Origin of the sequence: Corynebacterium lubricantis DSM 45231, from assembly GCF_000379425.1 — a bacterium.
Taxonomy (GTDB): domain Bacteria; phylum Actinomycetota; class Actinomycetes; order Mycobacteriales; family Mycobacteriaceae; genus Corynebacterium; species Corynebacterium lubricantis.
The window spans coordinates 1-57,671 of record NZ_KB902188.1 but is presented as its reverse complement, the minus strand read 5'-3'; the positions used below and the strand labels follow the sequence as shown (position 1 = coordinate 57,671).

Below are 57,671 nucleotides of genomic sequence, written 5' to 3'. Positions count from 1 at the left end.
CGTGATCCCGGACCCCGACGCGCGCCATTTTTACCGCACCCGCTACCTGCTCATGGTTGACGGTTCCCTCGCTTACCTCGGCCGGGAGCAGAAGATGGGGGCGGCGCCGTCGTCGCAAAGCCTGGAACAGGCCTTCAACGGCGAGCGTCAGGCCGCCGCCGACGAGATCGTCGCCCGCTACGTGCGCACGCACGGCCCCGTGACTTTCGACGACGTGCGCTGGTGGTCGAAGCTGCCCGTGCGCGAGATCCGCACCGCACTCGAGCATCTGCCCGCCGACATCATAGAGGTCGAAGGGGAGTACATGCGGGCATCGCTTATCGACGAAGTAGCCAACGCAACTCCCGCGCAGCTGCGTGCCCCGCACTTGCTGCCGGCGTTTGACGAGTACATTTTGGGCTACCAGGACAGGCTTTTCGCGATGTCGGAAGACACCCACACGCAGTTGGTGCCGCGCAATATGGGCATCTTTAAGAAAGCCGTTGTCGTCGACGGCGTGGTTCGCGGCGCCTGGCGAGGCAATGCGGGGAAGCTAGAAATCGACGACTACGCGGGCATTCCGAATTACGCGCAGGCGGGAATTCGCCGCAAGCATCGCAGTCATCCGTTCTTTTAGCGTTTTTCGCACACGAAGATCGCGGTGCCCGGGAAGATCCGGCCGCGCTCGGGCGACCACTGGCCCCAGTTCTGGGTGAGGTGCTCGGGCCACTCGGGCTCGACTAAATCTTTGAGTTCGAAGCCAGATGCATTGATCGCGCGGACCCAGTCGCCGAAGGTGCGGTGGTATTCGGCGTAGGTGAGGTTTCCTGCCTCGTCGTATTCCTCGTACTCGCGGGCGAAGTAGCTGATTTGAGCGGTAAAGGCGGTGGGGTCATCGGGGAAGACCCAGCGCATCGGGTGGTTGACGGAAAACACGAAGCGACCACCGTCCGAGAGTACGCGGGAGATTTCGCGCAGTGCCGCCGTGACATCTTTGACAAAGGGCAGGGCGCCGAACGCAGAAAACGCCACGTCAAAGGCCTGGTCGCGGTAGGGAAGTGCGAGCACATCGGCCTGGGCGAGCGGCACACCGGGGCGGGCCTGAGCCAGCATGCCGGCGCTGATATCGAAGGCTGTGATGAAGTCCACGCCATCTTTGTAAAGCCAACTTGCGCACGGCGCACTCCCGCAACCGATCTCCACGACGCGCTTGTCGGTAACGTCGCCAAGGAGGCGCACCTCCTTCTCAGCGAGCATTTCAGGGCACCAATTGAAGCCCTCAAGGTAAGACGCGTGCTCCGAGAGGTAGCTGATTGCGTCGGAGTCCCAGTGCGCCCGATTGGCTTGAGAAGGTGTGTTCACGCAGGCCGTCCTTTATAAATCATTTGCTCTAGCTGCAGAAACACGCTACTATTTAATGCGCGTGTCTGTGTCCGGGGCGTAGCTGGCTGTAATAGGAGGGTCAGAGCGTTGCCGCGACGAGATCGAAACCCCAGCGTAACAGGTTTATTCGAGAGACACGTCACTGTCCATTTTCTATCTCCTATCCATTTCGGAGCACATTAATTAATGTCCACTTCTAACGCCCCTCAGGTAGCCATCAACGACATTGGTACTGCTGAGGATTTTCTTGCCGCAATCGATGCAACCATCAAGTACTTCAATGATGGCGATATCGTTTCCGGCACCGTCGTTAAGGTTGATCACGACGAAGTTCTGCTCGACATCGGTTACAAGACCGAGGGTGTCATCCCAACCCGCGAGCTCTCCATCAAGCACGACATCGACCCAGATGAGGTTGTCGAGGTCGGCGACGAGATCGACGCACTTGTTCTCACCAAGGAGGACAAGGAAGGCCGTCTGATCCTGTCCAAGAAGCGCGCACAGTACGAGCGTGCATGGGGCACCATCGAGGAACTTCAGAAGAACGACCAGCCGGTTACCGGTACCGTCATCGAGGTTGTCAAGGGTGGTCTCATCCTCGACATCGGTCTGCGTGGCTTCCTGCCTGCATCCCTCGTTGAAATGCGCCGCGTCCGCGACCTGGAGCCATACATCGGCCAGGAGCTCGAAGCGAAGATCATCGAGCTGGACAAGCACCGCAACAACGTTGTCCTGTCCCGTCGTGCATACCTGGAAGAGACCCAGTCTGCGGTCCGCTCCGAGTTCCTGCACCAGCTGCAGAAGGGCCAGGTCCGCAAGGGCGTTGTCTCTTCCATCGTCAACTTCGGCGCATTCGTCGATCTCGGCGGCGTCGACGGCCTGGTTCACGTTTCCGAGCTGTCCTGGAAGCACATCGACCACCCATCTGAGGTTGTCACCGTCGGCGACGAGGTCACCGTTGAGGTTCTCGACGTCGATCTCGACCGCGAGCGCGTGTCCCTGTCCCTGAAGGCAACCCAGGAAGATCCTTGGCGCGTCTTCGCACGTACCCACGCTGTGGGCCAGATCGTGCCAGGCAAGGTCACCAAGCTTGTTCCATTCGGTGCGTTCGTTCGCGTCGAAGAGGGCATCGAGGGCTTGGTCCACATCTCCGAGCTGGCTCAGCGCCACATCGAGGTGCCAGACCAGGTTGTCAACGTCGGCGAAGAGCTGATGGTCAAGGTCATCGACATCGACCTCGAGCGTCGTCGTATCTCCCTGTCCCTGAAGCAGGCAGACGACGATTACGCAGAAGAGTTCGATCCATCCCGCTACGGCATGGCTGACTCCTACGACGAGCAGGGCAACTACATCTTCCCAGAGGGCTTCGATCCGGAGACCAACGAGTGGATGGAAGGCTTCGACGAGGCTCGTCAGGCTTGGGAGGCTCGCTACGCTGAGGCTGAGCGTCGTTTCCAGGCTCACACCGCTCAGATCGAGCGTCACCGCGCTGCCAACGCTGAGGCAGCAGCACAGGAAGAAGCGAACTCCAACTACTCTTCTGAGTCCTCCGAGGATGCGCCTGCTCCGGCATCCACCGAGGCTGCAGAGGAGACCACTGGTGGTTCCCTCGCTTCCGACGAGCAGCTCGCTGCTCTGCGCGAGAAGCTCGCTGGCAACTAAGACCAGTTAGTTTAAACGCTCACACGAATTCTTTCGTGTGGGCGTTTTCTCTTTTCCTGTTATAACCAGTCCAAGTCACTAGACTGGAAGTATGAAAAAGATTGGTTTGACAGGCGGAATTGGCAGCGGCAAAACTACGGTCTCCAAGTTGCTGGAGAAAGAGGGTTTCCCGGTTATTAACGCGGACGAGATCTCGCGCCAGGTGATGGAACCTGGCTCCGAGGTCCTCAACGATGTAGCCGAAATCTTTGGCAGCGACTTGATTGACAAGGACGGCAACCTCGATCGCGCGGAACTCGCTCGACGCGCGTTCAAGGACGATCACAGTACCGAGGCGCTCAACGGCATCACCCACCCGGCGATTCGCTGGCGCACCGAGCGTCTCTTCGAGCAGTACCGGGATGAAGAAGCAGTGATCTACGATATGCCACTGCTGGTTGAGAACAACATGGTCCGCGACATGGACATGGTCGTGGTGGTTGAGGTCCCCGCGGATATCCGCATTGAGCGTCTCGTATCCTCGCGCGGGCTGGATGCCGACGACGTGCGTCGTCGCATGGCACAGCAGGCTACCGACGAGGAACGCGCCGCAGTCGCGGACGTGATCATCGATAACTCCGGTACCGAGACGGACCTCGCGCCGCAGGTGAAAAAGTTGGTGGAGAAGATCCATTCGCTTTCGTAGCGGAAAGTTCACCTTGGGTCCAATTGCACGCAATGTGAACGTCGTAGTCTAGACGGTCATGGGGTATTGGGATGTCGGCCCGTTTGATAACAGCGCGGCCCGAGATGTGGTTGAAGCGATCCGAGCGGGTCGCTTCAATCTTGACCAATTTATCTTTGATTGCACCGGCGAAAACGAACTTGACGCAGATTTGGGTGCAGGAATAGTCGCTCTTTTAGCGCTTCTCGACGACACCTACGAGCTCCCTCCGGGCATCGCGTGCACCGACGTGACCGCCCTAGACACCCCGCGCGCCTGGTCGTGGCTCCGTGGACAGCGCCTGCGTGTGCTTAACCCCGAAAAGTCCGGCCTGTACGCCTTCTGGGAACAAAGTGGCCAGTTGCAGGACTGGCTGGCGGTGACCACACCGATCGGCCGCCCGGGCCTGCGGAAGCTACACAAGAAGTAGGGCAACTTTGCGCCACTTTAACGGTTGAGGATGGACGAAAACCCTGGTCGTTTTTTCGTGGCCACATGGTCCGACCGTGGTCCCGTGGGATCCTCAACCGTTGATCTGGGAATGGGGTCGGGAACCTGGGATTTGGGGAGCTTCGCTAACGGTTCACGTGCGGCGCATCGATCGCGCCTGCAATTGCTGAGTTAACCTCGGTCATCGCTTGGATCTGTGCGGGGGAGAGCGAGCCGATTACGTATTCACGGACTGCACTGACATGCCCCGGCGCCGCCTCCTTTACTTTGGCTACACCGGATTCGGTGAGTTGAGCCAGGGTGTAGCGCCCGTTTGAGGGGTCCGGAAAACGCGTCACCCAGCCTGCCTTTTCCAGGCGGGTCATCACCCTTGAGAGGTGGGGGAGTTTCATGTTGGCAAGCACGGCCAACTCACTGAGCCGAATGGTTGCCTCGGGGGCCATGGAAATCTGCGAAAGTGCATTATATTCCGCCAGTGAGAGGCCGGAGTCCGACTGCAGTTGAGCGTCGAGACGCCCTGGGAGCCACTCCATCACCGTCCACAGTGACACCCACGCGTCTTGCTCATCCGAAGTGAGCCAGTCTGGTTCGTTGTCCAGTCCTTCTTGGTCCGCCATGCACTCCACTTTACATATACGCTTGACTTTTAAAGTAATCTGATTAGAGTTGGCTTTACACGTAAAGTCAGAGCATGTCATTAGAACCTAAGGAGAATTCCATGTCACTTCCAGAACTGAACATCCCCCTCGTCCTCGGCGGCAACACTTTCGGTTGGACTTCCGACCAGGAAGCGTCCTTCGCAGTGCTCGATGCCTTCGTCGAAGCAGGCGGCACCTATATTGATACCGCCGACCTCTACGCTGTGTGGGCTGGTGACGGAACCGGCGGCGACTCCGAGCAGGTCCTCGGCGAGTGGTTTGCAGCGCGCAACAACCGCGAGTCCGTCGTTCTAGCCACCAAGATGGGCGGCCTGGCACCCTACGATAACCAGCAGCACGACTCCGTAGTCAACGCCCTCGAAGCATCCCTGAAGCGCCTGCAGACCGATTACATCGACCTGTTCTACATCCATTACGACGACGAGAACGTCTCCATCGCAGAGCAAGCCGCAACCCTTGACGAGCTAGTGAAATCCGGCAAGGTGCGCGACATCGCCCTGTCCAACTACTCGCCAGAGCGCATGCGCGAGTGGTTCGAGTACGCCACCGCCAACAACCTCACCGTGCCAGTCGCCATCCAGCCGCAGTACAACCTCGTCCACCGTAAGGACTTCGAACAGTCCTACCTCCCAATCGCGCAAGAATTCGGCGCAGCCACCTTTACCTACTTCTCCCTGGCTTCCGGCTTCCTCACTGGTAAGTACCGCAAGGCTGAGGACCTCGCCGGCCGGAGCCGTGAAGGCTTTGCCAGCGGTTACGCCACTGACGAGGGCTTCGCAGTGGTGAACCAGCTTGTCCAGGTTGCAGAAGCCCGTGGCGTCGAACCCGCCACCGTCGCACTTGCATGGCAGCTGGCCAAGGGTGTTACCGCGCCGATCGCCTCGGCGTCCACCCCAGAGCAGCTTCCCTCACTGATCGCAGCGGGTGAGTTGAAGCTCACCGAGGCTGAGGTTACGGCACTGGACAAGGCTTCCGAGCCATTCGCATAGGAGTAACGCAGTGACTGAAACCACTCCAGGCCTCGGCCTGACCGAACTTCCCGAGCCAAACGGGACCGTCCTTGTCGTTGGCGATGCCGGATTGATCGGCAGCTATGCTGCGCGCCAGTACTCCCAGCTCGGCTGGGAGGTGTACGGCATTAGTCGTCGTGAAGTTCCCGATGCCACGTGGACGCACCACAGCGCCGACCTCCTCGACACCGAGGCCCTGACCGCGCTGATCGCGGACACCGAAGGGCTGCGCGACACCACGCATCTCGTGTTTGGGGCGTATGTGGAGAAATCCACGGATGAGGAGCTCATCGCAATTAACGACGAGCTGCTCACCAGTACCCTCGACGCGCTGAAAAGTGCGGGCGTGCCCCTGAAGCATGTGACCATCTACCAGGGTGGCAAGGCCTACGGGCACCATCTTGGGTTTTTCAACACCCCGGCGAAGGAGTCCGATCCGCGCTTGGTGGCCAAGCATTTCTACGCCACGCAGGAAGATATTCTGCGAGAGCGCTCGGAGCGTGACGGTTTCGCGTTCACCGCGCTGCGGCCTGAAGGTGTGACGGGATATGCCACGGGCAACCCGATGAACCTGCTGCTCGTGATTGGTGTGTACGCGGCGATCTCGAAGGAACTCGGTTTGCCGCTGCGCTTCCCCGGAACGCGTGCGGCCTATGAGGTGCTGTACCAAACCACTGATGCCGAGCTGCTGGGCAGGGCTACCGTGTGGGCGGGTTCTGCCGCTAGCGCCGAGAACGAGATCTTCAACGTGACCAACGGCGACCAATTCCGCTGGTCGCAGCTGTGGCCGAAGTTTGCTGCGCACTTTGGCATGGAGTACGCGCCGCCGCAGCAGATGTCGCTGGCTGAGTCGATGCCGGCGCACGCCGAGGTGTGGGAGCGGTTGGTGCAGCGCCACGGTCTGGTGGACACGCCTTTTGAGAAGCTCGTTGGTTGGGGAGTGGGCGACTTCCTATTCCATCACGAGGCGGACAATATTACGTCTACCGTGAAGGTGCGCCAAGCAGGCTTCGCCGATGTGTTGGATTCGGAGACTCGTTTGCTCCAGCTTTTCGACGAGCTCGTGGAAGCCAAGGTACTGCAACCGTTTGAGGCTAAATGATACCGGGCAAGTCCCGGCGAAAGGTCTGTTTACCCGGCGAAATGGCCGTTGGTCCGACGGATAGTTCGTTGGGCCGATGTATAGTCCGTTGCCCCGGCGAAATAGCTAATTGTGTATCGCTAATTAGTGGCCAAAAGGCCTGATTTTCGAGCTAATTAGCCATACACAATTAGCTATTTCGAACCCGCAGCGCTCCGAACCCCCAACAACCCTCACTCCGCTGGCAACAACTCCGACGCCTCGCCAACCGCGGTAATCATCAGCGCGTCGCGGGCACGCGAGGCCGCCACGTACAACAAAGCCCGCTCGCGCTGGAGCACGTCGTCGCGCTCTGCTTCAGCGAGCCCGTTCAAGCGGAACGCCTGCGGCATCGACTTCGCATTCACGCCAAGCAGCACAACGTGGGTGAACTCCAAACCCTTCGCCGAGTGCATCGTCATCACCGAAACATCGTGGTCAGCTGCGACCGTCGCTTGACGAGTATCCGTTGCATCGAATCCTGCGGATGTCAGCGCAGCGGTGACCTTGCGTACATCCGCACGACCACGCACCAGGACACCAATGTTCGCTTCACCCGAAGCCGCGTCCTGCCACGAATGCAGCTGCGAAATCACCGCGTCCATCTGCTCAGACTCTGTAGCCACGTGAACCACAATCGGCTCGGGGCCATTGCGCAGCGAGCGGTATCCGGTGGTGGTGTCTTCCTCGTCGCTGGAATCGCGCCAGTCTTCGCCCTCGAGGATCTTCAGCGCGTAGTTCAGCGTCTCGTGAGTGGTGCGGTAGTTGCGGGTGAGTTTGCGGGACGCCCGGCCGCGGATGGTGATGTCGAAGTGCGACATGGTCAGGTGTTGGCCATAAATGCGCTGGTGAGAGTCCTCCGCGATGAAGATGTCGTTCGGGCCCTTTCGCACGGCTGCCCGCAGGAAGCGCCAGTGACCCGCGTGGAAGTCCTGGGCCTCGTCGACAATTGCGTGGTCGAAGATGGGAACCCCGCGACGGTTCAGAATCTCCGCTGCCACGGATGCAAGAGTGGCGAAGGGGAGTCGCTTCATGGCGAGGGCCTTGCGCAGGAACGTCTCGACGACCGACCAAACAAGTTTGCGCTCCTTCCGATCCAAGGAGGTGCCGCGGCCGCGCCGACGAGCACGCAGATACGTTTTCTCGTCGGTGATCTGCTGGGCAAGAATGACGGCGGAGTACTCGGCATTCAAGAATTCGGCGTTCGCCTTCTCCGGAGCCAGCCCCTCTCCGGCCAGCTCAACAGCCTCGTTCCAAAGCTTTGTTTCGTCCCGACCATCAAGGCCTGCAACCCCTGTACCCCGCGCATCAATTCCGGTCACAGCCTCGATGGCGGCCGTGCGTTCGTCCTTCCGGGCATTCTTGAGCACACTGTGAATCGTCGAATCAATGCCATTGATCCACATTCCCGGAGCACCAATCACACTCGCCTCGGGATACGTCGGGTTGAGCAGATTCATCAGCGACTTCAACGAGTCAGAAAGCGCGCGGGTGTAGGTGGTCAAGAAGACCTTCGGCGAACCAGGACCCAATTCAGGCTGCTTGCCTCGCTTGGTAGCCAACGCGTTCGCACGATGCACCGCGACGATGGTTTTGCCCGTACCCGCACCACCAGTCACACGAGCGGAGCCGGAGTGGTCGGCGTCCACGATCTTTTGCTGGGATGGGTGCAGGTAGGTGCGCCAATCGCTAAACGAGATCTTCGAGATCAGCGCCTCCAAATCCTCATCCGAGGCATCCTTCGGCACCGGAACAAAGTCCATCGCCGCCGTCGGTGTCTCCAACGACTTTCGCAGCTTCTCGTCGTCGTCCGCCGCAGTCTCAGCCGAATCCGCCGGAGCATTCAGCCCCAACTCCTCGCGAATTGCCTCAAAGTCAAGCCCCGCGAGCACACCGAGAATCGCGTCGCGCTCCCACGTCGGCGAGGCCGAGAGCAGCGCATCCAGATCGGCAAGGTCTTTCGCCTTTGCGACGATCCCCGTCGTCACCGGCGAGATGCCTAGTTCTTGTTCGAGCTGCTCCACATCGATTTCAAGCTCTGCAAGCTGCTCGGACGGAGTCGGTTCAGCAGCAGGAACCTTAACTACCGGCTCCTCAACAGCCACCTCAGTAGACGAAGAAGCAGCAACAGCCTCCGCCTCCACCTGCCGCAGCGCCGCTTCCTCAGCCTCGCGTGCCTTCAGCCGCGACTCCACCTCAGCGTTAATCTCCGCCTGAGACCGACCGGTCTGCGTCAGCTGCGGAATGCCGTTAATCGGGTTCGTGGTGAAAACGGTTTTCGAGGCATAGTCGTACGCATCGTCGTGATTAAACACCCCGGCCAACACGAAGTGGCGCTCACCAGGATTCGGCACCTCAAAGAGCACGGCGCGATACTTATCATTGACCCGCGCGGTGCGAACGTTCTTGTCCGCGGCCCCCTTCGGAATCTTCAGATCCAGCCCGGAGTGGTCTGGGTTCTCCTGGATCTTGCGCATGAAATCCATGAGCTGGGTATTGAGCCCATCAATCTGCGGGATCTTCTGATAAAACGTCAGCAGTGCCATGAGTGTGCTTTCTTGCCTTTCCTATTCCGAAGCCGTGTTCCGAAGTTGTGCCAATTCATCGGGCAATTCATCCGCCGTCACCGAATCCGCATCGATAAACGTCCAGTCTCCCTGCGTGCCGCCATCGCCGGGGAAGACCAGCGCGATCTTCTCAGCCGCCCACGACACCACAGTAGGCACCGAAGCAATCTCCTCGCCGATGTCATCCGGCGCACGCACACCTGCCGCAGCCAGCCGCGCCAGTGCCTCCACGGCCTCCTCGTCGTCCTCGAATTCCTCGCGCGCCTCGGTCCAGCCCTCCATGGCTAGGTCCGGATGGTAGGTGTCAACGTCAGTTTGCTTATCGACGATCGCTCCCGCCCCAATTTCCACAGTGCTGACCGGCCGGTCGGCCGAGGCGACAGTGAGCAGAGGCTGAACAGTGGAGAGATAAAAGAGGTTGGCAAGGTGCCAGAAGATGCGCCAGGCGTCGATGAACTTGTCATGTTCTAGGTCGAAGGCTGAGCCTTCAGGCATCTCTAAAGTCAACGCGGAAGACTGCTTGGTGCCCTCCGTGTGTTGCTCGACAGTGAGCAAGTCGTAATAGGTCTTCTTCAGCTGGCCGGTCTTAACATCTAAGGCGCTATGCAGCAGAGCTGCAGTGGCAACGCGCTCACGGCGTTGCTGATCCGAGGAAACAAGAAGTTCCAATAACTGGGTCATGGGATCTTGGCCCAGCAGAGCCAAGTCGCCGGAAGAAATGTTCAACTGCTGTGCGATCCCCCCGTTTAATGCAGGTTGAATCCATACCGGGGCGGGTGGACGGTTGCCTTTCGCTGCTGCCCGGAAGTCATCGAGGTCTTTCCACGTCAGAGTCCACGGCACCATGTTCTCTTGGTAGATCCAATTGCGTTTGGCCAGGTCGTCGGCAACGCGATTGTGCGCGTTTGTCGCATGGAAGGTGATGCCGTCGGTGTACACAGCGACATTTTTGATGTTGGGGTCGTCGTTTTCGAAGTAGAAATCTGGCTCAGTTGGTCCGAGTTGGACCCGTTCCGTCATGCGCCATTTTGTGGACTTCGTACCAAGGGAAATTTCCCAGGCCCGACCACCACCATGCTTGATGCGCTTCATGGACGCGCCGCGATCCGTGAGTGCTTGCTGCAGTGTTTTCAGGAAGTAGATCTCCAGCGCCGACCCCTCGTCTTGAGCTTGCACTGTTTCACTGATTTGGGAGCTATCCCAAGTGGCGGCGAGGGCTGCTTCGGTACCTGATTCACGGTCATTATCCAGCAGGATCTTCGCGAGTGTTTCCACTGCGACTTCGCGTGATAAGGAGGTCGCCTGTGCCCCCATGGAGGCGTAGGGCAGCAGGCAATTCGAGCAGCATTCGCGGTCGTCATCGGCACACGAGCAGTTCTTCAGGCGGTTCAGCGCCGTGTTGAGCAGGCGGTGCACATCCTTGATTTCCTTGAATTGGGTGAGGTAGCCGGTGCCTCCCGGAACCTCGTCGTAGATGAGCAGCCCATCGTAGCTGTCTTCGCCTGAGCCAACCCGGATCGTGGAGATGGACAGGTGGTCGGGGTTTCCGCCAAGGGCTTCTTTGAATCCCAACTTGAGGGCCGCGATGACTGACGGAATCGTGTGGTTATCGGCCACGGTAAGGCGCACCGGCAAGCGCATTAAGACCGCCTCGGTGGTCAGTGTTCGACCAAGCGCAATTGAACGTGACTCGGGTTCGTTCGCGTTGCGCAGCGGACACCATGCCCGGTGATCGCGCCACGTATTCTCCGGCTCTTCTGGGCTCTTCGGGTTGGCCACGTGCCCACAGTGCGAGCACACGGTAAACAAGGGAGTGTCCGTTTCCTTGGAGGAAAACAAACGCTTCTCGCCAGGACCACGGCCGAGATTGATCCAGCGGACATCCACACGAGGCAGATGTTCAATGCCGAAGCCAGTATTGTTCAGGTACCAACGAGCTCCCGGCTCACTGCGCCGCACGATGGAAACGTGCTGATGGAACCGCGGAGAAACACGATCATCCACGAAATCGGTGATCGCGGAGCGGGTTTGATCCACGTCGGCATACACTTTGCGCAGCGGGAGCACGTCGATAAGCTGTGCGACGTCGCGCCACGCTGGCTCGCCGCACTCCGGGCACGACCTGGACTGGCCCTCAACCGCGGGGTCGTCGACGATTTCGGAGTGGGAGCACGACGGGCAGATGCGCCAGGACTGCACGCCGCTATTTTCCGGACCGAGGTCGACCGCATCGATGGTGGCGGCCACACCCTGGGCATAGAAGGTGGCACCGGGGGCGAGCTCGGTCAGGGCGGAGGAGACACCGCGTTCATAGTCGAAGACGTCGGTGTCGAACTCTAAGTTGTCGTTGAGGTGGCGCACGGAGAGCTGGAGTTGGACGGAATCGTCGAGAAGCGTGAAGTTGGGGAGCAACCCGTAGCGCTCAAGCGCTGCAATCCAGGTTAACCCGTCGGTCAGGGCATTGAGGCTTTTGCGCACGGCGGCGAGTCCGGCTCGCGCCTGGCGCTCCTGAGCGCGGACCTCGTCATCGGCGGCGGGGGATTCCACCTGCGCCGACAAGGTGGACCAGTGCTTCTCCAATTCGTCCTTTTGGGCAAGCAGTTGGCGGCGCTCGGCGTTCCACTCCTGCTGGGACTTAACCAAATTGCCCAGCAGGCTGTCCGAGCCTTGGTCCTTGGCCCAGCGCGACAGCTCGTCGATGGTGTCTTGCTCGACGTGCCCAGCGAGGGTGGTGGAGAAGGAGGCAAGTTGGTCGTCGACACCTTGGGAAAGGATTTCCTTCAGCACGTCCACAACCGTGACTTTGCCCGGCGCGGTGCCAAAGACATCCGCGGCAACGCGAGGCGGGTGCATGTAGGTGCCCAGATTGATCCCGTCGAGGAGATAGGCGGTGAACTCGCGTCGGACAATCTCGGTTGCGGAAAGGAAAGCCGCCGGTGCGTCGACCGAGCCCGCGATCATTGACAGCGGACGTTCGAGTGCGGGAAGGGCCGAACCACGCCCGCGCACGAGGGCAACGATGAGCGAGTTGCCCGTGAGACGTCCAGCGCGACCCACGCGCTGGACGTAGCTTGCCACCGTCTTCGGCATGGAGGAAAGCATCACGGTGGACAGGTCGCCGATGTCGATACCCATCTCAAGTGTCGGCGTGGCCACCAGCACGTTCGGCGCATCGGGGTCGGTGGCAGCAGTTGCCTTGAATTGGCGCTCCAGCGTCTGCCGCGTCTCCTTCGGCAGCAGGCCGGTGTGCTCCTTAGAAATGACAGTGCGAGGTGTAGACGAGCTGTACAACTGCCGGTAGTAATTATCCGCGATCGGTGCGACCTCGTAATGCCCGTGGCAGTCCAGTGTGCGACAAGGCTGGCCCACCATCGACTCGCGTGCCGATTTCCCGAGCGAAAGACGAACATGGCACGACGGGCACTCCAACAGTGCCGGATCTTCCTCGACCTCAACGATGATGGAATCGGGACTTAAGTGGTAGGCCGTGGCCCCGGAATCCGTTGTCGACGTGCCCAGGACGTCGCGTTGCGCCAGTTCAGCGGCGAGATTGGTCACGGCCTGGGAAGCGTCGATGGTATTAGCCAGACCAAGGGAACGCTTCGTCCAGCGGGCATACAAACCACGGTCACTACTCAGCGGCATCATCCCAGAATCCGAACGGAGACGGGAGGAACCTGCCCGGGGAAAACTCGGTGCGCTGCCGCGTTGGAAACGAGGCATGCCTTTGCGTTGCATCTCGGGCCTGGCCAACATGTAGGTATTGCCGTCGCTGCGCAGGTAGCTGTTAAACCACGAGTGATTAATGCCGCCCTCGGTGCGCATCATCTCAATTACCCCGCGCGCCCAACCCAGCAGGTTCGTCTCGCCCATGGGCATGGGCACTTTGTCGGTGGCGGCCTCGGCTGCAGAGAGCAGCAGGGAGTCAGGTACATCCACGCTCGAGGTCAGCGTGCCTGTCGACGACAGCGAACGCGGCAGGTCGGAGCGCTGCCCAAATTCGAGCGCCACGTCGAGGTTGAGGCGTTCGCGCACTGTTTGCGAGGCGCGGCGCTGCTCCGCAGAGGAAGCGGACGGCAACCAATAATCTTCATAGGCTGCCCAGTGCACCATATGCGGTGGAAGCAATTCGTAGCGGGAACGGTAATCATCCGGGGCGATTTCCATGATCCGAGACACGATCTGAGTCAGTGTCTGCGGTTCCGAAAACCCGGCTGCTTGGGTGGAGGTTTCAATGGCATGGCGGATCCTAGTGCGCAGCGCAAAAGCACGGGCACGCGATTGGATGAACCCGGCGCGGTGCGCGGCATCCTGGACAGAGTCGGTAAAGACCAGGGTTTTCTTCTCGGAATCATCAAGGTCCGCCAGACCGAAGAGGTTCGATAGCGCCACCGAAAGCAGCGTGGCCACCGAGGAGCCCAGGTAGCGAATGGAATCTCGCACACCGCATGAAGGGCAGACCTCATTTTTCGCCTGGCCCTCAATGTCGGCGCCAGCATACGTGCGCACCGGGACAACCGAGCCCGTTTCCATGGTCGCGTCGTCGGGGCGCTCAGCCGAAAGAGTCGGCATATCAATGTTGAGCCACATCAGCGCGGAATCGGCACCGGCATCCCGTGGCATCGACCCATTGATCGGCGCCTCGCCAGAGGCATCGAGGAGAGGCAGTTGGCGCTCCTTCGCATTCAGGCTGCCTTTGCGGATCACCGCGGGATCCGTTTCTAGCCCAGTATCACCAGGTTGACGGGCAATCATCCACCCGGAGCGCCCACAATTGCGGCAGTAACAGGCCGGCAGCCACGACGAGCTCGATTCATCCATGCGCGGGCCGTCATCAGCCCAGCGGAACATCGCCTTCGTGGCATCGGTGGTCACATGCCTGTCCACGCGCGAAACCTCGCGGACCCACAGGTGCGTCTCCACACCTGGAAGCGTCTTGCCTTCCCATGAGTGTTCACGCACGTAGTCGGCGCGCAGGAAAGCCATTTCGGTGAGCACGTGGGTGAGGAACTCCGCTGCCGCGTTGTCGGGCAGGCGCTGGATCTCCGGGTCGAAGATATTGCCCACGAGGGAGACCGGTTTCCCATTTTCGTCCAGTTCCGCAGAGTCCGGTGTCAGCGGTGTAGGAGTCGCGGCATGCTCCAAAATGGCTCGGGTCAGCGGGTGGCTAGCGTAGGCCGAGACCGCCGCATCGCGCGGCAGCTCCGTGCCCCACACCAGCTCGCACATCGCGGCGTGGACGGCTTCTTGCTGGTCGGCGCCCTCGTCGAGGGCATTCGCTACTCGACGATTCACCTCCTGCACCAGATTGGCATCCGGCATCACATCGAATCCGGGCTTTGCCGACGACGGGCCGACCATGTCCTTGACTGCCTCGACCCACTGCTGGTAGTCCAACTTGGTTTCCGTGATCACCGCATCTGCACCGAGTTGCTCGCCGAAGATGGTGTAGGCAAACTCCAGCATCGAGGCGATATTGTCCTTGCCACCCAGCGTCGCCGAGGTGGCCACCGGGGTGACCTGGCCCAATGGCCGAGCTTCGGCTTCCGCAGACAGAAACCCCGCAGGCTGGTTCTCCTTGAGCCGCAAACCCAACCGGCGCAGCAACAAAGCCACGTCCGTGCCCTGAGCGCCGTCATAGGTGTGGAACTCATCGAGCACCAGGTACTGCAGAGTCGTTGCCGAATCCACCCACATCTGCTTATCGGCCTCGCGCAGCAGCAGCTGATCCAACATTTTGTAGTTGGTCAGCACGATGTCGGGTACATCATTACGCATCACGTCGCGATCCGTAATCAGACCCTTCGACGAGACCACACGCGCACCGGATCCGGACTGCTCACCGGTGTAGATACCGGCCGTCACCCCAGTGAGCTCAGCCGTCTTAGAAATCGTGTCCGACAACCGTCGTGCCTGGTCGGCAGCCAGAGCGTTCATCGGGTACAGGATCAGCGCCTTCATGCCGCGACCTGGGTTTCTGCGGCAGTGTTCAAGAATGGGGTAGAGGAAAGCCTCGGTCTTACCCGAGCCAGTACCCGTGATCACCAAGGTTGGATCGGGCCTGCGCGCCACGCCATCAGCGGTCGACGCTAAACGCTCAAACGCTCGCGCTTGGTGCAGGTAGGGAACAAACCGATCCTCAGTCCACTCGAAGTTGCGCTTGCCCGAACGGTCCGGCGCGTAAGGAAGGCGGGTACGCACGTATGGCCCGTGGAACATCCCGGTGTTGGTCACCTCGGGGACTTCCGCATCCGCGTCCTGTTCGACGCCGTTGAGGAAGTCGCGCAGGCGCGATGCGGTCTCCTTATCCGCCAGCGAGAAGCTGGTGGTCAGATACTCTGTTACGCCCCGGCGCAGATGATCGGCCGTGGATACCGGTAACAGCGATGACATTCCTACTCCTAGCGATGGTGGTTGTTCAGATCCAAGTTACCCGCGGCCTAGCCCTGCGCGCCCAGTTCCGCCTCGTATTTCGCATACGCCGCGCGCAGGTCCGCTTCGCGATCCAGCACCCTAAACGGATACTCAAACGTGTACGAAACCCCAGACTGTGGATGCAACCACGTCCGTTCCTCTTCCGAAAGTGTCTCGCCGTCTTTCAGCTTCGACTCCAGTTTCATCACTTCCTTCGGTACCTTCCGTCCGTTCGCGTCGAAGTGATCTTCCTGGTCGTAGCGGCGCATCACCGGGAACTGCGTGCGATAGATCATGCACAACTCGTCCGCCGTGACTCCCAGCGAGAGCGCGACGATAGCGTCAATCTCATTTTGCGCTTCACGACGATCTTCTGCCTTCCTCAGCGGCACCTCCGGAGTCCACGGCTCGCCCGTGATTTCCTCCCACAGCGGAGCGTACGCCTCAGTGAGGCAGTTCAAGCGGAGGTAGAGGTGAGCAGCGGTTGGCCATAGTACATTCGAAGTTCCGGTCGCAATATTGTCAAAGGTACCCGCCAGGATATTTGCGAGGCCGGTTGATCGAACCAGGAAGTCATTGATAATACTGCTTGCGAAAGAAACCGCAGCGACACGTGTAATCGAATTGAGTGGCCCACCAGATGTAATTCCATTTATGTGAAAACTACCCGCAGGTATTATTGCTGGATAAAGGGTTCTAAACCCGGTGGTGGCTGCCATAATTCTCCAGGCAACTCGATATGTTTCATTGACGAGAATGTGTTTGCCCTTAAGATTCCACGTACCGTAATCTTCGCGATATTTAGAGATGGACTTGTTTCGTTGATATGCGGTAGCTGGTACGAATTTAGGTGAAATCTCCTCAAGGTCGATTTCGGACCAATCCTGGTTATGCTTCATCGTCGGATTGGGCTGTTTGATCATTGGTGTCGAGACACCGAGATGAGGGCCCTGAAGGATGACATCATTCCACGAACCCGGGCGTGCCCATTCCGAGTCGAAGTAGCCCTTTTTCTTGTCAATTGATTCGTCCCACCCGCGTGAGAACTCAAGATTAAGCGTCTTCATGCGTGGCGCTTCAGCCAGTTTTTCGAGGACCGCTGCGGCTTCAGTATTAACGGTGTAAACCATTCGAGTCTCGAGGAGTGGCGTTGACGGATCTTCGAGAATGGAGCGCCAGATATCTAGTTCATGACCATCTACGTTGATGAATCGGTCACGGTGCGGGCGAAGATCCCAGTTGCCATTGTCGTCTTTGAAACCGGGAAGACTCCCAGAACCATCGTGCATTTGCGAATTCACAACAGTCTGAGGATGGTAGAGAGATGTCGCACTGAGAAAATCTACGGTGTCTTTAGGGGACCCGTAGACGTGTACGCCGTATTTTACGAGATGGTGGACATCAAATAGCACAAGCTCATTGACAAACTGCCAGTGACGTCGGAGACGCTGATAAGCACCTGCCCGAAGTGAGGCAGCTTTTTTCTCTGTGAAGTGGGACTCAGGGTGAATGAGTCCGACCACGCCTTGCTCCGAAGCATTTGACCACGTGCGGTTCATAAAACCGCGGTACAAGTCTGGCTGCTGATTTCTAAGAAAAGGATATTCTGTCTCCGAACCGAGGACTTCGGCGTTAGCGACAGTTTCGGTGATACCGGTAACCACCGTGCTGAGAACCGCAGCATTATCCGAATAGAGATCACGTCGCTCCCGCTTAGCAGCCTGCGTCGGCTTATGAGCCAGGGAGAACCACGGGTCGTGTTCGGAGTACAGTGCATCCAGGTCAGTGCGTGGCCTTACCCACGGAGGATTACCAACCTGCAGATCGAACCCACCTCGGGCCATCACCGAGGAGAAATCCAAGTCCCAGTGAAAGAAGGCTTGCTCGCGAGCTACGTCTTGTGCAGTGCGAAGCCACGGGTGTGCCTCGAGGAGTTCCTCGTGGCGCATGCGCTCAGAAGAGACGCGGTCAAAATCGTCGATGTAGTCGAGCTCGTCCCAGTTTAGGTCGAAGCCAATCCGAAGCTGGTCCTTGTTCTTTCCCTTTGCCTTTGCAACGGGGATCTCGTGGCCAAGAGCATCCTCGAGCATAGACAGCCACTCCTCGTGATCTGGCAACTCATCGGTGTGGGTGAGAGGCCAGAACCACAGTGCGTTCCAGGTATTCATAATCAGGCGCAAACGCTGATACGGGCTGTCAGGATTGTCGAAGAGTTCCTGCTCAATTTGCGCGCGTGACACATTCTTCGCTGTGGCGTCGGATTCACGCCCATAGAGGGGAACGTCGCGACGAGCTTGGTCCTCAGCGATCCGCCACCGCACAAGTGCTAGGCGCCAGAGTTCTTCGACACGCTTGGAGGCCGTAGTGATCTTAGTCTTTTGACCCGTGGTAAAGCCGTTTTGGATGGACCTACGCCACGCCTTCATAGTTTTCTGTTCGTCGGCGACGATGGTTTTCAGATCCGTCGCATCGGCAGCTGCACCCCAGCCTTTGGAAGGCAGAAGGAAGTGGTGGATACGACCAGCGACGTGAGTATCGGGTGCGTCAGCGTCGACGGATTCGGCGACTCCGGTGACACCGTGCTCGGTAGGAACTTCACTGAGATACTTCTTGGTTGTCACGCTGGAAGCAGAAACAGTCGCGCGCCGGGAACCTACCAGCGAATTACCGTGGCGCAGGTGCAGGCCGAACCATGGCGCTTTGAGGTCTGCGGTCATGGTGTCGAGCCAGAGCGAGATCTCGGCAAGCTCGACGGCGGTTTTGTTCAGGTCCACGCCATACACCTGGTGCAGGGCGATGTGAGCCTTGACGTTCTGAAGGAGACGCGTGTACTCACCAGGCTCGATGGTTTCTCCGAGCTCATCCTGCTTTTTATCCAGGTACATCTCAGAGAGCTGGCGCACGGCCTCGACGGCGAAGGCACCAGAGCCCATAGCAGGCTCGCAGATGGTCAAGTCGAGGATGTCGTCGGCACTTTCCATCCCGCCCTCCTCTTCGAGGACCTCAATTGACTGGGAGACAGTGAACTGGGTGAGCACTTCCGGGGTGTAGAAAGATGCGGAGCGCTCACGGTCGCGCGAGGACTGGCGGTAGACGAACTGGCCGGGCTTGTAGCGACGGGCTCGCTTCTCTGTACCACCGTGCTCGGCTGGGTAGTCGGTCATGACAACGGAATCATCCGGTAGGTCGGAAGCAAGCGAAGGCGGTATCACCCACGAGCCCTTCTTGGCATCACCCTTCGGCGCGACCTCGATAAGTTCTTCCTCGGCGATGAAGCCGGTGTAGGACATCAGGCCCTCGTAGACCTGGCCGAGCTCGGTGACACCCAAGGTGGCGTAGGAGATGTAGCCGCGGTCTTTCTTCGCGGTTTCCTTGGTAAGTAAGAGGTGCTCAAGTACCTGGTGAAGGGCCTGGTTGGATAGGCCTGCGCGGTCGATATAGGTGGTGGCCTGCGGCTGGAAGAGGTCAGCAGAAAGGTTGCGGAAGGTCAGTCCCTCTTCGTCTGCCTCGTCGAGGTGCGCAGGATTAGTTGGATCGTTGGGATCGTGGCCTTGGTCGACGAGGGTGAACAGGCGGTCCAGGCTCGCGTAAAGGTGGGAGCCGTTGCGGGCTCGGTTGGTCACAGGTGGAACGAGGATCTGATCGCGGAGCCTTGCCAGGCCGTAGCCTTCGTCGTATTCGGGTGTGCCGGTGGGCAGGATGTTGAGCTCGGGCGAGGCCTCGGCGAAGAGCAGGAACAGGATACGGTAAAGGTAGCGCAGGGATTGAGTAGCCAGCTCGTTGCCGGGGATGTCGTCGATGGGGATATTTTTCGCGCGGTGGCGGTCGAGGACATCGTTGCCGATGATTTCGATGGATTGTTTAACAGCCTCACGAAGTCCTTCAGAGACTTGAACGGAGTGCTCACGGGCTTCGCTAATGGTCTCTGTCCACCACGACGGCTCTTCGGCGGAGTGGTCGGTATTTTCCCGGGCCAGGATGCAGGTGATGTGCGCGAGCTCGCCGGTGCGAGTGGTGTCGTTGCGCTCGATAGCGACGCCGAGGTCAACAGCGATGTAGCGCCCGAGTGCCCAGGTGTCTTGGTGCGCAAGGATAACCCACGAACCGGCGACGATGAGCAGCATCTCTGGGGGTGTCTCGGAAAGGAAGATCTCGCCGGCGAGCTTTTCTACTGTGTAGTCCTGCTCCTTCTCACCGAGCGTGGCCGTGCCGATGATGTGTGTGGTGGCAAGATCCTCAGGCGCCGTGATCGGTCGGCCGAAAATGAGAGTGACGGCGCCGCTGGCGGTGCTAATTCCGGGGAACGTGAGTTTCTGAGATCCGCGCATGACCTGCTGGGTGGATGCGCTCGTGCCGTGCGGGTAGCCGAAAGCGTCGGTGATAAGCCGGTGTGCTTCGGCGACTGACTCGGGGTTGTCAGTCTCAAGGGTGCTCAGCGCTAGTTGAAGATCGGTGTGCGCGGCTTTCAGACGAGTCCACGGTGTTTGGTTGCCTTCTTTGGCTTCCGTGTTCCATTGTTTGGTGCGATCGTCGACACGCTTTGCGAAGCTGCGTGCATTCTTGCCCTTGACCTCGTCCGCGGTGAAGTAATGGTCGCTGAGGAACTCCTCAACGTTGATGATGGAATCAAAATCAGCCATGTGTTCTCTTCGGCTTTCTCAATCGTACGGACTAGGCGGTGGGGAGGATGACGAGCAGAGGGCGGACGAGACTGCGACGCGGCATCATCGAATTGAGCAGGCTGCGTTCCTGCTCCACGGTGCGCTGATCGGTCTCGCGCCGGGCGGCACTGGACCCTGCCCATGAGGCTTCTCTTTCTGCCCACTCTGCGGTGCGTGACTCTGCTGCTGTGGCGGAGGTGCTGTAGACAATGCTCATGTGGTTTTGCGCTGCAGTGACTGCGGAGCTCATAAGATCGGGGAGAGAGTCGGGCAGCTTAAGGGAGCCGTCGCTGATGGCGTCTTGGGTCAACCCGGCCTGGGCGAGCCAAGAAACGGGGTCCTCGATCGGGTCTGCGAGTGCGGGGCCTTGCGGTCCTAGTGGTCCTTCGGATGCAGCGACGAACGAGCGGGAGATGACCTGGCCGTGCTCGTTGGTGAGTGTGCCAAGCAGGAACACAGTAGGAGTGTCTACGTTGCCGGTGACGGCTGGGATCTCGCGCCGGGTCATCTTGGACAGTGCGCGGTCGGCAGCCCAATCGCTAACAGGGTGCAGCGGGCCGAGGTAGTGCGCATCGGGCCAGGACTTTTCCGAGGAGCCTTCGCGCGCCGCCTTGAGCTGCTGATTGCCGCGTTGCGTAGTGGTGGCGAGCTTCAAGTTGTCCTTGATGTGGCGGTAGGAGACGTAGTCTTGGGGAAGGAAATCGAAGCGGCGCTTGAGGTCGTCGGGAGGGGTGAGCTCGACGATGTCGTTGTCGTGCTCGACCCAGTTGATGCCGCCGTTTGTTGGCGAGCGATGAGGGTCCTCGAAGGCTTCGCTGACGGCGTCGCGGAGGTAATCCAGCTCGGATGGGTACGTGGTGTCCGGGTACTTGTCGAACTCGGCGGCGATGCTGATGCCGGTAGTGTTGTCTTCTGCTTGGGCGAGGCCGGCGAGCAGGGCGGTGATGTCAAACGTGGTGCCCTCTACTTCTGCGTCGGTGCTTTCGGTGACGAGGGCGTGGGCGCCGGTGGCGATGTCGTCGGGTTCGGCGACGGTCTGCTCGAAGTCGCGTACGCCCTGCAGTACCTCGCGAATCGCGTCCTCTTCGCCACGGATCGAGTGCTTGCCCATTAGTGGTGCGGCATCGCCGAGAATCTTGTGAGCGGAGTACTCGCGATCGACGAGCTTGGTAAGGACGTGGAGCTCGCCGATGGAGTTCGCCTCAGCCGGGTCGAGGAGCAGGGTAGTGATTCGTGGCGATTCGGTTTGGCCGTAGCGGTCGATGCGGCCGTTGCGCTGCTGGATGCGGATCAGCGACCACGGGATGTCGTAGTGCACGAGGTGGTGACACTGGGCGTGGAGGTTCACGCCTTCCGAAGCGACATCACCGGTAATCAGGACGCGCAGAGGGGTGTCTTCGCGCTTGAACTCGTCGATAAGTTCCATTTGCTCCGTGTCGGACAAGCCACCGTGCATGATCTTGACGGCGCCCTTGGGCAGCTTCAGGTCTTTGGAGACGTTTGTCTGGAGCCAATGCAGGGTGGCGACGCGCTCGGAGAAGATGACCACGCGGGTGGGCGAGCCCTTCTTGATGCCGATGGACTGAAGGTATTGGATCAGCGCGTTGTACTTCGCGGAGGTATCGGGTGTGACCTTGTCGTTGAGCTCGGCGAGGCGTGTGAGTTTGATTTGTTCGGGATCGTTGTCGGGGATGCGCTTTGAGCGGGACGCGACGGTTTCGCCAAGTGCTGCCGGCGATGACAGATAGGCCTTGACCAGGGTCCACGGGAAGAGGCGATCGGCCTTGGGGTTGTTGACCCACTCACTGTGGAGCTCCCGGGCGATGGCGTTTTCCTCGGGGGAGGCATCGACAGGGATGTTGTTGGGCTCCTCGCGCACGGCCCACTTATCGCCGACAACGCTGGCAACCTCAGGCGAGTTGCGGTGCCGGCGGATGATGAGACGCTTGGCGGCATCGGTGTCGATGGAGCCGTCCTGGAGAACTGAGAGTGGGTCGAGCAGGCGGAGGATTTCCTTGAAGGAGTTGTCGTCGCCATTGTGCGGGGTGGCCGAGGCGAGGATCATCGCGTCAGTGGTGGGGGCGAGCGTGCGGGCGAGTTCGTTGTTCTGGGTGCCCACGTTGGTGGCGTTGTGGATCTCGTCGATAACTACGGCGTCCCAGCGCACTTTGTTTAGCTGCGCGCGGTACTTCGGGGACTTGAGGGTGTCCATGGAGACGATGACGCGCGGGAAGTACGTGAACGGGTTGCGCGAGGCGGGCAGCTTCTGGCGGACTTTTTGGATGCCCACGGAGTCAAGGCGCACGAGCGGGATGGCGAAGCGGGTCCAGAGTTCTTGCTGGAACTGCTCCATGACGTGTTTTGGCGTGACGACGAGGATGCGTTCCCCGCGGCCGCGTCGGATGAGCTCGGCGAGGATCATGCCGATCTCGAGGGTTTTACCGAGGCCCACGGCGTCGGCGAGCAGGATGCGGGGGCGGACGTTGTCGGGGCTGAGCGCCTTGTGCACTGCGGCGAGCTGGTAGTCGAGGGGATCGGCCAACATGCGTGTGGAGACTTCTAGTTCCTGCTGGTGCAGCGGAACCGCGGTTTGGCGAAGCGTGGACTCGACCCAGAGGCGCGCGTGGCGGTAGCGCGGGGAGTTGTCGGGGACGACCTCGACCTTGGTGGGGTCGAGCACCTCGATGCGATCGAGCGCGGTGAAGAACGTTGCGGTGGTGTCGCGGACGTAATCGGACAAGCCTCGGACCCTGACTCGGAAGCCGTCGTTGGTGCGGGCGACGCCGGTGACCAGCCAGTGTTCGTCGCGGACCTCGACGGTCACGCCGGGAGCGAGTTGCTCGGTGGAGGCTGGGGCTTCGTTGGTGGGTTTTGCTGCTTGTGGTGCTTGCGTGGAGGCTTCTTTGGCAAGCAGGTCTGTTTCCGCGGACATAGAGAAATAGATTATCGGTATCTAGATCTAGTACGCTTTCGAGGCCTTATTAGGGGGTAATTCCTTTAAACCGCGCCGGTGACGTTGAGTTGCTTCGATGCCCTCTTAAGCGAATGCGACTAGCAAGTTTCGAGCTTGTTGTTTCCAGAAGAGTGCACAGCTACTTTCGACCCAGAAGTCAAAGTCCCTGATTGGAGATGGATCCTACTCAGATTCTTTAGCAATGCGTCTACTGCTTGCTCATCACCCTCTTTCAAGTGAGCGCTCGACGCAATATCGCGAGCAGAAGTCGTTGCGGCGAAATCTAAGAGTTCGATGCCGACAACTACATCCCATTCGTCTAGGTCAGCCATCACGCTCGGAGTGATCTCAATAGTTCGATTGACCTCAGCGGATGATAACTGAATGTAGGCAAGTTCCTCAGTCACATTAACTGAAATGGAAGGTGTCATTTTATTCATCCTTTTTGATCCAAACGGACACAATTTTTATAGGGTTCGTGTTGTCGACCGTCACTACACACACAATTCTACCCAGATCTCTCTCATACACTTTTCGACCTGGCTTGTTTCCAGGGCGGGTTATGTCCGGCTTCGAAATGGTAGCTTTAATATCGTGCTCAGAAACTCCTCGTTGTTTCATTCTTTCTCGGGCATGAAACACGATGTCCAGTTCCATTTAAACTACCCTTCGGCAGTAAAGGCTAGTTCGCGGGCAAGTATTTCATTCAAGTAGATCTTGCATTGGTAAAGACCTGGTTTATTAAGTGGTAGTGGCCCACGGTAAGCAAAAACTGAAGCAGTTTTCCCAGCATACTCGACTGAGTCTTGATCGGGTTCCAACACTCTTTCAACTGTAATCAGTGGCTCGTTGGCGGTGTCGACGAACTCAAGCCTGAGGGTGGGGGCTTGGTCATTAACTAATTTACGCACCCTGCCTGCCACCGCAATGTCCATGTAGACAGGAAAGGCATCGACCTTGACTTCGGTGAAGCTTGCGCCGATTGCAGTGATCGTACCCATTTCAGTCTTTGCGTATTCGGCTAGGTAAGCATAGTCGAGTTCAGCAGTCATAATGACAGTAAAGCATAACGGTTACATGGACAGCGCTAGTTCGTGGGCAACGGCAGTCGATGCATTGTTCGGCACTTGAAATATTTGGTCCTTCATCGGAAAGCTCTGAAATGGCTGCGAGAATATCCGGCACGTCCACATCCATGGTTGAGGATCCCGGGGGACCGAGGTCGTGGTATTTTGTGGTTTGGTCGGACCAAAGTTGTGACCGCGGTATCCTTTGTTCCTCTCCCAGGGTGGTAAGGAAAGAGTAGGAGCATTCACTCCCGAGGCGGACTTTTGCAGTCCCTTGGCGAGTCCACAGACAGCCACGGTCAGGTAATCGTCGCGAAGCGCGATACCTGCCACTTGACAGTCTGCCGTGCAGACTGCCTGGGCGTTTGCAGAAATCTGCAGCACGAAACCGAGACGCGAGGGCCACGTAGGTATCGTCGCGAAGCGAGAAACCTGTCGCCTAATAGTCTGCCGTGCAGACTCCCTGGGAGAACTTGTCCCACTGGCTAGGAAACTTCCTCAAAACCGCAGCAAACCGAAAGCCCGCACGAAAACGGTATTAGAATCGCTTTCCATGAGTGAGACGAACCAGCAGACCGAAACAACCGCAAACACAGGTCCCTTCGACAACAACGAAGCCCGGGAACTCATCGCGGACCTCCAAAAGGGAGGCTTGCCGGTGCGCGAGCTGCTGCCGAACCGTGGTCACAAGCACCTCAGCACCGACGAGGGCGAACTCATCGTCGCGCTGGCTGCCATGGCAACCGGAAATAAACCAGAGGGAATCCCGGACGAAACCATCGCAGAACTCAATGAGCCCGATGTACGCAATAACCTGCGCGAATCCCTCGATGCAGTGCTCATGGATGCCACTGTCTCCGATCTCTACGGCCAGTGGGAATCCCGCGGCCAAGCCGAGTTGAACGAGTGGAAAGCGCGCTCCTGGGTCGACCTGTCCTAAGCCCGTCACTAAGCGCCAACCACCAGCGCTAGACTTGAACGCATGGCATTTCCAGCTGAACATCCGGTGATCCCGCACTCTGATTTCCGCCCCGTCGGCGACATCGAGCGCACCGACAACAAGTTTGAGGTCATCTCCGAGTTCGAGCCCTCCGGCGACCAGCCGAAGGCCATCGCTGAGCTCGACGAACGCCTCAACCGTGGCGAGGAAGACGTGGTGCTCATGGGCGCCACCGGTACCGGTAAGTCCGCAACGGCAGCCTGGCTGATCGAGAAGCAGCAGCGCCCAACGCTTGTGATGGCGCCGAACAAGACCCTGGCCGCCCAGCTGGCCAACGAGCTCAAGGAACTCCTGCCGAACAACGCGGTCGAGTACTTCGTCAGCTATTACGACTACTACCAGCCTGAGGCCTACATCGCGCAGACGGACACCTACATCGAGAAGGACTCGTCGATTAACGAAGACGTCGAGCGCCTGCGCCACGCCGCCACGTCCAGCTTGCTCTCTCGCCGCGACGTGGTCGTGGTCAGCTCCGTCTCCTGCATCTACGGCCTGGGCACTCCGCAGTCCTACCTCGATCGCTCTGTGGTTTTGCGTGTCGACGAAGAGGTGGATCGCGACCAGCTATTGCGCCTTTTGGTGGACATCCAATACGAGCGCAACGACATCGATTTCCGCCGCGGCACCTTCCGCGTCAAGGGCGACACCGTGGACATCATCCCGGCTTACGAGGAGGTCGGCGTGCGCGTCGAGTTCTTCGGCGATGACATCGATGCTCTCTATTACATCCACCCGGTCACGGGAGACGTCCTCAAGCGTGTCGACGAGCTGCGCATCTTCCCGGCCACCCACTACGTCGCCAGCGAGGACCGCATGGAAAAGGCAATCGAGGCTATCAAGGAGGAGCTCGCCGACCGGCTCGAGGACCTAGAAAATCGCGGGAAGTTGCTCGAGGCCCAGCGCCTGCGCATGCGCACTGAATACGACCTGGAGATGATCCAGCAGGTCGGATTCTGCTCGGGCATTGAGAACTACTCGCGCCACATGGATGGCCGCGAGGCGGGCTCGGCGCCGGCGACGTTGATCGACTACTTTCCGGAAGACTTCCTCACAATTATCGACGAGTCCCACGTCACCGTCCCACAGATCGGCGGCATGTACGAGGGCGACATGTCGCGTAAGCGCAATCTGGTCGAGTTCGGTTTCCGTTTGCCCTCGGCAGTGGACAACCGCCCGCTGACCTTCGCGGAGTTCGAGGAGCGCGTCGGCCAGACTGTATATATGTCGGCAACTCCAGGTGACTACGAGCTCGAGGCAGCCCAAGGTGAATACGTCGAGCAGGTCATTCGCCCGACCGGACTGGTTGACCCAGAGGTGGAGGTCCGCAAGACCGAGGGCCAGATCGACGACCTGATCGAAGAGATCCGCCAGCGCACCGCCAAGGATGAACGCGTGTTGGTGACCACCTTGACCAAGCGCATGGCCGAGGATCTCACCGACTACCTCGTGGAGAACGGGATCCGCGTGCGCTACCTGCACTCGGACATCGACACTCTGCAGCGCGTGGAACTACTGCGCCAGCTGCGTCTCGGCGAATACGACGTGCTCGTGGGTATTAACCTGCTGCGCGAGGGCCTCGACCTGCCCGAAGTTTCGCTCGTGGCCATTCTCGACGCGGATAAGGAAGGCTTCCTGCGCTCGAGCAAGTCGCTGATCCAGACCATCGGCCGTGCGGCTCGTAACGTCTCCGGCAAGGTGATCATGTATGCCGACAAGATCACCGATTCCATGGCGAACGCCCTGGATGAAACGGAGCGTCGTCGCGAAAAGCAGATCGCGTACAACAAGGAACACGGCATTGATCCGCAACCGCTGCGGAAGAAAATTTCCGACATTTTGGACGAAGTGTACGAAAACACAGGTGACGTTGATCCTGCCGCAGGCGACACTGCGGTGGCAGATCGCCCCGATACCTCCACGATGGCGGCTGATGAAGTGCAGAAACTCATCGATTCGCTCTCTGCTCAGATGGGTGCAGCTGCCCGGGACCTGAAATTCGAGCTTGCAGGACGTTTGCGCGATGAGATCGCAGATCTTAAAAAAGAACTTCGGGGTATAAAGGAAGCAGGAATCTAACTATCTCGAGCAAAGGAAGCTTTCGATGCATTCTTACAATACGATCATCGTGGGTACGGATGGGTCCGCATCTTCGTATTTAGCGGTACGTTCGGCCGCCAGCCTGGCAAGAGCTTATGGCGCAGAGCTCTTGGTCATCTGCGCTTATTACAACACCACGGGTTCGCTTCTGAATTCTCCCACCTCTGAGTACTCCACTCTTCCTGTCGTTAGCGATTCTCGCGCGGAGGAGTACCTGGAGAAGGCCGGCGTGATTGCTGCCGAGGAGTCAGCGGAGAATGTTCGCTTGATTGCGAAGGCTGGATCCCCGGTCAATGTCTTGGTGGAATCGGTCCGTGATCACAGTGCTGATCTGTTGGTCGTAGGTAACAGGGGAGTGAACTCCCTATCCGGCCGAGTTTTCGGAAATATCCCGACTGGAGTTGCCCGACAGTCGAAATGCGATGTCATGATCGTGGATACTTCGTCCGAAAGTGACGACTAAACGGCAATCTGTGTTGCTAGAATAGGTAACCACACATACTTCGTGGGTTCAGCGAGGTGAACCCACACGTGCATCCGCGAGTTCAATTGAAAGGTCTACAGAAATTATGAGCAGTTACTACAAGTCGATTGTTGTTGGCACCGACGGATCTAAGTCTTCCCTTCTTGCAGTGGAGCGAGCTGCGAAGATTGCAGCAGCATTCGAGGCAACTCTCATCATCGGTTGTGCTTACTACGAAACCGAAGACGACGTTTCGAAGACCGTGCGCCAGGACTCCGTCACCATCTTGGGCGACGAAACCGCGCAGAAGAACCTGAAGGCAGCTTCCGAGGTTGCTCGCGAGTCCGGTGCCACCACCATCGAAACCGCGGTTCGCCCAGGCACCCCAGTGGACGCCCTGATGGCAATCGTCAACGACAACAACGCAGACCTTCTTGTTGTTGGTAACCGCGGCATTAACTCGCTGACCGGCCGCCTCCTCGGCTCCGTTCCAGCTGACGTTGCTCGTCAGTCGGATTGCGATGTCATGATTGTGCACACCGTGAACTAATTCACGCAGCACCGTAAGGCCCTCTTCATTTACGACGAGGGCCTTTTTGCATCTAAAACTCCAATGGCCCAATCACCGTCAACGTCTGCGTCGCGCGCGTGACCGCGACGTAGAGGTCCTGCCACCCCTGCGGCGAAGCCCCAACAATCTCAGCAGGCTCCACCACCACAACGTGGTCGAACTCCAGACCCTTGACCTCGCTGACATTGTCCGCGGTGATCACGGCGACCAAGCGATCGTCGTCAAACGCGATTGACTCCGGCGAGGTGCCGCTGTCCAGATACCGCACTGGTTCGCCCGTCGAGCGGATCGCCTGCGCCGGCTTCGCGTCTGGGTCGATCACGGCCAGGATCTGATTCGCCAGCTCCATGATCTCGCTCGGAGTGCGATAGTTCACCGTCAGCTCGTGGTGCGCAAAGCGCGTACCCACGTACGGCTCCAAAGCAGCAGACCAATCGTCGGTACCTGCGGGCGACGAGGTCTGCGCGGTATCGCCCACCAGCGTCATCCACCGCGACGGCGAGCGCCGGAAAATCATGCGCCATTCCATCGGGGAAAGCTCCTGGGCCTCGTCGACAATGACGTGACCGTACGCCCAGCGATAATCCTCACGCGCACGCTGCGCCGTCGAACGCACATCGCGTTCCTGCTGCCTGCTCGCCAACGTCTCCGCATCAATCACGTCGTGCGCCGACAAAATCTCGGCCTCAAACTGGTCATCGTCGTTATCCGTGGCCTCCGAGGAAGACAAAATATCCAGCGCATCCTCGGCCTCGGCGACCTGCTGACGCCACTCTTTCTCTTCCTTTTTACGCTGCTCTTCGGGGTCGGCGACACCAATGAGCACCGAGAGCTCGTCGATAAGCGCCGCATCCGACGCCGTCATCGCCGAACCCGGCTCGCGATACAGCGCGTCCTGCGTGTCCTCGTCATAGTCGCCCGCGACGGCCGCGATTGCCTCGCGATCGGTGAGCAGGTGATCGAGGACATCGAAGGGGTCAAGCTCCGGAAAGAACTTATCGACGAGCCCCTGCACCGCCTTTTCCTCCGCCAGATCATCGTGGAGCTGATCAATATCGGCAGCTGAGAGCAGGTTCTCGCCGCCGAGCGGGTCAGCACCAATCTTGTCGGCCAGCTGCAGCGCCAGCAGGTTGGTGAACTCCTCGGCGAAGACAGCGCGGGCCGGGTTGTGCGGCTTGCGGGAGCGGCGGGCGCGAGTGCGGGCCTTCTTCACCAGCGCCTCGGTGACCTCCAACTCGATCGAGCCGACCATAAAACGCTCGGTCTTCTCGGGCAGCGTCTCCCATTCCTGGACGGCGCGCTTGAGAATGGTGACCATTTCCTCTGAGCCTTTGATCTCGCGACCCAGCAGGGACTCGGTGCCCTCCGGGGTAAGTCCCGGAACGAGCTCGCCGATGGTGGTGAGCACCACGCCGGTCTCGCCGAGCTCGGGAAGAACTCGCGAAATGTAGTCGAGGAAGGTCTTATTCGGGCCGACGATGAGCACGCCGGTGCGAGCGAGTTGGTCGCGCCAGGTATAGAGCAGGTAGGCGACGCGGTGCAGCGCAACCGCGGTTTTGCCGGTGCCGGGGCCGCCCTGGACGACGAGGACGCCGCGGGTATCGTCGCGAATAATCTCGTCTTGCTCGCGCTGAATCGTCTCAACAATCGAAGTCATGTGACCGGTGCGGGCTTCGTTCATCGCACGGTGCAGGGCAGCCTCGGAGCTAACATCCGCGGTCGGTTCGTCGCTGACCACGCCGGAGAGGACTTCGTCGTCAATGCCTGTAACCTCGCGCCCGGATGTGCGGATCTGGCGGCGCAGCTCCACACCCTCGGGGTGTGCGGTGGTGGCCAGGTAGAACGGGCGGGCCATGGGGGCGCGCCAGTCGAGCAGGAGGGTGCGGTAATGATCGTCGCGATCGTCGATACCCATGCGTCCGATGTAGCGCCGATCAAGGTCGGGCCGGCCGGGGACGGGATTCTCGCCGCCGGCTTCGTTGATGTCGATGCGGCCGAAGACGAGGCCGATCTCGGCGACCGTGAGGGTGTCCAACTTCGCATTCAGGCCGTGATACTCGGTTTCGCGGCGCACAAGCGCGTCGGAATCCGGGTTATCTGGGTCCACTTCGGCCTGGACCTCCTCGAGGCGGGTCCGGGCGCGGTCCACTTCCTGATCGAGGTGGGCGAAAAGTGTATCTACGTAGGCTTGTTCCTGCGCGATCTCGTGTGCATCACTGGACGTGGTGCTTAAGTCTGTGCCCACGAAAGGCGACCTCCTTGGAAATATGGCTGACCCACAACTCTAACAAAAACAAAGCTCGGGCTCGCGGCAGCAACCGCGAGCCCGAGTAGAGGGAGAATCTTACTTGTCGATCTTCTTCTTCGCCTTGGTAATCGCCTTCTCCGCGCGAGACTGCAACTTATCGGCCTTCTTACCAGCAGCCTTAGCTGCGCGACCAGACTTCTTCTCGGCCTTAGACAGGGCCTTGTCGGCCTTCTTCTGCGCCTTGTTCGCCTGCTTCACTACACCCTTGCGAGCCTTCTTGGTGTCTTGATTCACATCATCGAGCCACTCGGAAGCGGTGTCGCGGGCGGTGCCCAGCCACCCTGCGGTGGTGTCCACTGCGGTGTCCACGAGCTTGGAAGCGGTGTCGATCCAGTCGTCCTTGTTCTCGTCGACATAGTCCGAAACCTGCTGGCCAGCGGTCTGCGCCTGGGTGGTCACCTTGTCGGTGGTGTCCTGGATCCAGTTGGTGGCCTGGTCCAGAGCCTTCTCGGACTCCGACTGGGTTGGCAGCGCTGCCTGGACCTTGGCGTTGACGTTCTTCGCAGCCTTCTCGGTGCGCCACTTCAGTCCTGGCTTGCCCGCGGTATCCGCGGTAGCGAGGAAGAGGCCGCCAAGCAGTGCAACGTTGGTGAGAGCACCGTTACGACGAGATGCCTTCTCCTCGGGAGTGTCCGCATCCCAGAATGCGTGGCGACCAAGCAGGGTAGGCACTGCGGTTGCAGCCAGAAGACCAGCGGAAACGCGGGGAGCCTTGCCCAGTGCGTACAGTGCGCCGGCGCCGACCTTGGTGCCGCCGATGACCTGGGCGACCAGCTGAGGGTCCTTAGGAACCTTCGTGGCGTAGCTTGCTGGCAGCACGGTGCGCATTTGCTTGAGGAAACGCTCGGAGGACTCAATGTGGCTGGAGGTGTTCACGAGGGTATCCACGCCGTCCGCTACGTACACAGAGGCGAGCATGGGACGTGCAATCTTACGAATCATTTGAAGCATCAGTCCTTTTCAATCGATAATGATGAGCGATCCATAAATATATTATACTGGAATCGCCATTCGGTACTCCCTACTACTGTAGACCGATTTTACCAACGACGCTCCCACCATTCCGGCAGGTGCGGGCGCTCGGTGCCGATCGTGGTGTTTTTTCCATGGCCCGGCCAGAGAATGGTCTCGTCGCTGTACTCGTCGAAAACGCGGGTTTTGGCGTCGTTGTAGAGGCGCACGAAGTCACCTTCGGAAGCTGTCTTGCCTAGGCCGCCGGGGAAGATGGAGTCGCCGACGAAGATGTTGGTCACACCGTCGATCTCGATGGGCAGGCACGCGCCACCCGGGGTGTGTCCGCGCAGGATGATCACCGGGATCTCTTGGCCTGCAAAGGTTAAGGTGTCGCCGTGGTTTAGCTCACGGTCGACGGGAGCTGGCAGAGCGGGGGAGTCTAAGAAGGACGCCCAGTGGGTGGCGCCTGTGCGCTCGAGAACTTCCTTGAGCGCGCCGACGTGGTCGTGGTGACGGTGCGTGGTCAGCACATCCGTCACCTTCCCCCCAGCGCTCTCCGCCATCTGCAACAGTGCATCCGCATCGGTCGGGGCGTCGATAAGCAATCCCTGCTCTCCGGCGGCGAGGAGGTAGCTATTGTTGTCCATCTTGCCGACGGAGACGTGGTGCAATGTAAAGGTCTGGTTCATGATTGCGAGGATACGCGAACTTGGTTGGCGCGAATTGATTGCTCGCTGGTATGTTCGACAATTGAATGCTCTAACACGGTTTATTATCCGGAAAGGGATACCTACTTCGTGGCTGACAAGCTCATTGTGCGCGGTGCGCGCCAACACAATCTCAAAAACATTGATATTGAGATGCCTCGCGACAAAATGGTCGTGTTCACCGGTATGTCCGGTTCCGGTAAGTCATCGATGGCCTTTGACACTATTTTCGCTGAGGGCCAGCGCCGGTATGTTGAGTCCCTGAGTTCCTATGCGCGCATGTTTTTGGGGCAGATGGATAAGCCTGACGTGGACTATATTGATGGTCTCTCGCCGGCGGTGTCTATTGACCAGAAGTCCACGAACCGGAACCCGCGCTCAACTGTGGGTACCATCACCGAGATTTATGACTATCTGCGTCTGCTCTACGCGCGTGCCGGTACGCCGCACTGTCCTGAGTGCGATGCGGTGATTGAGCGCCAAACTCCGCAGCAGATTGTGGATCAGGTCATGTCCATGGAGGAACGCAAGAAGTTCCAGGTGCTCGCGCCCGTGGTGCGCAAGCGCAAGGGCGAGTTCGTCGACCTGTTCAAGGACTTGGCATCGCAGGGCTTCTCGCGTGCGAAGGTGGATGGGGAGATTTACCAGCTTTCCGAGCCGCCGACGCTGAAGAAGCAGATCAAGCACGATATTGATGTGATCGTGGACCGTCTGCAGGTTAAGGAGAGTCAGAAGCAGCGACTGACGGATTCGGTGGAGACCGCGCTGCGACTCGCTGATGGACTTGTGGTGATCGAGTTTGTTGACGAGCCGGAGGACTCTGAGGAGCGTTACGCCATTTTTTCCGAGAAGATGGCCTGTCCCAATGGGCACACCCTGAACATTGATTCTTACGAGCCACGTTCCTTCTCCTTTAACGCCCCCTTCGGTGCCTGCCCGGACTGTGATGGCTTGGGTACGCGCACCGAGATGGACGCGGATTTGATCGTGCCCGATCCGGATGCCCCGGCGATCGACGCGTTCCAGCCCTGGAACTCCAGCCCAAATAAGAGCTACTTCTCCAAGCTGATTGGTGGTTTGGCCACCGAGATGGGCTTTGACGCCGAAGCGCCGTTCTCCTCGCTGAAGAAGTCTGAGCAGAAGGCGTTGCTGGAGGGCTCGGATACTAAAGTCCACGTGACGTATAAGAACCGCTATGGCCGCCAGCGCAACTTCAACTCGGCCTTCGAGGGTGTCATGGGGTACCTGCGCCGGAAGCTGGAATACGCGGATACCGATGCTGCGAAGGAGCGCTACCTGGCGTATACCCGAGAGGTTGCCTGCCCGACCTGTGGCGGAACACGCCTGAAGCCGGAGATCCTTGCGGTGCGCCTGAATTCGACCACACATGGGGAGAAGTCCATCGCGGGTCTCACCGCTCTGTCGGTGGCTGATGCTTCCGAGTTCTTGGACAGCCTCGTGCTGGGCTACCGCGAGGAAATGATCGCCGGTGCCGTATTGAAGGAGACGCAGGCGCGCCTGCACTTCCTTATCGATGTCGGCCTGACCTATCTCTCGCTGGACCGCTCGGCGGGAACGCTCTCGGGCGGCGAGGCCCAGCGTATCCGCCTGGCTACCCAGATCGGCTCCGGTCTGGCTGGCGTGATGTATGTGTTGGACGAGCCGTCGATTGGCCTGCACCAGCGTGACAACCAGCGCCTCATTGGTACTTTGAAGAAGCTCCGCGACCTGGGCAATACGCTCATCGTCGTCGAGCACGACGAGGACACCATCCGCGAGGCGGACTGGCTCATCGACATCGGACCGGCCGCCGGTGAATACGGTGGCGAGGTGATTTACCAGGGCGAACCCCAAGGCATTTTGGAGGCTCCTAATTCCGTCACTGGCGATTACTTGGCTGGGCGCAAGAAGATTAAGGTGCCGGAGACGCGTCGGCAGGTGGATCCCGAGCGCAAGCTGAAGATCATTGGTGCCCGCGAAAACAACTTGGACAACATCGACGTGGAGCTCCCACTCGGCTTGCTCGTCGCTGTGACCGGCGTGTCCGGCTCGGGTAAGTCCACGCTGGTAAACCAGATCCTGGCGAAAACCCTGCAGAACACTCTGAACCGATCGCGGCAGGTGCCGGGGCGCGTGAAAAAGGTCGAGGGCATGGACAACTTGGACAAGTTGGTTCAGGTGGATCAGTCGCCGATTGGTCGCACCCCGCGCTCGAACCCGGCAACCTACACGGGTGTTTTCGACAAGATCCGCAACCTCTTTGCGGAAACCCAGGAGGCCAAGGTCCGCGGATACAAGGCCGGACGCTTCTCCTTCAACGTCAAGGGCGGGCGCTGCGAGGCCTGCCGCGGTGACGGCACGATCAAGATCGAGATGAACTTCCTGCCCGACGTCTACGTTCCGTGCGAGGTCTGCCACGGTTCGCGCTTCAACCGCGAAACCCTTGAGGTGCGCTACAAGGGCAAGAACATTTCGGAAGTTCTGGACATGCCGATCAGTGAGGCGGCCGACTTCTTCGAACCGATCCAGTCGATCCACCGCTACCTGGCCACGCTTGTCGACGTGGGCCTGGGCTACGTTCGCCTCGGCCAGGCAGCCACCACGCTGTCCGGCGGCGAAGCGCAGCGCGTGAAGCTTGCCGCGGAGCTGCAGAAACGCTCCAACGGTCGCACCATCTATATCCTCGACGAGCCCACCACGGGCCTGCACTTCGAAGACATACAGAAACTGATGATGGTGCTGCAGTCCCTGGTAGACAAGGGCAACTCAGTGCTCGTGATCGAGCACAACCTCGACGTGATCAAGTGTGCTGACTGGATCGTCGACATGGGCCCCGAAGGCGGCAACGGTGGCGGCACCGTGGTGGCCCAGGGAACTCCGGAAGATGTGGCCCAAGTCGAGGGCTCCTATACGGGCAAGTACCTGAAAGAAATGCTCTAGGAATTCTCTACTGGGGCCTCACGGGTCCGTGCGCTCAGGCGGACCCGGATCGTCGCGATGGTGATCAACAAGATGCCGGAGAGCGTAAACGCGACCGCCCGCGCGATCCCATCGATAGACGAGAGGTCGAAAAACACCAGCTTCAGCGCGGCCGCGATCGCAAGCACCAGCCCGACGGTCAGGCTGCGATTGTTTTTAAGGAAGCGCTTCGACAGCAGCACCCACGCCGCAAGCAGGATCCACGACACCGAGACAATCGCGTGGCCCACGACGAATCCCAACGGAGCTTGGTCGCCGGCGAGTTCGAAAAGGAACGTCGACACGGTCACCATGACCACCATGTAGAGATACAAGGCGACGATGCCGAGGACCATGAGAATCCCCGACGGAATGCCCTGCAACGACTCGCGATGCAGGAAGGCCACGACGAGGATAAGCGCGAAGCCCAGTGCTTGGAACAGGATCTCAGGGCTAGTCAATTCGCGGACGGCGCTTCCGGTGAGAACTGGCAAGAGGTCGTTGGTAAGGAAAATTGCCACACCAGCCCACGCCGGCCACACAATATTGCGATAGCTCGGGCGCGAACGAAGTTCCCATGTCACGGCGAAGAATCCGGCCGCGAAGAGTGCGATCACCAGGAAGTGGCGAATCTCCGGATTGACGTGTTCATCCGCGAATGTCACGTAGAGCGCCAGCAGAGACAGCGCCCCGAAGCAGAGCCAGGCCACCGACTGTTCCCAGAGATTCTTGTGCAGTGGGTTGGACGTATCGACCCGTTGGATAATGACGTAGCCCGCTGCGGTTGTCAGCGGAATCAGCCAGCCCACCCATCCAGTGCTGAAGCCCGCGCCGATGAGCAGCAGGGCCAAAGGAATGAGGGTGAGCTGCAGCAACTGCGTACGAGGCTGTGGGGAACGCGCTTCAATGAATACTGCGAGGAGTGCATAGACGACGATCGCGACTACCCACAGAATCGTGTCGAGGCCTCGGGTGCCGATTACATAGAGCGAATTCACGACCGCAAGCGCCGAAGCAGCCATCCGAACATGCTGCGCGCCAGGAAGAATCACTCGGCGGTTCTGCGGAAGGGAGGTCAATAGTAATATCGACGGGGTAGCGAGCGACACCATAGTGAGCGAACCATTCGCAAACAGGAAGTAGCCCAGGTAAAAAATCGCACCGATGCCCATGGCCACAGCAAGCATAGAGTTGCGCCGCATTCGGGCGAACACCGCAAATCCAATAAACAGCACCAGGTGCACCACGCTCGCTTGATCAGGTGTCCACCACGCGAGCCAGTTCGCAAGCCCGATGATCGTGACAACAGCGACGAAAAACGACGTCGCATAGAGCGCGGTCGACCCGGCCGTTGCCGAGGTCCTCCGCTCGACGATCAGCCCCCCAATAAAGAGTGCAACCGACAGGAGAACGGCGAGAATCACTCGACCGAGCGGGCCCAGGAGCCCATTCTGGATGGCCAACGTGATGCCCAGCCCGACACCGATTACCGTAATAATCGTGCCGAGGACGGCAATGACGCGCACAATGATTTGCTCGGTAGTCAAAGGTTGCTTGGCCTGCGGCGCTGCTTGACGACGAAAGCCTGTCTGTTTCAACACCACCCGCGGTACTGGGTGTTGCTGGGGCGGGGCAGGGGCATCGTCGTTAAGCCGATGCGTGGCCACACCGAGGACACGCTGCGGTTCCTGCTGTGCCTGTTGTGGTGTCTGCGTTTGTGGTGCCTCCATCGAGCGGATGAGTCGCTCGAGTTCGACGATCACGTTCTGTGTGCGTACCGTAGCCGATGTGAGTTGGTTGAGGCTCTCGCGGGCTTCGGCCAACACGAGCCTTTGGTGGGGTGAATCCGTACTCATGGTGCTGGATGCCTTCCGCCGTTGAATGGTGATTGAGTTCATTATCTGCCACCGCGCCAGATTGTGCTGGAAGTACGGATTTTGGATCTGGCGAGCCATCTGTTAGCATTATCCCCACTACCGCCCAAAGCACTTTTCCAGGTGCCAGGGACGCAAGTGGAGTTACTCCCACCCCATGCCGCCGATTCGGTTGGTAACGGGTCAAATACACGGTACACCTCGTTTGAGGGGGTACTAGTGTTTGGAAGAACTCCCGCTGCTCACAAACGAGCAAGCGGGTTTTTTGTGTGTGTAACTCTAGGTGCGGCAACTGGTAGCGAATAAACTAATTGTCTTTTAACTGAGGAGTTCTCATCAGCGCTGAAGCTCGGATCAACGAAAGAATCCGTGTCCCTGAAGTTCGTCTCGTCGGCCCATCCGGCGAGCAGGTCGGCATTGTCCGTACCGACGATGCTCGTAAGCTTGCCTACGACGCAGATCTTGATCTAGTCGAGGTTGCTCCAAACGCCAAGCCGCCCGTAGCCAAGATCATGGACTATGGCAAGTACAAGTACGAGCAGGCCCAGAAGGCCCGCGAGTCACGTAAGAACCAGCAGCAGACCGTGGTGAAGGAACAGAAGTTCCGTCCCAAGATCGATGAGCACGACTACCAGACCAAGAAGAACAACGTTGTTCGCTTCCTTGAAAAGGGCAACAAGGTCAAGGTCACAATCATGTTCCGAGGTCGCGAGCAATCGCGTCCCGAACTCGGTTACCGTCTCCTCGAGCGTCTGGCTGATGACGTTAAGGATCTTTCGGTCGTCGAGTCCCGCCCTAAGCAGGACGGCCGCAACATGACCATGGTCCTTGGCCCCACCAGCAAAAAGGGCAAGCAGTAGACCACCTTTTCCAAACTCTGAAGGGTTTAGATCATGAAGCAGAAGACCCACAAGGGCACCGCTAAGCGCATCAAAGTAACCGGTTCCGGCAAGCTGCGCCGCTACCAGGCTGGCAAGAAGCACCTGAACGAGCACAAGACCTCCAAGCGCGTTCGTCAGCTCAAGGGCGACGCACCTGTTGCGAAGGCTGACGTGCCACGCATCAAGAAGCTCCTGGGCCGCGCATAATTTTCGCGCCCGCACATCCAAATAAGAACTTTTAGACAGTAAGGAAGTACAACTGTGGCACGTGTCAAGCGCTCAGTTAACGCCAAGAAGAAGCGTCGCGCGATTCTGAAGTCCGCTAAGGGCTACCGCGGTCAGCGCTCCCGCCTGTACCGTAAGGCCAAGGAGCAGTGGCTGCACTCCATGACTTACGCGTACCGCGATCGTCGCGCCCGTAAGTCCGAGTTCCGCAAGCTCTGGATCCAGCGCATCAACGCTGCAGCTCGCATGAACGACATCACCTACAACCGTCTCATCCACGGCCTGAAGCTGGCTGAGATCGATGTCGACCGCAAGATCCTTGCTGAGCTCGCAGTCAACGACTTCGCTGCGTTCTCCGCAATCTGCGAGGCTGCAAAGGCTGCACTGCCAGAGGATGTTAACGCTCCTAAGGCTGCTGCATAAGCACTTCTGCTTGGTTTTTAACCACCCGTCCTGGAATTAGGTTTCCGGGGCGGGTGGTTTTTTATTTTTTCCGGGGATGGTATCGACTGATTTGGGTTTCGATCCGGGAAACCTCGCCCAGACAGCGAATTGGTCGATACCAGGAGGGGCACCGGAAACCCCGCTGCTAGCATGAACGCCATGGCCTTAGATTTTGAGCAACCCTTCACCGAGCGCACCCCGAGAATCGTGAATGCGGCGAAATTGCAGCGGGCGGCAGCTCGTCGTAAAGCGAATCAGTTCTTGGCAGAGGGGGAGAACGCCGTCGAGGCTGCGGTTTCCACCGGTGCCGCGACCGACCTCTTCGTCACCGAGGAAGCGGCGGAGCGGTTCGCGGACATCGTGACCACCGCGAACTATATGGACGTGTACACGCACGCCATCACGGACAAGGCGGCCGAGCACCTTTCGGACACGGTGAATACCACCGGTATTTTCGCGCTCTGCAAGCCTGTGACCTGGACTACCGGCGCGATTCTGAAGTCGCGGACGAATTTCGTGGCTGTGGGCGTGGAAACCAACGACCCGGGCAACGCGGGCACCCTGATCCGCATGGCCGACGCACTGGGTGCAACCGCCTGCATTTTTGCCGGGGACTCCGTGGATCCGATGTCGCCGAAGGTGGTGCGCTCGAGCGCGGGCTCGCTGTTCCATGTGCCGGTGGCGCGTGAGAAGGACATCAAGGGTGTGATTGGTCAGCTCAAGGCGAAGGGCCTGAAGATCGCAGCGACCACCATGGATGGCGAGGTCAGCCTGGCTGAACCAGGGGAGTTCATTAGCCAGCCGACCGCCTGGCTGTTCGGCAACGAGGCACACGGCCTGCCCGAGGACATTCTGGCGCTCGCGGACTACCAAGTCTCCATCCCGATCCACGGTTCGGCGGAGTCGCTGAACTTGGCTACGGCTGCCGCGATGTGCCTGTGGGAATCCTCCAAGGCGCATTACGGCAACCAAAACATCAGCACCGACGAAAAATAGTCGAACCGACCGGGTATGCTGGTTGAGTTGAAAATTTAGCTACTATTCACAGAAGGGCTCGGGTGACAAAGAGCGTGTCTGACACTCCCGAAATCGTGTTGACGGAAGAGTCGTTGAACCAGGCAGCGGACGCTGCCATCGCGGCTTTTGATGCGGCGCAGGACTTGGCTCAGCTGGAGCAGGCCAAGCGCGACCATTTGGGGGAGCAGGCGTTTATCTCGCAGGCTCGCCGTGCGCTGGGCTCGCTGCCCAAGAACGAGCGCAAGGATGCTGGCCGGATGGTCAACATGGCGCGCGGCAAGGTGGAAAAGCACTTCGCGCAGGTCTTCGAGGTGCGAGAGGCAGAGCACCGCGCGCAGCAGCTGAAGGCTGAGAAGGTCGACGTGACTATGCCTACGGCACGCAAGTCGCAGGGCGCAATGCACCCGATCACCACGCTCAGCGAGAACATTGCCGACATCTTCATCGGTATGGGCTGGGAAATCGAGGAGGGCCCCGAGGTTGAGGCGGAGTACTTCAACTTCGACGCGTTGAACTTCATCCCGGATCACCCGGCTCGTACGCTGCAGGACACTTTCTATATCGGTGAGGAGGGCTCGCAGCAGGTCATGCGCACGCACACCTCGCCGGTGCAGGTGCGCACTATGCTTTCTCGTGATGTGCCGCTCTACATCGCATGTCCTGGTCGCGTGTTCCGCACCGACGAGCTGGATGCCACTCACACTCCGGTCTTCCACCAGGTAGAAGGCCTGGCAGTAGATAAGGGCCTGACCATGGCTCACCTGCGCGGCACCCTGGATCACCTGGCCAAGGTGCTTTTCGGCCCTGAGACCAAGACCCGTATGCGCACCAACTACTTCCCATTCACCGAGCCATCGGCAGAGGTGGACGTCTGGTTCCCGAACAAGAAGGGCGGCGCCGGCTGGATTGAGTGGGGCGGCTGCGGCATGGTCAACCCCAACGTTCTGCGCGCCGTGGGTGTGGATCCCACCGAGTATTCCGGTTTCGCATTCGGCATGGGCCTCGAGCGCACGCTGCAGTTCCGCAATGGTTTGACGGATATGCGCGACATGGTTGAAGGCGACGTACGTTTCACCGTTCCATTCGGTGTGCAGGCTTAAGGGTTAAGGAGACTTAGAAACACATGCTTATTTCGCAAAATTGGTTGACCGGCCTGCTTCGCTCAGGCGGCAACGACAACTGGTCCGTCTCCTCCGAGGATCTCGACGCGGGCTTCGTGCGCGTCGGCTTCGAAACCGAGGGCTACGAGAAGATTGAGGAAACCACCGGCACCCTCGTCTTCGGTCGCGTGAGCAACATCGAGGAGCTCACCGAGTTCAAGAAGCCCATCCGCTATTGCCAGGTCGACGTCGGCCAGGCCAACGGCACCGGCGAGCCACAGGGCATCATCTGTGGTGCGCGCAACTTCAAGGAAGGCGACCTCGTCGTCGTCGCCCTGCCAGGTGCTGTCCTGCCAGGCGGCTTCGCCATCGGCGCGCGTGAGACCTACGGCCACATCTCGGCCGGCATGATCTGTTCGGCGGCGGAGCTCGGCTTCACCGACAAGCAGAACTCGGGCATCATCACGCTTAGCGACGATTATGGCCAGCCCGGCGAGGATGCCCGCGCCGCCCTCCAGCTCGACGACACTATTTTCGACGTCAACGTCACCCCGGACCGCGGCTACGCTCTGTCTGCTCGTGGCCTGTCCCGCGAGGTGGCTTCCGCCTTCGACCTGAAGTTCGGCGACCTCGCGCTGGATCCAGCAGTGGCAGGTTTCGACCTCGCAGGCGTACCTGAGCCCACCGAGTCGCTCATCGACATTACCGCTGACGAAGACACCAAGACCATCCGTTTTGGTCTGCGCAAGGTCGAGGGCATCGACCCTCAGGCCGAGACTCCGTTCTGGATGCAGCGCGAGCTCATGCTCTCCGGCATCCGCCCGGTCAACGCTGCTACCGACGTGACCAACTACGTCATGATTATGCTTGGCCAGCCGATGCACGCCTTCGACGCGAACCAGGTCAAGGGCAACCTGCACATCCGCAACGCGCAGGCAGGGGAGAAGTTCGAAACCCTCGACCATGTCGTCCGCGAGCTCAACGCCGAGGACGTTGTCATCTGCGACGAGGCCGGCATCCAGTCCATGGCCGGTGTCATGGGCGGTACCACCTCGGAGATCACCGACGACACCGTCGACGTCTACTTCGAGGCCGCGACGTGGCACGCACTCACGGTTGCGCGCACCTCGCGCCGCCACAAGTTGAGCTCGGAAGCTTCACGACGATTTGAGCGCGGCGTGGATCCCGCCATCGTGGAAGTAGCGCTGGATATCGCTAGCGCCCTGCTCGTCGAGATTGCGGGCGGCACCATTTCCGCAGGCCGCACGCTGATAGGTGAGGTTCCTGCTCAGGATCCCATTGAGATGCGTACCGCGCACCCATCCGAGCTGATCGGCGTGGACTACTCGCGCGAGACGGTCATCGGCAACCTGGAAGAAGTCGGCTGCACCGTCCAAGACAACGGTGACACCCTCTCGGTCACCCCGCCAACCTGGCGCACCGACTTCTCCATGCCGGAGGACTTGATCGAAGAGATCATGCGCCTTGAGGGCCTAGACGATATTCCGCTGGTTCTGCCTACCCCACAGGGTGGTCGTGGCCTGTCTCCGGAGCAGCGCCGTCGTCGCGCAGTGACCCACGCTCTTGCCTACAACGGCTACGTAGAAATTCTGCCCACCCCATTCATCGCCAACGACACTTTCGATAAGTGGGGCCTGGACGCCGACGACCCTCGTCGTAACGCGGTCAAGGTACAAAACCCACTGGACAACGACTACGCCATCTTGGGCACCACCTTGTTGCCTTCCATGCTTGAGGCCGTAGGTCGCAACGTCTCGCGCGGTCGCCGCGACATCTCGCTCTACGGCGTGCAGCAGGTCGCGTTCAAGCGCGGCGAGCGCTCGGAGATGCCAAGCGTGGAGCAGCGCCCAAGCGACGAGACGGTCCGCGAGCTCATTGAGTCGCTGCCGGATCAGCCGCTGCATGCTGCCACCGTCGGCGCCGGCAACATCGTTCTCGAGGGTCCGTGGGGCGAAGGCCGTGCTTATGGCTGGTCCGACGCAATTGAGTCGGCGCAGGTTGTTGCCCGTGCCGCTGGTGTCGAGCTCGAACTCGAGTCCGCAGATCAGCTGCCATGGCACCCTGGTCGCTGTGCGGCGCTCAAGGTCGGGGATCAGATCGTTGGCTACGCTGGCGAGCTGCACCCGCAGGTCCTCGAGGCCCTCGAGCTGCCGGAGCGCACCTGCGCGATGGAAATCAACTTGACGGCACTGCCGCTCGAGGAGCGTTTCCCAGCACCTGTGCTCTCGTCGTTCCCTGCGCTGCACCAGGACATTGCGCTGGTCGTGGACGAGGACGTCCCAGCGGAGCACGTGCGCAAGGTCGTCGAAGAGGGTGCCGGCGAGCTGCTCGAATCGGTAGAGCTTTTCGACGTCTTCCGTGGTGAGCAGCTCGGCGAGAACAAGAAATCCCTGGCCTTCAAGCTGCTTTTCCGCGCTGAAGACCGCACGCTGACTGACGACGAGGCCTCCGAGGCTCGTCTCAAGGCTGCGGAAGCCGCGGCGGCTCGTTTCGGAGCAGAAATGCGCGCATAAAACACGCGGTTCCTACACACCCCACTGCATACTTTGCATTGGGGTGCATAAATGCTAGAGTGTGTTCATGGCACTCAAGGTAGCAGTAGCAGGAGCAACAGGATATGCAGGCGGCGAGATTCTGCGCCTGTTGTTGAATCATCCGCAATATCTTGCAGGCGAGCTTGAAATCGGCGCGCTGACCGGAAACTCGAATGCCGGTCAGCCTGTCGCCGAGCTTATGCCGCATCTTCCGCAGCTGGCGGACCGAGTGATTGAAACAACCTCGGTGGACACCCTCGCGGGCCACGATGTTGTCTTCCTTGGATTACCGCACGGCCACTCCGCAGAAATCGGGGCGGCGCTTCCCGAAGACGTCGTGGTCATTGACTGCGCGGCAGACTTCCGCCTCCAAAACTCGGAGGATTGGGAAACCTTCTATGGTTCCGCGCATGCGGGCACCTGGCCGTATGGCATTCCGGAGATGCCTGGTCACCGCGAGCAGATCCAAGGAGCTCGTCGTATAGCGGTGCCCGGCTGCTTCCCAACGGGCGCAACCCTGGCCACCATGCCTGCCGTCGAAGCCGGCATCATCAAACCGGACTTGGCCTTCGTGTCCGTCACCGGCGTCTCTGGGGCGGGGAAGAAGGCATCGGTGCCACTGCTGGGATCGGAAACCATGGGCTCGCTGAAGGCATATAACACCGCGGGCAAGCACCGCCACACCCCGGAGATCCGACAGAACCTGAGCGAAGTCACCGATCTGGACGTGAACGTGAGCTTCACTCCGGTTTTGGCACCACTGCCACGCGGCATCCTCACGACGGCAACAGCCCCGCTGGCCGAAGGCGTGACCACGGATGTGGCGCGCAAGGTCTACGAAGAGTTCTACGCAAACGAGCCATTCGTCTACCTCTTGCCGGAAGGCGTTCAGCCTCAGACCCAGAACATCGTTGGTTCGAATATGTGCCACGTGCAGGTCGAAGCCGATGTAAATGCTGGAAAACTGTTGATGACAAGTGCGATTGATAACTTGACGAAGGGAACCGGCGGCGCTGCCGTGCAGTGCATGAATATTGCGCTCGGTTTCGATGAAGTTGCTGGTCTGCCACAAGCAGGCGTCGCCCCTTAACCCGTTGTACCGATTAGAAAGATTTCACTCATGAGCACTCACGGAATTACCTCACCAGCTGGCTTTAGCGCAGCGGCCACCGCGGCTGGGATCAAGCCCTCCGGGAACCCAGACATGGCGTTGGTTGTGAACAACGGCCCAGACTTCAACGCGGCAGCGGTATTTACGCGCAACCGTGTGGTTGCCTCTCCGGTCAAGGTGACTCGTGAGGCGATCAAGGATGGCCAGCTCAAGGCTGTGCTGTTCAATTCCGGTAACGCTAATGCCTGTAACGGTGTTCAAGGCGACAAGGATGCCGTGGAAATGCAGGCGGCCGCGGGCCAGGCCGTGGGTGTGGACGCAAATGATGTTGCGGTGTGCTCCACCGGTCTTATCGGCGAGCTGCTTCCGATGGACAACGTCCGCGCCGGCGTTGCCGCAGTTTCTGGTGGCCTGGGCGATCACGGCCACGACGCGGCAGTGGCGATCATGACCACGGACACCGTGAGCAAGGAAGCCTACTTTCAGGGCAACGGTTGGTCCATGGGCGCGATGGGCAAGGGTGTGGGCATGATGGCTCCATCCTTGGCCACCATGTTGGTCACCATCACCACCGATGCGAAGGCAACTCCTGAGGCATTGGACCAGGCGCTGCGTCAGGCCTCGAAGGTCACCTTCGACACCCTCGACATCGATGGTTCGACCTCCACCAATGACACCGTGATTATCATGGCTTCCGGTGCCTCCGGTGTGGAACCAACGCAGGAGGAACTGAACCAGGCCGTGCTTGAGGTCAGCTCGAGCATCGCGGATCAGATGCAGGCCGACGCGGAAGGCGTGACCAAGCGCGTCACCATCAACGTCCAGGGCACCACCACCGACGAGCAGGCGCTCAACGCGGCCCGCACCCTCGGGCGCGACAATCTGTTCAAGTGCGCCATGTTCGGCTCCGACCCAAACTGGGGTCGCGTGCTGGCAGCCGTGGGCATGGCCGATGCGGACATGGACCCAGACAACATCTCCGTGTACTTCAATAACCAGGCCGTATGTGAAAAGACCACGGGCACGCCAGGTGCGCGCGAGGTGGATCTCAGCGGTGCAGACATTGACGTACTCGTTGACCTGGGTACCGGTGGAGAAGGCAAGGCGATGGTGCGTACCACCGACCTGTCACACGATTACGTGGAAATCAACTCGGCGTACAGCAGCTAAGGAAATAGACATGGATGACTTGATGAAAGGCGTCAACAGCGAGGTACGCGCAAACGTCCTCGCAGAGGCACTGCCGTGGCTCAAGCACTTCCGCGACAAGATTGTCGTGGTGAAATACGGCGGCAACGCCATGATCGACGAGTCGCTCAAGGAAGCGTTCGCAGCCGACATGGTTTTCCTGCGCACCGTAGGCGCGAAGCCCGTGGTCGTGCACGGTGGTGGCCCGCAGATCACCGATATGTTGAAGCGCGTCAACCTCGACGGGGAGTTCAAGGGCGGGTTCCGCGTGACCACCCCAGAGGTCATGGAAATCGTGCGCATGGTGCTTTTCGGCCAGGTCGGGCGTGACCTTGTTGGCCTGATCAATAGCCACGGTCCTTACGCGGTGGGCACCACCGGCGAGGACGCACGGCTCTTCACCGCCGAGAAGCGCTACGTAAACGTCGACGGCAAAGAAACCGACATCGGCCTCGTGGGCGACATTGTGGACGTGAACCCTGAGGCCGTGATGGACATCATCGAGGCGGGCAGAATACCCGTGGTCTCCGGCATCGCCCCAGGCACCGACGGCAATGTGTACAACATCAACGCCGATTCCGCTGCCGGTGCGCTAGCTGAGGCGATTGGCGCGGAACGCCTGGTCATCCTCACCAACGTAGAGGGCCTCTACACCGACTGGCCAAACAAGGACTCGCTGGTGTCCAAGATGGAAGTGGACAAGCTAGAGGAGATCCTGCCCACGCTTGATGCCGGCATGATCCCGAAAATGGAGTCCTGTCTGCGCGCCGTGCGTGGGGGAGTCAAGGCCGCACACGTGATCGATGGTCGCATCGCACACTCGGTCCTCCTCGAGCTGATGACCATGGGCGGTATCGGCACCATGGTGCTGCCAGAAGAATACGAACGCGCAGATTACCCAGACGGAACCGTCTTCAGAAAGGACGTGAAGTAGGTTGAGCAACCTATCCACCAAGTGGGGCGAAGTGTTGATGAACAACTACGGCACCCCACAAATCCAACTCGTCTCGGGCCACGGCGCTACCGTCACCGATAACGAGGGCAAAGAGTACATCGACATGCTCGCGGGCATTGCGGTGAACTCCCTCGGCCACGGCCACCCCGACATCGTCGCGGCTGTATCCAAGCAGGTCGGCGAGCTGGCACACGTGTCCAACCTGTTCATCACGGAACCAGCCGTCAACGTGGCTGAGGAACTGATCAAGCGCTTCGGCGACGATTCCGCCCGCGTCTTCTTCTGCAACTCCGGCGGCGAGGCCAACGAGGCAGCCCTGAAGATCTCGCGTCTGACCGGCCGCAAGCGCGTGCTTGCAGCACACCACGGCTTCCACGGACGCACCATGGGTTCGCTCGCGCTCACGGGCCAGCCAGATAAGCGCGAACCATTCGCACCGCTGGTCCCAGGAGTGGAGTTCTACCCTTACGGTGACATCGACTTCCTCCGCAAGCAGGTAGAAATCAACGCCAGCGACGTGGCAGCCATCTTCTTGGAGCCGATCCAGGGCGAGACGGGTGTTATCCCGGCACCGGAGGGCTTCCTCAAGGCGGTTCGCGAGCTGTGCGACGAGCACGGCATCCTCATGATCGTCGACGAAGTCCAAACTGGTGTCGGCCGTACCGGAGACTTCTTCGCCTTCCAGCACGACGGCGTTGTACCCGACGTGGTCACCATGGCGAAGGCACTCGGCGGCGGCCTGCCGATTGGTGCCACCATCGCTCGTGGCAAGGCTGCCGAGCTCTTCCAACCTGGCGCGCATGGCACGACTTTCGGTGGCAACCCGGTGGCGTGTGCCGCAGCCCAGGCAGTGCTGAGCGTGGTGGACGATAAGTTCATCGCAGACGTGAAGCACAAGGGCGAGGTGCTCGTCGCAAAGCTCAAGCAGCTCGACGGAGTGGTCGACGTCCGCGGTCGCGGCCTCATGCTCGGCGTCGTGCTCGACGAGCCACTGGCGAAGCAAGCCGTTACCGAGGGCTACAACCAGGGCGTGATCTTGAACGCGCCTTCCGCCGACGTGATCCGGCTGACACCAGCGCTGATTATCTCGGACGAGGAAATCGATACAGCCGTCACGCGCATCGGCGCAACAATCACCGCATTGAAAGGAGAGGAGTAGATATGCCACACAATTTTTTGGCTGACGACGATCTCACGCCCCAGGAACAAGCCGAGGTGCTTGACTTGGCGGCTGAGCTGAAGCGGGCGCCGTTTTCGAAGCGTCCGTTGGAGGGGCCGAAGTCGGTGGCGGTGTTGTTTGACAAGTCGTCGACACGCACGCGTTTTTCCTTCGACGCGGGCATCGCGCAACTCGGCGGACATGCGATCGTGACCGAGACCGGCAACTCGCAGATGGGCAAAGGCGAGACCTACCAGGACACGGGCGCGGTGCTCTCGCGCTTCGTGGAAATGATCGTGTGGCGCACCTACGCGCACTCAAATCTGACCGATATGGCAGAGACCGCGACCGTGCCGATTATCAATTCGCTTTCCGACGACCTGCATCCCTGCCAGATCCTGGCCGACCTGCAGACCGTGATCGAGAATCTTTGCCCTGAGGAAGGACCGGCGGGTCTGAAGGGCAAGAGGGCCGTCTACCTGGGCGACGGCGACAACAACATGGCCAACTCGTACATGATTGGTTTCGCTACCGCGGGCATGGACATCTCCATCGTGGGGCCTGAGGGATTCCTGCCGAAGCAGGAGTTCATCGACCGCGCCCGCATCCGCGGCGATGAGACCGGAGCGACGGTGACCGTGACCTCGGATACCGCTGAGGTCGAAGGGGCCGACGTGGTGATCACCGACACCTGGGTGTCCATGGGCATGGAGAATGACGGCAAGGATCGTCGTACCCCGTTCCTTCCGTACCAGGTCAACGGCGAGCTGATGGGCAAGGCCAAGGACGACGCGATCTTCCTGCACTGCCTGCCTGCCTACCGTGGAAACGAGGTCGCCGCCGAGGTCATCGATGGCCCGCAGTCCCGCGTCTTCGACGAGGCGGAGAACCGCATGCACGCGCAGAAGGCCTTGATGGTCTGGCTGCTGGAGCACCAGTAACATGACCGCCCCAGCATCTCGCACCGCGCGCCAAGCCAGGATCTTAGACATCCTGGCGAACTCGCGGGTGACTTCGCAGGTTCAACTCTCGGAGTTGCTTCTCGACGAGGGCATCGACATCACCCAGGCCACACTCTCACGAGACCTGGATGAACTCGGGGCAGTCAAGGTGCGCCCAGCCTCGGGCGGCCGCGCGTACTACACCGTCAACACCCAAGACCAGACGCTGGCGCAAGCCTCGTCGGGCCCGCGGGATAAGCTGCGGCGCATGCTCGAGGAGCTTGTCGTGTCCGTGGACTATTCTGCGAATATCGCCGTGCTGCGCACCCCACCCGGGGCCGCACAGTATCTGGCCAGCTACATCGACCGGGTCGGGCTCGAGTCGGTGGTGGGCACCATCGCTGGAGACGACACGATCTTTGTCCTCGCGCGCGATCCTGTCACAGGCAAACAGCTGGCCAGGGATCTAGCAGCAACGCCTGAACAAGAGCCCGAATAAATGCCCAAGCAAGTCCTGTCTAGCCAGGCAGGTACTCTAAGAAATATTGAACTTCGAAAACTTCGAAAATAGGAGAAAACATGTCAAACCGCGTTATTCTCGCCTACTCAGGCGGCCTGGATACCTCCGTTGCTATCCCTTACCTCGGTGAAATGACCGGCGGTGAAGTTGTTGCAGTCTCGCTCGACCTGGGCCAGGGCGGCGAAGACATGGAGTCCGTGCGCCAGCGCGCGCTGGACTGTGGCGCGGTTGAGTCCATCGTCATCGACGCGAAGGACGAATTCGCTGAGGAATACTGCCTGCCTACCATCAAGGCCAACGGCAAGTACATGAAGCAGTACCCACTGGTCTCTGCAATTTCTCGCCCGCTCATTGTGAAGCACCTCGTTGAGGCTGCCAAGGAGCACGGCGGCACCCACGTGTCGCACGGCTGCACCGGCAAGGGCAATGACCAGGTTCGTTTCGAGGTGGGCTTCCGCAACCTGGATCCTTCCCTCGAAATCATCGCTCCTGCTCGTGACTATGCATGGACCCGCGACAAGGCCATCGCCTACGCCGAGAAGATCAACCTGCCAATCGAGCAGTCCGCTTCCTCGCCATACTCCATCGACCAGAACGTGTGGGGCCGCGCTGTTGAGACCGGCTTCCTCGAGGACCTGTGGAACCCACCAACAAAGGACCTCTACGCCTACACCGAGGATCCAAACCTGGGCAACGCTCCTGACGAGGTCATCATTTCCTTCGAGGCCGGCAAGCCTGTCGCCATCGACGGCAAGCCTGTCACCATGCTCGAGGCCATCGAAGAGATGAACCGTCGTGCAGGCGCACAGGGCATCGGCCGCCTGGACATGGTCGAGGACCGTCTCGTGGGCATCAAGTCCCGCGAGATCTACGAAGCACCTGGCGCCGTTGCCCTGATCACGGCACACGAGGCTCTCGAGGACGTCACCGTCGAGCGCGAGCTGGCTCGCTACAAGCGCGGCATCGACGCACGTTGGTCCGAGGAGGTCTACGACGGTCTGTGGTACTCGCCACTGCACACCTCGCTCACCGCGTTCATCGACTCCACCCAGGAGAATGTCACCGGCGATATCCGCATGGTTATGCGTGCTGGCACCTGCGTGGTCAACGGTCGTCGTTCCAACAGCTCGCTGTATGACTTCAACCTGGCTACCTACGACACCGGCGATTCCTTCGACCAGACCGCGGCAAAGGGCTTCGTCCAGCTGCACGGTCTGTCCTCCCAGATTGCCAACAAGCGCGACCGCGAGGCAGGCCAGAACTAATGCAGCAGCACGGTACCAACGAGGGAGCTCTCTGGGGCGGTCGCTTCTCGGGCGGCCCTTCGGAGGCCATGTTCGCGCTCTCGGTGTCCACCCACTTCGACTGGGTGCTCGCACCCTACGACGTGTTGGCTTCGAAGGCTCACGCCAAGGTTCTCAATAGAGCAGGATTGCTTAACGACGATGACCTGGCCTCCATGCTTGCCGGGCTCGATCAGTTGGGCGCAGATGTGGCAGATGGCAGCTTTACTCCTGATGCCACCGACGAAGATGTCCACGGAGCCATGGAACGTGGCCTGATCGACCGCGTCGGCCCTGAGGTTGGTGGCCGTCTGCGTGCTGGCCGTTCCCGCAACGACCAGGTGGCAGCCATGTTCCGCATGTGGCTGCGCGACGCTTTGCGCGATGTCGCTCTCGACGTGACTGACCTGGTGGACGCGCTCGTCGCTCAGGCAAAGGCGCATCCGGATGCGATCATGCCTGGTAAGACCCACTTTCAGGCAGCCCAGCCGATCCTGCTCGCGCACTCTCTGCTCGCACATGCGCAGCCGTTGCTGCGCGATCTTGAGCGGATCCAGGATCTGGACAAGCGCCTCGCCGTGTCTCCGTATGGCTCGGGTGCGTTGGCGGGTTCGTCGCTGCACCTCGATCCAGAGGCGATCGCCGAGGAGCTCGGTTTCGATTCCGCAACCGACAACTCCCTCGACGGCACTTCCTCGCGCGATTTCGCCTCCGAGGCGGCGTACGTTCTGGCGCAGATCTCCGTGGATCTTTCTCGCTTCGCTGAGGAGATCATCGCGTGGTCCACGCCAGAGTTCGGCTACATCACCCTCCACGACGCGTGGTCCACCGGTTCTTCGATCATGCCGCAGAAGAAGAACCCTGACGTGGCTGAGCTGACCCGTGGCAAGTCTGGTCGCTTGATCGGTAATCTCGCAGGTCTGCTTGCCACGCTCAAGGCACAGCCTCTGGCGTACAACCGTGACCTGCAGGAGGACAAGGAACCCGTAATTGATTCGGTAAACCAGCTCAAGCTGCTGCTCCCGGCACTGACGGGCCTGACTTCTACCTTGGTTTTCCACGAGGATCGGATGCGCGAGCTCGCACCGCAGGGCTACACCCTGGCCACCGACCTGGCCGAGTGGATGGTGCGCCAAGGCGTGCCTTTCCGCGAGGCACACGAGGCCTCCGGCGCCTGTGTCCGCATCGCGGAGTCCCACGGCGTGGATCTAGTCGAACTTTCCGACGAGGAGCTGGCCAGCGTGGATTCCCGGCTCACCCCAGAAGTCCGCGAGGTACTCACCATCGATGGCGCCGTTGCCTCCCGCGATACTCGTGGCGGCACCGCGCGTCCGCGCGTGGAGGAGCAGCGCGAGCGTGTCGAGGCGAAAAACGCCGAGTACCGCTCGTGGGCGGAAACGCCGGTGCGCAGCTAGGCGGTTAGTACATTTGCACTGCAAACCAGCCAGGAGTGCCATAAGCTAAGCACATGAGTCCTGGTTCAAACACCAAGAACAACGGGAGATCGAAATCCGTTGTCCTTGGTGTTCTTTTGGTTGTAGTGGCGGTAGTAGCAGTAGTGCTCGGCAGGTTTGTGTTGCCCAACACCGACCTGCGCTCGCTCAATCCTCTGGCTGGTTTTTCCACCACGCAGGTCAGCGGGGTAGTCGGTTCTGAAAAGGCCGGATTCTTCCGGGACCCGGATGTAGAAAAGCGGTTCCGCCAACTTGGCTATGAGGTCAATGTCACCACAGCCGGCTCGCGTGAGATCGCCGAGCAAACCGACCTTTCGCAGTACGATTTCGCCTCACCATCGTCGGGCCCAGCCACCGAAAAGGTCGAGCGCCAATCCTCCGACTACACGGCGTCCTATCCGTTCTATTCTCCGATGGGTGTGGCCACCTTCGAACCCATCGTCGAAATCCTCAAGCGCGAAGGTCTCGTGCGCGAGGACAATGGGATGCAAGTCCTCGATGTCGCCGGATTTACCGAATTAGCCACGTCGAATACCCGTTGGCGCGACCTCGGCAGTGAATTTCCCTCGCCGCGAACGGTGCAGATTTCCACCACCGATATTCGCACCTCAAATTCGGCCGCGATGTACCTGTCGATCTTGTACTGGGTGTTTACCAACGAGAATCCTGAATTGGCCAGCAACAATGACGAACTCGTCCGGCAAATCACCCCGTTCTTCGCGGGGCAAGGCTACACGGCCTCGAGCTCGGCCGGCCCGTTCGCGGACTACCTCAGCCAGGGCATGGGCGCCGCACCAATGGTCATGGTCTATGAGGCACAGTTCCTCGGCGAGCAGATGTCACCGAACTCGCGTATCGACGATTCCCACGTCCTGCTCTACCTCGACCCGACTGTCCAGGCAAACCACGGTGTCGTCGGAATGAATGAGGCCGGTTCTGAGGTCGGTCGCCTGCTCACCGAGGATGCTGAGCTGCAGGAGCTAGCGGCCCGCCACGGGTTCCGCCCCAGCAACTCCGAGATCTTTTCCGAGGTCATGAGTGAACATGGCTTGACGCCACCCGTAGATTATGTGGCCTCGGTCGATCTGCCGTCTTATGACCAGCTCGAACTCTTGATTACTGAGGTGGGCAAGGCGTATACAACGCCACCTCGAGACGACCCTGAAACCACCACCCCCGAGACGACGGAGACCAACTAATGAAACGCATACAAGCACTCCTCGTTGCCATCCTGGCATCCGTCGGTCTTGTGGCCTGTGGCTCGTCGCCAAGCGTGGGCTCGCTCTTTGGCTCGAACTTTAACGACGAGCCACTCACCATCGTCGCCGCCACCGAGCTCCAGGACCTTGAGCCGTTGGTGCAGAGCGCTTCAGACGATCTTGGATTTCCGATCGAGCTGCAATTTCCAAGCGGAACGCTGGAAAACTCGCAGAACCTGTTAGCAGGGGAGTTCGACGGGCAAGTGGACGCGACCTGGTTCGCGACGAACCGATACGTCGACCTCATCGGCGCCTCGTCGAAGCTCGCCGACGAAACCAAGATTGCCACCAGCCCGGTCGCTTTCGGAGTCTGGGAAGAATCTGCCCAGCGACTCGGCTGGGACACCCACCAGCCGACCTGGGCTGAGTTTGCCCAAGCGGCAGAAGCCGGCGATTTCACCTTCGGCATGACGGATCCGTCGACCTCCAATTCCGGTTTCTCCGCGCTCGTCTCCGTGGCAACAGCGCTTTCCGATACTGGACAGGCGTTGAACCAGGCCGACATCGCCACCATCTCTGAGCCGATGACGCAGTTGTACCAGGCGCAGGACATGGTGTCCGGCTCGTCCGGCTGGCTTGCGGACTCCTTCGTCGAATCGCCCGGCAAAGTGGACGCTATTGTCAACTACGAATCCACGTTGTACCAGCTTCGCGACGAAGGCCATCCCATCACCGTGATCGTCCCGCAGGACGGAGTGATTTCGGCCGATTACCCGCTGTCTACCATGGCTCAGCCGTCCGACAGCGAAGCCGGCGACAAAGTCCAAGCCTTAAGCGAGTGGTTGCTCGAGCACCAAGACGATATCGCGCAGACTTACCGGCGCCCAGTTGGCCAAGTCTCAGCGATGCCCGCCGAGCTCGAGCAGCAGCAAGTGATTGAACTGGCCTTCCCGGGAGACCAGGCGGTCGTCGATACGCTCTTGAATTCTTATAACAATGAGTACCGCCAACCTGGATCGACGACGTTCGTCCTGGATACCTCTGGGTCGATGGAAGGCGAGCGGTTGGAGTCGCTGCAGGTGATCATGCGCTCGCTGATCAACGGCGATGCGGCGACGTCGACGGGTGATGTGGCGCTGCGCGACAACGAGCAGGTCACCGTGCGCGGATTCGATCAAGCTAACCCGCCGACCACGGTTGTGTTTGACCGCGAAGATCCCGGTGTGCGGGCCGACCTTGAGTACTACGTCAACGGTTTGCAGGCGCAAGGCTATACGCCGTTGTACCAGTCGCTTCTCGACGCCTTACGTGACGCTGACACACAGCACGGCATTCCGACGATTGTGTTGCTCAGCGACGGCATCGTGACCGAGGGACCGAACTATCCGATGTTCCTCGACGAGTATGAGAGCCTGCCCGCAGACAAGAAAGAAATTCCGGTATTCGTGATCCTGTACGGCGAGGCCAGCGTGGAGGAGATGAACGGGGTGGCAGACTTGACCGGTGGGGAAGTCTTCGACGCCATGGGCGGCGACCTCGATGCAGCATTTAAGGAGATCCGTGCCTTCCAATAGTGAATCTGCCGACAACACAGGTGTGAACACGAACTTTTTTAAGTCGCGCAAGAACCTGGTGGGAATTATCGCCGCCGTGCTGGTGATTGTGATCCACCTCGCGGTGGGTCTTGGCGCTCTGTGGCCCGTGGTTGCCGTTGCTGCCTGGGGTGCCGGCGCTGTGCTGACTCCCGAGAAGAAGCAAAAAGAGCTGCCGAAACCGGCCGTACCGGCTCCCGTGACCCTCGAGCGCACGCTGCAGGCCACCCTGAACCAACTTGGGCATGCGAATCCGCCGCGCGAGGTCCTCGATCAGGCACGCGTGCTCAGCCAGAATGCCCGTTTCGTGCTTGCCGAGTGGGATTCCATGGAATCCGCGCCCGATCAGCAGCAAAGCGTGTGGAATATCATCGAGATCTACCTGCCCGAGGTGGTCACCACCTACCTCGATGCGCCTGATCTCCATCTGCCCTCAGCTGTTGACCACGTGCTTGACTCGCTGTACACGCTCACCACCGCGCTTGAATCCATCAAACAGGCCATTTTGGACAACAACGTTCGCGCCCTCGACTCCCAGGCCAGGATGTTGCGCTCAAAGTTTGGCAACCTGCCGGGGCTCAACGGTAACCCAGAGGCAGAGAACGGGTAAGGTAATCAACCATGAGTCTTGATCCGAAACTGCTCGAAGTACTGGTCTGTCCCAAGGACAAGGGCCCACTGACCTATCTGGAAGATGAACAGCTCTTGGTCAACGAGCGGCTCGGCATTGCCTATCGCATCGATGAAGGCATCCCAGTATTGCTTATCGACGAAGCACAGCCCTGGACCCCATCCGCATAATTTATCAATTTATCAATTCATCTTAAAGGAACACCTTTGTCATCGACGAACATCATTGACGAGCTCACTTGGCGTGGCCTGATCAACCAATCCACCGATCTGGACGAACTGCGCAAGGCTACCGAAGAGCCCATCTCTCTCTACTGCGGTTTTGACCCCACCGGTCCTTCGCTGCACGCCGGCCACCTGGTACCACTGTTGATGCTGCGCCGCTTCCAAGAAGCTGGGCACCGTCCATTGGTTCTTGCTGGCGGTGCCACCGGCATGATCGGTGACCCACGCGACGTGGGGGAGCGCTCCATGAATTCCGTGGACACTGTTGAGGAATGGTCCGAGCGAATTTCCGGTCAGCTTTCCCGTTTTGTTTCCTTCGAGGGTGACAATGCTGCGCAGCTGGTGAACAACAATGACTGGACGAAGGATATGTCCGTGATCACGTTCCTGCGTGACATTGGCAAGCACTTTCCGCTGTCCACCATGCTCTCGCGTGACACCGTGAAGCGTCGTCTGGAAAATGACGGCATTTCCTACACCGAGTTTTCGTACATGCTGCTCCAAGCCAACGACTTTGTGCAGCTGCGTCGCAACTACGACTGCATCCTCCAGGTTGGTGGCGGCGATCAGTGGGGCAACCTGGTAGCTGGCGTTGACCTGAACCGTCGCATGGATTCCGAACAGGTCCACGCGCTCACCGTGCCTTTGGTCACCGACTCCGAAGGCAAGAAGTTCGGCAAGTCCACTGGTGGCGGCTCGCTCTGGCTCGACCCAGAGATGACCAGCCCGTACACCTGGTACCAGTACTTCATCAATGCCTCTGACGCTGACGTGATCCGTTACCTGCGTTGGTTCACTTTCCTGACCAAGGAAGAGCTCGATGAGCTCGAGGTCGAGGTTGCCGAGCGTCCATTCAAGCGCGAGGCACAGAAGCGCCTTGCCCAGGAAATGACCAATTTGGTGCACGGCACTGAGGCAACCAAGGCAGTCGAACTTGCATCTCAGGCACTCTTCGGCCGTGCCGACCTGGAAGACCTGGATGAAAAGACCCTGGCATCTTCGGTTTCGGAAACCGAGGTATTCGAGGTTGCCCCTGGAGAAGCGCGCACAATCGTGGATCTGCTTGTGGGTACTGGTCTCGTAGATTCCCGCGGTGCAGCACGCCGCGCCATCAAGGAGGGCGGCGCCTACGTGAACAACCAGCGTGTTGATTCCGAAGAGTGGGAACCACAGTCCGAGGACCTCCTGCACGGAAAGTGGCTCGTGCTGCGTCGCGGCAAGAAGAACTTTGCCGGCGTGAAGATCACCGGATAATCGTCTAGCCCAAACAACAAACCGCATTCTATTGAATGCGGTTTTTGTGCTTCTACCTGGCGATTTGTTGTTGTGTTGGTGGGTGTGTAGATTTATGTGAGTCAGCGAGACCGACAACGCCCCGCTAAGACCTACAGGGTCTGGTGAGATGGTGGTCAGGAAAACTACCGCTGGACTAAGAAATTAAGTTATATGCCGAGAACATGGTTTTGACTTTCGTTCAGATTGTGTTTAAGGTTGATCAAGCTGCTTCAGACAAGGTTAACGCTTAGTTAACTGCGTGTGGGTGTGCAAGTGTTGTGTGAGAACTCGATAGTGTGCCAATGTACTTTTGTTTGTGTGTTGGTTTGTGTGCTTGGTTGTTTCCCTGCCGCATAG

General features: G+C 59.6%; 43 protein-coding genes (1 of these 43 running past the window's edge). 30 read left to right on the top strand and 13 right to left on the bottom strand.

Features of this window, described 5'->3' with window-relative positions:
- On the top strand, window positions 1-616 hold the 3' portion of the coding sequence (locus tag A37O_RS0104775; RefSeq protein ID WP_018296354.1) for a winged helix DNA-binding domain-containing protein. The gene continues 431 nt to the left of window position 1, outside the view; the window shows 616 of its 1,047 coding nt (coding positions 432-1,047); its start codon lies off the left edge, out of view; the stop codon is at window positions 614-616.
- Here A37O_RS0104775 and A37O_RS0104770 read toward each other — a convergent pair.
- Window positions 613-1,341: a class I SAM-dependent methyltransferase gene (locus A37O_RS0104770; protein WP_018296353.1), complete on the bottom strand. Its 729-nt coding sequence runs from the start codon at window positions 1,339-1,341 to the stop codon at window positions 613-615. The genes A37O_RS0104775 and A37O_RS0104770 overlap by 4 nt on opposite strands.
- 207 nt (window positions 1,342-1,548) lie before the next feature.
- Between A37O_RS0104770 and rpsA the strand changes: the two genes are divergently transcribed.
- The 3 genes from rpsA to A37O_RS14680 all read left to right on the top strand — a co-directional run bounded on the left by rpsA (window position 1,549) and on the right by A37O_RS14680 (window position 4,157).
- A complete protein-coding gene (gene rpsA / locus A37O_RS0104765) occupies window positions 1,549-3,024 on the top strand; it encodes a 30S ribosomal protein S1 (protein ID WP_018296352.1) in 1,476 nt (491 codons plus the stop codon).
- Window positions 3,025-3,115: 91 nt separating this feature from the next.
- The gene (coaE, locus tag A37O_RS0104760) at window positions 3,116-3,709 is read left to right on the top strand and encodes a dephospho-CoA kinase (protein WP_018296351.1); all 594 of its coding nucleotides are present in this window, start codon (window positions 3,116-3,118) and stop codon (window positions 3,707-3,709) included.
- A 58-nt stretch (window positions 3,710-3,767) separates the two neighbouring features.
- On the top strand, window positions 3,768-4,157 hold the full coding sequence (locus A37O_RS14680) for a DUF4259 domain-containing protein (protein ID WP_018296350.1): 390 nt from the start codon (window positions 3,768-3,770) through the stop codon (window positions 4,155-4,157).
- Between the two features lie 145 nt (window positions 4,158-4,302).
- On the opposite strand, the gene A37O_RS0104750 is transcribed toward A37O_RS14680, so the two are convergent.
- Window positions 4,303-4,794: a MarR family winged helix-turn-helix transcriptional regulator gene (locus A37O_RS0104750; RefSeq protein ID WP_018296349.1), complete on the bottom strand. Its 492-nt coding sequence runs from the start codon at window positions 4,792-4,794 to the stop codon at window positions 4,303-4,305.
- Between the two features lie 101 nt (window positions 4,795-4,895).
- Here A37O_RS0104750 and A37O_RS0104745 point away from each other — a divergent pair, with 101 nt between their 5' ends.
- A complete protein-coding gene (locus tag A37O_RS0104745) occupies window positions 4,896-5,825 on the top strand; it encodes an aldo/keto reductase (protein ID WP_018296348.1) in 930 nt (309 codons plus the stop codon).
- Window positions 5,826-5,835: 10 nt separating this feature from the next.
- Entirely contained in the window at window positions 5,836-6,948 is a 1,113-nt protein-coding gene (locus A37O_RS0104740; protein WP_018296347.1) for an SDR family oxidoreductase, read from the top strand.
- Window positions 6,949-7,160: 212 nt separating this feature from the next.
- Here the strand turns inward: A37O_RS0104740 and A37O_RS0104735 are convergent, their stop codons facing one another.
- The 7 genes from A37O_RS0104735 to A37O_RS0104705 form a co-directional block, all read right to left on the bottom strand.
- A complete protein-coding gene (locus tag A37O_RS0104735) occupies window positions 7,161-9,512 on the bottom strand; it encodes a 3'-5' exonuclease (protein ID WP_018296346.1) in 2,352 nt (783 codons plus the stop codon).
- A gap of 21 nt (window positions 9,513-9,533) precedes the next feature.
- A complete protein-coding gene (locus tag A37O_RS0104730) occupies window positions 9,534-15,926 on the bottom strand; it encodes a DEAD/DEAH box helicase (protein WP_018296345.1) in 6,393 nt (2,130 codons plus the stop codon).
- A 47-nt stretch (window positions 15,927-15,973) separates the two neighbouring features.
- Window positions 15,974-20,587: an Eco57I restriction-modification methylase domain-containing protein gene (locus tag A37O_RS0104725; RefSeq protein ID WP_018296344.1), complete on the bottom strand. Its 4,614-nt coding sequence runs from the start codon at window positions 20,585-20,587 to the stop codon at window positions 15,974-15,976.
- Window positions 20,588-20,618: 31 nt separating this feature from the next.
- A complete protein-coding gene (locus A37O_RS0104720) occupies window positions 20,619-23,540 on the bottom strand; it encodes a DEAD/DEAH box helicase (RefSeq protein WP_018296343.1) in 2,922 nt (973 codons plus the stop codon).
- Between the two features lie 119 nt (window positions 23,541-23,659).
- Window positions 23,660-23,992, bottom strand: a complete 333-nt coding sequence (locus A37O_RS14675; protein WP_018296342.1) for a DUF2283 domain-containing protein — start codon at window positions 23,990-23,992, stop codon at window positions 23,660-23,662.
- A gap of 1 nt (window position 23,993) precedes the next feature.
- Complete coding sequence (locus A37O_RS0104710) at window positions 23,994-24,218, bottom strand: DUF4258 domain-containing protein (protein ID WP_026196151.1); 225 nt, start codon at window positions 24,216-24,218, stop codon at window positions 23,994-23,996.
- Window positions 24,219-24,223: 5 nt separating this feature from the next.
- Window positions 24,224-24,613 (bottom strand): DUF6941 family protein, encoded by a 390-nt coding sequence (locus A37O_RS0104705; RefSeq protein ID WP_018296341.1) that lies wholly within the window; start codon window positions 24,611-24,613, stop codon window positions 24,224-24,226.
- A 568-nt stretch (window positions 24,614-25,181) separates the two neighbouring features.
- Between A37O_RS0104705 and A37O_RS14670 the strand changes: the two genes are divergently transcribed.
- The 4 genes from A37O_RS14670 to A37O_RS0104685 all read left to right on the top strand — a co-directional run bounded on the left by A37O_RS14670 (window position 25,182) and on the right by A37O_RS0104685 (window position 28,738).
- Window positions 25,182-25,568, top strand: coding sequence for a DUF4259 domain-containing protein (locus A37O_RS14670; protein ID WP_018296340.1), 387 nt, complete (start codon window positions 25,182-25,184; stop codon window positions 25,566-25,568).
- A gap of 42 nt (window positions 25,569-25,610) precedes the next feature.
- Entirely contained in the window at window positions 25,611-27,704 is a 2,094-nt protein-coding gene (gene uvrB / locus A37O_RS0104695; protein ID WP_018296339.1) for an excinuclease ABC subunit UvrB, read from the top strand.
- Between the two features lie 25 nt (window positions 27,705-27,729).
- The gene (locus tag A37O_RS0104690) at window positions 27,730-28,188 is read left to right on the top strand and encodes a universal stress protein (RefSeq protein ID WP_018296338.1); all 459 of its coding nucleotides are present in this window, start codon (window positions 27,730-27,732) and stop codon (window positions 28,186-28,188) included.
- Between the two features lie 106 nt (window positions 28,189-28,294).
- Window positions 28,295-28,738, top strand: a complete 444-nt coding sequence (locus tag A37O_RS0104685; RefSeq protein WP_018296337.1) for a universal stress protein — start codon at window positions 28,295-28,297, stop codon at window positions 28,736-28,738.
- A 52-nt stretch (window positions 28,739-28,790) separates the two neighbouring features.
- On the opposite strand, the gene A37O_RS0104680 is transcribed toward A37O_RS0104685, so the two are convergent.
- From A37O_RS0104680 to A37O_RS0104670, 3 genes are all read right to left on the bottom strand, one after another.
- The gene (locus A37O_RS0104680) at window positions 28,791-31,004 is read right to left on the bottom strand and encodes a HelD family protein (RefSeq protein WP_018296336.1); all 2,214 of its coding nucleotides are present in this window, start codon (window positions 31,002-31,004) and stop codon (window positions 28,791-28,793) included.
- Window positions 31,005-31,103: 99 nt separating this feature from the next.
- Window positions 31,104-32,009: a DoxX family protein gene (locus A37O_RS0104675; RefSeq protein ID WP_018296335.1), complete on the bottom strand. Its 906-nt coding sequence runs from the start codon at window positions 32,007-32,009 to the stop codon at window positions 31,104-31,106.
- Between the two features lie 98 nt (window positions 32,010-32,107).
- Window positions 32,108-32,710, bottom strand: a complete 603-nt coding sequence (locus A37O_RS0104670; RefSeq protein ID WP_018296334.1) for an MBL fold metallo-hydrolase — start codon at window positions 32,708-32,710, stop codon at window positions 32,108-32,110.
- A 108-nt stretch (window positions 32,711-32,818) separates the two neighbouring features.
- Between A37O_RS0104670 and uvrA the strand changes: the two genes are divergently transcribed.
- On the top strand, window positions 32,819-35,668 hold the full coding sequence (gene uvrA, locus A37O_RS0104665; RefSeq protein WP_018296333.1) for an excinuclease ABC subunit UvrA: 2,850 nt from the start codon (window positions 32,819-32,821) through the stop codon (window positions 35,666-35,668).
- On the opposite strand, the gene A37O_RS0104660 is transcribed toward uvrA, so the two are convergent.
- Window positions 35,665-37,542 carry a DUF2339 domain-containing protein gene (locus A37O_RS0104660; RefSeq protein WP_169332146.1) on the bottom strand — a complete coding sequence of 626 codons (1,878 nt, stop codon included), beginning with the start codon at window positions 37,540-37,542 and terminating at the stop codon, window positions 35,665-35,667. The two genes, uvrA and A37O_RS0104660, sit on opposite strands and share 4 nt — an antisense overlap.
- Window positions 37,543-37,895: 353 nt before the next feature.
- Between A37O_RS0104660 and infC the strand changes: the two genes are divergently transcribed.
- From infC to tyrS, 19 genes are all read left to right on the top strand, one after another.
- Entirely contained in the window at window positions 37,896-38,420 is a 525-nt protein-coding gene (gene infC / locus A37O_RS0104655) for a translation initiation factor IF-3 (RefSeq protein WP_083912589.1), read from the top strand.
- Between the two features lie 33 nt (window positions 38,421-38,453).
- Window positions 38,454-38,648, top strand: coding sequence for a 50S ribosomal protein L35 (rpmI, locus tag A37O_RS0104650; protein ID WP_018296330.1), 195 nt, complete (start codon window positions 38,454-38,456; stop codon window positions 38,646-38,648).
- A 54-nt stretch (window positions 38,649-38,702) separates the two neighbouring features.
- On the top strand, window positions 38,703-39,089 hold the full coding sequence (gene rplT, locus A37O_RS0104645) for a 50S ribosomal protein L20 (RefSeq protein WP_018296329.1): 387 nt from the start codon (window positions 38,703-38,705) through the stop codon (window positions 39,087-39,089).
- A 180-nt stretch (window positions 39,090-39,269) separates the two neighbouring features.
- Entirely contained in the window at window positions 39,270-40,106 is an 837-nt protein-coding gene (locus A37O_RS0104640; protein WP_026196150.1) for a TrmH family RNA methyltransferase, read from the top strand.
- Between the two features lie 74 nt (window positions 40,107-40,180).
- Window positions 40,181-41,227, top strand: a complete 1,047-nt coding sequence (gene pheS / locus A37O_RS0104635; RefSeq protein ID WP_026196149.1) for a phenylalanine--tRNA ligase subunit alpha — start codon at window positions 40,181-40,183, stop codon at window positions 41,225-41,227.
- 23 nt (window positions 41,228-41,250) lie between these two features.
- A complete protein-coding gene (gene pheT / locus A37O_RS0104630; protein WP_018296326.1) occupies window positions 41,251-43,761 on the top strand; it encodes a phenylalanine--tRNA ligase subunit beta in 2,511 nt (836 codons plus the stop codon).
- A 67-nt stretch (window positions 43,762-43,828) separates the two neighbouring features.
- Complete coding sequence (gene argC / locus A37O_RS0104625) at window positions 43,829-44,872, top strand: N-acetyl-gamma-glutamyl-phosphate reductase (protein ID WP_026196148.1); 1,044 nt, start codon at window positions 43,829-43,831, stop codon at window positions 44,870-44,872.
- 30 nt (window positions 44,873-44,902) lie between these two features.
- Entirely contained in the window at window positions 44,903-46,063 is a 1,161-nt protein-coding gene (gene argJ, locus A37O_RS0104620; protein ID WP_018296324.1) for a bifunctional glutamate N-acetyltransferase/amino-acid acetyltransferase ArgJ, read from the top strand.
- A gap of 10 nt (window positions 46,064-46,073) precedes the next feature.
- Window positions 46,074-47,015 (top strand): acetylglutamate kinase, encoded by a 942-nt coding sequence (argB, locus tag A37O_RS0104615; protein WP_018296323.1) that lies wholly within the window; start codon window positions 46,074-46,076, stop codon window positions 47,013-47,015.
- A 1-nt stretch (window position 47,016) separates the two neighbouring features.
- Complete coding sequence (locus A37O_RS0104610) at window positions 47,017-48,195, top strand: acetylornithine transaminase (RefSeq protein WP_018296322.1); 1,179 nt, start codon at window positions 47,017-47,019, stop codon at window positions 48,193-48,195.
- Between the two features lie 2 nt (window positions 48,196-48,197).
- Window positions 48,198-49,136, top strand: a complete 939-nt coding sequence (gene argF, locus A37O_RS0104605) for an ornithine carbamoyltransferase (RefSeq protein ID WP_018296321.1) — start codon at window positions 48,198-48,200, stop codon at window positions 49,134-49,136.
- A gap of 1 nt (window position 49,137) precedes the next feature.
- On the top strand, window positions 49,138-49,635 hold the full coding sequence (locus tag A37O_RS0104600; protein WP_018296320.1) for an arginine repressor: 498 nt from the start codon (window positions 49,138-49,140) through the stop codon (window positions 49,633-49,635).
- 80 nt (window positions 49,636-49,715) lie between these two features.
- A complete protein-coding gene (locus tag A37O_RS0104595) occupies window positions 49,716-50,921 on the top strand; it encodes an argininosuccinate synthase (protein WP_018296319.1) in 1,206 nt (401 codons plus the stop codon).
- The gene (gene argH / locus A37O_RS0104590) at window positions 50,921-52,354 is read left to right on the top strand and encodes an argininosuccinate lyase (RefSeq protein WP_018296318.1); all 1,434 of its coding nucleotides are present in this window, start codon (window positions 50,921-50,923) and stop codon (window positions 52,352-52,354) included. Before A37O_RS0104595 ends, argH begins: the two co-directional genes overlap by 1 nt.
- 53 nt (window positions 52,355-52,407) lie before the next feature.
- The gene (locus A37O_RS0104585) at window positions 52,408-53,592 is read left to right on the top strand and encodes a hypothetical protein (RefSeq protein ID WP_018296317.1); all 1,185 of its coding nucleotides are present in this window, start codon (window positions 52,408-52,410) and stop codon (window positions 53,590-53,592) included.
- Entirely contained in the window at window positions 53,592-55,166 is a 1,575-nt protein-coding gene (locus A37O_RS0104580; RefSeq protein ID WP_018296316.1) for a vWA domain-containing protein, read from the top strand. The genes A37O_RS0104585 and A37O_RS0104580 overlap by 1 nt, the downstream gene beginning before the upstream one ends.
- A complete protein-coding gene (locus tag A37O_RS0104575) occupies window positions 55,153-55,794 on the top strand; it encodes a hypothetical protein (RefSeq protein WP_018296315.1) in 642 nt (213 codons plus the stop codon). Before A37O_RS0104580 ends, A37O_RS0104575 begins: the two co-directional genes overlap by 14 nt.
- Window positions 55,795-55,805: 11 nt before the next feature.
- Window positions 55,806-55,985, top strand: coding sequence for a Trm112 family protein (locus A37O_RS0104570; RefSeq protein ID WP_018296314.1), 180 nt, complete (start codon window positions 55,806-55,808; stop codon window positions 55,983-55,985).
- Between the two features lie 36 nt (window positions 55,986-56,021).
- Window positions 56,022-57,293 carry a tyrosine--tRNA ligase gene (tyrS, locus tag A37O_RS0104565; RefSeq protein ID WP_018296313.1) on the top strand — a complete coding sequence of 424 codons (1,272 nt, stop codon included), beginning with the start codon at window positions 56,022-56,024 and terminating at the stop codon, window positions 57,291-57,293.
- The last annotated feature ends 378 nt before the right edge of the window (window positions 57,294-57,671 follow it).

Excerpts from the sequence above, each read along its gene's own strand:
- rpsA (WP_018296352.1), top strand. The coding sequence starts at position 1,549 with ATGTCCACTTCTAACGCCCCTCAGGTAGCCATCAACGACATTGGTACT.
- coaE (WP_018296351.1), top strand. The coding sequence starts at position 3,116 with ATGAAAAAGATTGGTTTGACAGGCGGAATTGGCAGCGGCAAAACTACG.
- A37O_RS14680 (WP_018296350.1), top strand. The coding sequence starts at position 3,768 with ATGGGGTATTGGGATGTCGGCCCGTTTGATAACAGCGCGGCCCGAGAT.
- A37O_RS0104750 (WP_018296349.1), bottom strand. The coding sequence starts at position 4,794 with ATGGCGGACCAAGAAGGACTGGACAACGAACCAGACTGGCTCACTTCG.
- A37O_RS0104745 (WP_018296348.1), top strand. The coding sequence starts at position 4,896 with ATGTCACTTCCAGAACTGAACATCCCCCTCGTCCTCGGCGGCAACACT.
- A37O_RS0104735 (WP_018296346.1), bottom strand. The coding sequence starts at position 9,512 with ATGGCACTGCTGACGTTTTATCAGAAGATCCCGCAGATTGATGGGCTC.
- A37O_RS0104730 (WP_018296345.1), bottom strand. The coding sequence starts at position 15,926 with ATGTCATCGCTGTTACCGGTATCCACGGCCGATCATCTGCGCCGGGGC.
- A37O_RS0104725 (WP_018296344.1), bottom strand. The coding sequence starts at position 20,587 with ATGGCTGATTTTGATTCCATCATCAACGTTGAGGAGTTCCTCAGCGAC.
- A37O_RS0104720 (WP_018296343.1), bottom strand. The coding sequence starts at position 23,540 with ATGTCCGCGGAAACAGACCTGCTTGCCAAAGAAGCCTCCACGCAAGCA.
- A37O_RS14675 (WP_018296342.1), bottom strand. The coding sequence starts at position 23,992 with ATGACACCTTCCATTTCAGTTAATGTGACTGAGGAACTTGCCTACATT.
- A37O_RS0104710 (WP_026196151.1), bottom strand. The coding sequence starts at position 24,218 with ATGGAACTGGACATCGTGTTTCATGCCCGAGAAAGAATGAAACAACGA.
- A37O_RS0104705 (WP_018296341.1), bottom strand. The coding sequence starts at position 24,613 with ATGACTGCTGAACTCGACTATGCTTACCTAGCCGAATACGCAAAGACT.
- A37O_RS14670 (WP_018296340.1), top strand. The coding sequence starts at position 25,182 with ATGAGTGAGACGAACCAGCAGACCGAAACAACCGCAAACACAGGTCCC.
- uvrB (WP_018296339.1), top strand. The coding sequence starts at position 25,611 with ATGGCATTTCCAGCTGAACATCCGGTGATCCCGCACTCTGATTTCCGC.
- A37O_RS0104690 (WP_018296338.1), top strand. The coding sequence starts at position 27,730 with ATGCATTCTTACAATACGATCATCGTGGGTACGGATGGGTCCGCATCT.
- A37O_RS0104685 (WP_018296337.1), top strand. The coding sequence starts at position 28,295 with ATGAGCAGTTACTACAAGTCGATTGTTGTTGGCACCGACGGATCTAAG.
- A37O_RS0104675 (WP_018296335.1), bottom strand. The coding sequence starts at position 32,009 with ATGATTCGTAAGATTGCACGTCCCATGCTCGCCTCTGTGTACGTAGCG.
- A37O_RS0104670 (WP_018296334.1), bottom strand. The coding sequence starts at position 32,710 with ATGAACCAGACCTTTACATTGCACCACGTCTCCGTCGGCAAGATGGAC.
- A37O_RS0104660 (WP_169332146.1), bottom strand. The coding sequence starts at position 37,542 with ATGAGTACGGATTCACCCCACCAAAGGCTCGTGTTGGCCGAAGCCCGC.
- rpmI (WP_018296330.1), top strand. The coding sequence starts at position 38,454 with ATGAAGCAGAAGACCCACAAGGGCACCGCTAAGCGCATCAAAGTAACC.
- A37O_RS0104640 (WP_026196150.1), top strand. The coding sequence starts at position 39,270 with ATGGCCTTAGATTTTGAGCAACCCTTCACCGAGCGCACCCCGAGAATC.
- pheT (WP_018296326.1), top strand. The coding sequence starts at position 41,251 with ATGCTTATTTCGCAAAATTGGTTGACCGGCCTGCTTCGCTCAGGCGGC.
- argC (WP_026196148.1), top strand. The coding sequence starts at position 43,829 with ATGGCACTCAAGGTAGCAGTAGCAGGAGCAACAGGATATGCAGGCGGC.
- argJ (WP_018296324.1), top strand. The coding sequence starts at position 44,903 with ATGAGCACTCACGGAATTACCTCACCAGCTGGCTTTAGCGCAGCGGCC.
- argB (WP_018296323.1), top strand. The coding sequence starts at position 46,074 with ATGGATGACTTGATGAAAGGCGTCAACAGCGAGGTACGCGCAAACGTC.
- argF (WP_018296321.1), top strand. The coding sequence starts at position 48,198 with ATGCCACACAATTTTTTGGCTGACGACGATCTCACGCCCCAGGAACAA.
- A37O_RS0104600 (WP_018296320.1), top strand. The coding sequence starts at position 49,138 with ATGACCGCCCCAGCATCTCGCACCGCGCGCCAAGCCAGGATCTTAGAC.
- A37O_RS0104595 (WP_018296319.1), top strand. The coding sequence starts at position 49,716 with ATGTCAAACCGCGTTATTCTCGCCTACTCAGGCGGCCTGGATACCTCC.
- argH (WP_018296318.1), top strand. The coding sequence starts at position 50,921 with ATGCAGCAGCACGGTACCAACGAGGGAGCTCTCTGGGGCGGTCGCTTC.
- A37O_RS0104585 (WP_018296317.1), top strand. The coding sequence starts at position 52,408 with ATGAGTCCTGGTTCAAACACCAAGAACAACGGGAGATCGAAATCCGTT.
- A37O_RS0104580 (WP_018296316.1), top strand. The coding sequence starts at position 53,592 with ATGAAACGCATACAAGCACTCCTCGTTGCCATCCTGGCATCCGTCGGT.
- A37O_RS0104570 (WP_018296314.1), top strand. The coding sequence starts at position 55,806 with ATGAGTCTTGATCCGAAACTGCTCGAAGTACTGGTCTGTCCCAAGGAC.